At 70.2% G+C, this 56228-nt stretch carries 56 protein-coding genes and 1 tRNA gene (1 of these 57 running past the window's edge); 16 read left to right on the top strand and 41 right to left on the bottom strand.

Annotated elements, in window-relative coordinates:
* The 5 genes in view from AB0H93_RS37205 to AB0H93_RS37185 are tightly spaced (at most 34 nt apart) and all read left to right on the top strand, a layout consistent with a single transcriptional unit that may run on beyond the window.
* A protein-coding gene (locus tag AB0H93_RS37205) for an adenosylhomocysteinase (RefSeq protein WP_358579907.1) crosses the window boundary here: on the top strand, positions 1–1967 show its 3' portion. The gene continues 508 nt to the left of window position 1, outside the view; the window shows 1967 of its 2475 coding nt (coding positions 509–2475); its start codon lies off the left edge, out of view; it ends in the stop codon at positions 1965–1967.
* 23 nt (positions 1968–1990) lie between these two features.
* On the top strand, positions 1991–2710 hold the full coding sequence (locus AB0H93_RS37200) for a histidine phosphatase family protein (RefSeq protein ID WP_358579905.1): 720 nt from the start codon (positions 1991–1993) through the stop codon (positions 2708–2710).
* Positions 2711–2744: 34 nt separating this feature from the next.
* Positions 2745–3464 (top strand): HAD family hydrolase, encoded by a 720-nt coding sequence (locus AB0H93_RS37195; protein WP_358579903.1) that lies wholly within the window; start codon positions 2745–2747, stop codon positions 3462–3464.
* Positions 3443–4669: an adenosylhomocysteinase gene (locus AB0H93_RS37190; RefSeq protein ID WP_358579900.1), complete on the top strand. Its 1227-nt coding sequence runs from the start codon at positions 3443–3445 to the stop codon at positions 4667–4669. The genes AB0H93_RS37195 and AB0H93_RS37190 overlap by 22 nt, the downstream gene beginning before the upstream one ends.
* On the top strand, positions 4666–5742 hold the full coding sequence (locus AB0H93_RS37185) for an NAD(P)-dependent oxidoreductase (protein WP_358579897.1): 1077 nt from the start codon (positions 4666–4668) through the stop codon (positions 5740–5742). The genes AB0H93_RS37190 and AB0H93_RS37185 overlap by 4 nt, the downstream gene beginning before the upstream one ends.
* A 308-nt stretch (positions 5743–6050) precedes the next feature.
* On the opposite strand, the gene AB0H93_RS37180 is transcribed toward AB0H93_RS37185, so the two are convergent.
* Together AB0H93_RS37180 and AB0H93_RS37175 are read right to left on the bottom strand one after the other, a co-directional pair.
* On the bottom strand, positions 6051–6350 hold the full coding sequence (locus tag AB0H93_RS37180) for a hypothetical protein (protein ID WP_358579894.1): 300 nt from the start codon (positions 6348–6350) through the stop codon (positions 6051–6053).
* A gap of 108 nt (positions 6351–6458) precedes the next feature.
* Entirely contained in the window at positions 6459–6671 is a 213-nt protein-coding gene (locus tag AB0H93_RS37175; RefSeq protein WP_358579892.1) for a zinc finger protein, read from the bottom strand.
* Positions 6672–6811: 140 nt separating this feature from the next.
* On the opposite strand from AB0H93_RS37175, the gene AB0H93_RS37170 reads away from it, so the two are divergent.
* Together AB0H93_RS37170 and AB0H93_RS37165 are read left to right on the top strand one after the other, a co-directional pair.
* Entirely contained in the window at positions 6812–7672 is an 861-nt protein-coding gene (locus AB0H93_RS37170) for a helix-turn-helix transcriptional regulator (RefSeq protein ID WP_358579889.1), read from the top strand.
* Positions 7673–7675: 3 nt separating this feature from the next.
* On the top strand, positions 7676–7864 hold the full coding sequence (locus AB0H93_RS37165; RefSeq protein ID WP_358579887.1) for a DUF397 domain-containing protein: 189 nt from the start codon (positions 7676–7678) through the stop codon (positions 7862–7864).
* A 166-nt stretch (positions 7865–8030) separates the two neighbouring features.
* Here AB0H93_RS37165 and AB0H93_RS37160 read toward each other — a convergent pair whose 3' ends face one another.
* Both AB0H93_RS37160 and AB0H93_RS37155 read right to left on the bottom strand, forming a co-directional pair.
* Positions 8031–8846 (bottom strand): AfsR/SARP family transcriptional regulator, encoded by an 816-nt coding sequence (locus AB0H93_RS37160; protein ID WP_358579885.1) that lies wholly within the window; start codon positions 8844–8846, stop codon positions 8031–8033.
* A gap of 435 nt (positions 8847–9281) precedes the next feature.
* The gene (locus tag AB0H93_RS37155) at positions 9282–9944 is read right to left on the bottom strand and encodes a methyltransferase domain-containing protein (protein WP_358579883.1); all 663 of its coding nucleotides are present in this window, start codon (positions 9942–9944) and stop codon (positions 9282–9284) included.
* Positions 9945–10227: 283 nt separating this feature from the next.
* Between AB0H93_RS37155 and AB0H93_RS37150 the strand changes: the two genes are divergently transcribed.
* On the top strand, positions 10228–11508 hold the full coding sequence (locus AB0H93_RS37150) for an FAD-dependent monooxygenase (protein WP_358579881.1): 1281 nt from the start codon (positions 10228–10230) through the stop codon (positions 11506–11508).
* 96 nt (positions 11509–11604) lie between these two features.
* Here AB0H93_RS37150 and AB0H93_RS37145 read toward each other — a convergent pair whose 3' ends face one another.
* The 9 genes from AB0H93_RS37145 to AB0H93_RS37105 form a co-directional block, all read right to left on the bottom strand.
* Positions 11605–13146, bottom strand: coding sequence for a SagB family peptide dehydrogenase (locus tag AB0H93_RS37145; RefSeq protein ID WP_358579879.1), 1542 nt, complete (start codon positions 13144–13146; stop codon positions 11605–11607).
* Positions 13143–14129, bottom strand: a complete 987-nt coding sequence (locus tag AB0H93_RS37140) for a lantibiotic dehydratase C-terminal domain-containing protein (RefSeq protein WP_358579877.1) — start codon at positions 14127–14129, stop codon at positions 13143–13145. Before AB0H93_RS37140 ends, AB0H93_RS37145 begins: the two co-directional genes overlap by 4 nt.
* Complete coding sequence (locus AB0H93_RS37135) at positions 14122–16746, bottom strand: lantibiotic dehydratase (protein WP_358579874.1); 2625 nt, start codon at positions 16744–16746, stop codon at positions 14122–14124. The genes AB0H93_RS37140 and AB0H93_RS37135 overlap by 8 nt, the downstream gene beginning before the upstream one ends.
* Before the next feature lie 16 nt (positions 16747–16762).
* Entirely contained in the window at positions 16763–18334 is a 1572-nt protein-coding gene (locus tag AB0H93_RS37130; RefSeq protein ID WP_358579871.1) for a SagB family peptide dehydrogenase, read from the bottom strand.
* Between the two features lie 19 nt (positions 18335–18353).
* Positions 18354–20348, bottom strand: a complete 1995-nt coding sequence (locus AB0H93_RS37125; protein ID WP_358579869.1) for a TOMM precursor leader peptide-binding protein — start codon at positions 20346–20348, stop codon at positions 18354–18356.
* Positions 20348–22405, bottom strand: coding sequence for a TOMM precursor leader peptide-binding protein (locus tag AB0H93_RS37120; RefSeq protein WP_358579867.1), 2058 nt, complete (start codon positions 22403–22405; stop codon positions 20348–20350). Before AB0H93_RS37120 ends, AB0H93_RS37125 begins: the two co-directional genes overlap by 1 nt.
* A 173-nt stretch (positions 22406–22578) precedes the next feature.
* The gene (locus AB0H93_RS37115; protein WP_177226737.1) at positions 22579–22752 is read right to left on the bottom strand and encodes a thiomuracin/GE37468 family thiazolyl RiPP peptide; all 174 of its coding nucleotides are present in this window, start codon (positions 22750–22752) and stop codon (positions 22579–22581) included.
* A gap of 342 nt (positions 22753–23094) precedes the next feature.
* Positions 23095–23988: an acyl-CoA thioester hydrolase/BAAT C-terminal domain-containing protein gene (locus AB0H93_RS37110; RefSeq protein WP_358579865.1), complete on the bottom strand. Its 894-nt coding sequence runs from the start codon at positions 23986–23988 to the stop codon at positions 23095–23097.
* Positions 23989–24048: 60 nt separating this feature from the next.
* Positions 24049–25149, bottom strand: a complete 1101-nt coding sequence (locus AB0H93_RS37105) for a thiopeptide maturation pyridine synthase (protein WP_358579863.1) — start codon at positions 25147–25149, stop codon at positions 24049–24051.
* Between the two features lie 195 nt (positions 25150–25344).
* Here AB0H93_RS37105 and AB0H93_RS37100 point away from each other — a divergent pair, with 195 nt between their 5' ends.
* The 3 genes from AB0H93_RS37100 to AB0H93_RS37090 all read left to right on the top strand — a co-directional run bounded on the left by AB0H93_RS37100 (position 25345) and on the right by AB0H93_RS37090 (position 27855).
* Positions 25345–26559, top strand: a complete 1215-nt coding sequence (locus tag AB0H93_RS37100) for a macrolide family glycosyltransferase (RefSeq protein ID WP_358579861.1) — start codon at positions 25345–25347, stop codon at positions 26557–26559.
* Positions 26552–27313: an FkbM family methyltransferase gene (locus AB0H93_RS37095; RefSeq protein ID WP_358579859.1), complete on the top strand. Its 762-nt coding sequence runs from the start codon at positions 26552–26554 to the stop codon at positions 27311–27313. The genes AB0H93_RS37100 and AB0H93_RS37095 overlap by 8 nt, the downstream gene beginning before the upstream one ends.
* Positions 27314–27576: 263 nt before the next feature.
* The gene (locus AB0H93_RS37090) at positions 27577–27855 is read left to right on the top strand and encodes a nuclear transport factor 2 family protein (RefSeq protein WP_358579946.1); all 279 of its coding nucleotides are present in this window, start codon (positions 27577–27579) and stop codon (positions 27853–27855) included.
* 83 nt (positions 27856–27938) lie between these two features.
* On the opposite strand, the gene AB0H93_RS37085 is transcribed toward AB0H93_RS37090, so the two are convergent.
* The 6 genes from AB0H93_RS37085 to dnaG all read right to left on the bottom strand — a co-directional run bounded on the left by AB0H93_RS37085 (position 27939) and on the right by dnaG (position 33589).
* Entirely contained in the window at positions 27939–29150 is a 1212-nt protein-coding gene (locus tag AB0H93_RS37085) for an XRE family transcriptional regulator (protein WP_358579857.1), read from the bottom strand.
* Entirely contained in the window at positions 29147–29947 is an 801-nt protein-coding gene (locus AB0H93_RS37080) for a hypothetical protein (RefSeq protein ID WP_358579855.1), read from the bottom strand. Before AB0H93_RS37080 ends, AB0H93_RS37085 begins: the two co-directional genes overlap by 4 nt.
* 205 nt (positions 29948–30152) lie before the next feature.
* A tRNA-Asn gene (locus AB0H93_RS37075) sits at positions 30153–30225 on the bottom strand.
* A 110-nt stretch (positions 30226–30335) separates the two neighbouring features.
* The gene (locus AB0H93_RS37070) at positions 30336–31094 is read right to left on the bottom strand and encodes a trans-aconitate 2-methyltransferase (protein ID WP_358579852.1); all 759 of its coding nucleotides are present in this window, start codon (positions 31092–31094) and stop codon (positions 30336–30338) included.
* Between the two features lie 66 nt (positions 31095–31160).
* Entirely contained in the window at positions 31161–31700 is a 540-nt protein-coding gene (locus AB0H93_RS37065) for a hypothetical protein (protein WP_358579850.1), read from the bottom strand.
* A complete protein-coding gene (gene dnaG, locus AB0H93_RS37060) occupies positions 31697–33589 on the bottom strand; it encodes a DNA primase (RefSeq protein WP_358579848.1) in 1893 nt (630 codons plus the stop codon). Before dnaG ends, AB0H93_RS37065 begins: the two co-directional genes overlap by 4 nt.
* Positions 33590–33657: 68 nt before the next feature.
* Between dnaG and AB0H93_RS37055 the strand changes: the two genes are divergently transcribed.
* Positions 33658–34551, top strand: a complete 894-nt coding sequence (locus AB0H93_RS37055; RefSeq protein ID WP_358579845.1) for a sigma-70 family RNA polymerase sigma factor — start codon at positions 33658–33660, stop codon at positions 34549–34551.
* Positions 34552–34579: 28 nt separating this feature from the next.
* On the opposite strand, the gene AB0H93_RS37050 is transcribed toward AB0H93_RS37055, so the two are convergent.
* The 5 genes from AB0H93_RS37050 to AB0H93_RS37030 form a co-directional block, all read right to left on the bottom strand.
* Complete coding sequence (locus tag AB0H93_RS37050; protein WP_358579843.1) at positions 34580–35674, bottom strand: serpin family protein; 1095 nt, start codon at positions 35672–35674, stop codon at positions 34580–34582.
* 110 nt (positions 35675–35784) lie between these two features.
* Positions 35785–35970, bottom strand: a complete 186-nt coding sequence (locus tag AB0H93_RS37045; RefSeq protein WP_132489332.1) for a hypothetical protein — start codon at positions 35968–35970, stop codon at positions 35785–35787.
* A gap of 183 nt (positions 35971–36153) precedes the next feature.
* Positions 36154–37452, bottom strand: a complete 1299-nt coding sequence (locus AB0H93_RS37040) for a deoxyguanosinetriphosphate triphosphohydrolase (protein ID WP_358579840.1) — start codon at positions 37450–37452, stop codon at positions 36154–36156.
* A gap of 78 nt (positions 37453–37530) precedes the next feature.
* Positions 37531–38187: a YdcF family protein gene (locus tag AB0H93_RS37035; RefSeq protein ID WP_358579837.1), complete on the bottom strand. Its 657-nt coding sequence runs from the start codon at positions 38185–38187 to the stop codon at positions 37531–37533.
* Between the two features lie 124 nt (positions 38188–38311).
* Positions 38312–39697: a glycine--tRNA ligase gene (locus AB0H93_RS37030; protein ID WP_358579944.1), complete on the bottom strand. Its 1386-nt coding sequence runs from the start codon at positions 39695–39697 to the stop codon at positions 38312–38314.
* A gap of 285 nt (positions 39698–39982) precedes the next feature.
* Here AB0H93_RS37030 and AB0H93_RS37025 point away from each other — a divergent pair, with 285 nt between their 5' ends.
* Together AB0H93_RS37025 and AB0H93_RS37020 are read left to right on the top strand one after the other, a co-directional pair.
* Entirely contained in the window at positions 39983–40447 is a 465-nt protein-coding gene (locus AB0H93_RS37025; protein ID WP_358579834.1) for a metalloregulator ArsR/SmtB family transcription factor, read from the top strand.
* On the top strand, positions 40444–40869 hold the full coding sequence (locus AB0H93_RS37020) for a Fur family transcriptional regulator (RefSeq protein WP_358579831.1): 426 nt from the start codon (positions 40444–40446) through the stop codon (positions 40867–40869). Before AB0H93_RS37025 ends, AB0H93_RS37020 begins: the two co-directional genes overlap by 4 nt.
* Positions 40870–40949: 80 nt before the next feature.
* On the opposite strand, the gene AB0H93_RS37015 is transcribed toward AB0H93_RS37020, so the two are convergent.
* From AB0H93_RS37015 to recO, 5 genes are all read right to left on the bottom strand, one after another.
* A complete protein-coding gene (locus AB0H93_RS37015; RefSeq protein WP_358579828.1) occupies positions 40950–41648 on the bottom strand; it encodes a TIGR03943 family protein in 699 nt (232 codons plus the stop codon).
* The gene (locus AB0H93_RS37010) at positions 41648–42652 is read right to left on the bottom strand and encodes a permease (protein WP_358579826.1); all 1005 of its coding nucleotides are present in this window, start codon (positions 42650–42652) and stop codon (positions 41648–41650) included. Before AB0H93_RS37010 ends, AB0H93_RS37015 begins: the two co-directional genes overlap by 1 nt.
* A gap of 233 nt (positions 42653–42885) precedes the next feature.
* Positions 42886–43314 carry a hypothetical protein gene (locus AB0H93_RS37005; RefSeq protein WP_358579824.1) on the bottom strand — a complete coding sequence of 143 codons (429 nt, stop codon included), beginning with the start codon at positions 43312–43314 and terminating at the stop codon, positions 42886–42888.
* On the bottom strand, positions 43314–44156 hold the full coding sequence (locus AB0H93_RS37000; protein WP_358579822.1) for an isoprenyl transferase: 843 nt from the start codon (positions 44154–44156) through the stop codon (positions 43314–43316). The genes AB0H93_RS37005 and AB0H93_RS37000 overlap by 1 nt, the downstream gene beginning before the upstream one ends.
* 67 nt (positions 44157–44223) lie before the next feature.
* Positions 44224–45021, bottom strand: a complete 798-nt coding sequence (gene recO, locus AB0H93_RS36995) for a DNA repair protein RecO (protein ID WP_358579820.1) — start codon at positions 45019–45021, stop codon at positions 44224–44226.
* Between the two features lie 80 nt (positions 45022–45101).
* Between recO and AB0H93_RS36990 the strand changes: the two genes are divergently transcribed.
* The gene (locus tag AB0H93_RS36990; RefSeq protein ID WP_358579817.1) at positions 45102–45458 is read left to right on the top strand and encodes a DUF4190 domain-containing protein; all 357 of its coding nucleotides are present in this window, start codon (positions 45102–45104) and stop codon (positions 45456–45458) included.
* Here AB0H93_RS36990 and AB0H93_RS36985 read toward each other — a convergent pair.
* The 12 genes from AB0H93_RS36985 to hrcA all read right to left on the bottom strand — a co-directional run bounded on the left by AB0H93_RS36985 (position 45455) and on the right by hrcA (position 55504).
* Positions 45455–45850, bottom strand: a complete 396-nt coding sequence (locus AB0H93_RS36985) for a DUF2752 domain-containing protein (RefSeq protein ID WP_358579815.1) — start codon at positions 45848–45850, stop codon at positions 45455–45457. The two genes, AB0H93_RS36990 and AB0H93_RS36985, sit on opposite strands and share 4 nt — an antisense overlap.
* A 23-nt stretch (positions 45851–45873) precedes the next feature.
* The gene (locus AB0H93_RS36980) at positions 45874–46395 is read right to left on the bottom strand and encodes a CD225/dispanin family protein (protein ID WP_358579812.1); all 522 of its coding nucleotides are present in this window, start codon (positions 46393–46395) and stop codon (positions 45874–45876) included.
* Positions 46396–46465: 70 nt separating this feature from the next.
* On the bottom strand, positions 46466–46912 hold the full coding sequence (locus tag AB0H93_RS36975) for a CD225/dispanin family protein (protein WP_132489310.1): 447 nt from the start codon (positions 46910–46912) through the stop codon (positions 46466–46468).
* A gap of 128 nt (positions 46913–47040) precedes the next feature.
* Positions 47041–47949: a GTPase Era gene (gene era, locus AB0H93_RS36970; protein WP_358579809.1), complete on the bottom strand. Its 909-nt coding sequence runs from the start codon at positions 47947–47949 to the stop codon at positions 47041–47043.
* Between the two features lie 298 nt (positions 47950–48247).
* Complete coding sequence (locus AB0H93_RS36965) at positions 48248–48613, bottom strand: cytidine deaminase (protein WP_358579806.1); 366 nt, start codon at positions 48611–48613, stop codon at positions 48248–48250.
* Complete coding sequence (locus AB0H93_RS36960; protein WP_358579942.1) at positions 48606–49928, bottom strand: hemolysin family protein; 1323 nt, start codon at positions 49926–49928, stop codon at positions 48606–48608. Before AB0H93_RS36960 ends, AB0H93_RS36965 begins: the two co-directional genes overlap by 8 nt.
* Positions 49929–49945: 17 nt before the next feature.
* Complete coding sequence (gene ybeY / locus AB0H93_RS36955; protein ID WP_132489305.1) at positions 49946–50512, bottom strand: rRNA maturation RNase YbeY; 567 nt, start codon at positions 50510–50512, stop codon at positions 49946–49948.
* Entirely contained in the window at positions 50509–51588 is a 1080-nt protein-coding gene (locus AB0H93_RS36950) for a PhoH family protein (protein WP_358579803.1), read from the bottom strand. Before AB0H93_RS36950 ends, ybeY begins: the two co-directional genes overlap by 4 nt.
* A 122-nt stretch (positions 51589–51710) precedes the next feature.
* Positions 51711–52076, bottom strand: a complete 366-nt coding sequence (locus AB0H93_RS36945; RefSeq protein WP_358579801.1) for a histidine triad nucleotide-binding protein — start codon at positions 52074–52076, stop codon at positions 51711–51713.
* Between the two features lie 377 nt (positions 52077–52453).
* Positions 52454–53197, bottom strand: a complete 744-nt coding sequence (locus AB0H93_RS36940; protein ID WP_358579799.1) for a 16S rRNA (uracil(1498)-N(3))-methyltransferase — start codon at positions 53195–53197, stop codon at positions 52454–52456.
* A 51-nt stretch (positions 53198–53248) separates the two neighbouring features.
* A complete protein-coding gene (dnaJ, locus tag AB0H93_RS36935; protein ID WP_358579797.1) occupies positions 53249–54421 on the bottom strand; it encodes a molecular chaperone DnaJ in 1173 nt (390 codons plus the stop codon).
* Positions 54422–54481: 60 nt separating this feature from the next.
* Positions 54482–55504 carry a heat-inducible transcriptional repressor HrcA gene (gene hrcA / locus AB0H93_RS36930; RefSeq protein WP_358579793.1) on the bottom strand — a complete coding sequence of 341 codons (1023 nt, stop codon included), beginning with the start codon at positions 55502–55504 and terminating at the stop codon, positions 54482–54484.
* Between the two features lie 280 nt (positions 55505–55784).
* On the opposite strand from hrcA, the gene AB0H93_RS36925 reads away from it, so the two are divergent.
* Complete coding sequence (locus AB0H93_RS36925) at positions 55785–56087, top strand: type II toxin-antitoxin system VapB family antitoxin (RefSeq protein ID WP_358579790.1); 303 nt, start codon at positions 55785–55787, stop codon at positions 56085–56087.
* The last annotated feature ends 141 nt before the right edge of the window (positions 56088–56228 follow it).

Raw genomic sequence — 56228 nt, 5'->3', positions numbered from 1 at the left:
CCTTCCCGGTGGTGCTGGTCAACGATGTCGTGACCAAGTGGGAGGTGGACAACACCCACGGCACCGGGCAGTCCACACTGGACGGAATCCTGCGCGCGACCGGCACCTTCCTCGCCGGGAAGCGGTTCGTGGTGTGCGGGTACGGGCACGTCGGCCGCGGGCTGGCGCGGCGCGCCCGCGGCATGGGCGCCCGCGTGACGATCACCTGCCGCAGCGAGCTGACCGCGATCCGGGCCCGGCTCGACGGCTTCGACGTGCAGCCGATGGCCGTGGCCGCCCGGTCCGCCGACCTGGTGTGCACCGCGACCGGCCAGCCCGACGTCGTCACCGGCGAGCACCTCGACCTGCTGCCCGCCGGCGCGATCCTGTGCAACACCGGCCACTCGGTCGTCGAGATCAACCTGGCGGACCTGGCGAGGCGAACCGACTACGTGGCGGAGGTCGGGCCGCACGTCCAGCGGCACTTCCTCACCAACGGCAGGCACGTGGACCTGCTCTCCGGCGGCGGGTTGGTCAACCTCGACGCGGCCGAGGGCAATCCGAGCGAGGCGATGGACCTGACCTTCACCAACCAGGCGCTCGCGGTGCTGCACCTGGCCGCCAAGTCCGGCGAACTCGCCCCCGGCGTGCACGAGGTCGACCAGGAGCAGGACGAGGAGGTGGCGCGCCGGAAGCTCCGCCACCTCGGCGTCGGCTGGGACGCCGAGGTCGCCGCGCGACCGCGCCCGCCGTACGGCTCGGCCCTGCGCTCGCCGCTGGACCACCAGAGCGGCAGCTCGCGCGGCGGCTACATCGGCGGCACGACGGCGTTCGCCCGGTTCGACCTCGCGGAGGGCTCGATGCCGGCGCTCGCCGCGCTGCGCCGGGACTTCAGCTCGTCGAAGCCGCTGGCGAGCCGGCGACTGCTGATCGCGGGCCTGGTGACGGCCGGTTCGGCGGTCGCCGCGCACACCGCCCGGGCGATGGGCGCGAGCGTCGTGTGGTGCGCGACGAGCGCCCGGCACTTCGACCGGGAGGTCGCCGACCACCTTCGCGAATCCGGTTGCGTGGTGCACGATCCGACCGGGCCCGGCGGCGTCCGGTCGGCGATCCGGAGCTCGCTGGCGGCGTGGCGGGACGGGCCGACGGCGCTGCTCGACGACGACGCGGTGCTGACCACCGCCATGCACGACGAGTTCGCCGAATTCCCCGGGCCGCAGTTCGCCGTCGAGCGGACCACCCGCGGCGCGCAGCTGATCAAGAAACGGCCCTACCTGCGCTTCCCGGTGATCACCGCGGACCGGTCGACGGCCGAGGTGGTCGCCTCCGACTCGCACGCGAAGGGGCTGATCGACGTCATCGGCGTGGTCGGCGGCGAGCCCATCGCCGGGCAGGTGGTGGCGGTCGCCGGCTACGGCGCGGTGGGTTCCCGGGTCGCGGCCCGGGCCTGCGGGATCGGCGCGCGGGTGGTGGTGACCGAGGTCCGGCCGACCAGGGCGCTGATGGCGGTCCTCGACGGCTTCGACGTGCTCCCGCTGGAGGAGGCGGCCGGGATCGCCGACATCATCTGCACCACCACCGGTCGCGCCGACACGCTCCGCGAGGCGCACCTGGCGAAGATGCGCACCGGGGCGCTGGTGGTCGCCTCGGTCGCCCAGGAGGTCGACGCCGGCGCGCTGCACCGGACCGCCGCGAAGTGGCGGACCGGGGTGGCCGGCCTGCGGGTGGCGCACCTGACGCACGAGCGCGTCATCCGGATCGCCTTGCCCGACAAGGAGTTGTCGCACCCGCACGGCGAACCGACCCCGTACGCGGCGCAGGACATCTCGTTCGCCACGCAGCTCCACACGACTTGCGAGGCGCTGCGCGAGTCGGCGGCCGCGCGCCCGTCCGTCGGCGCGATGCCCGGCCAGTCCGGGAATTACGCCCTGTCGGCGATCGCCTCGGCGATGCGGCTGCGCCTGCGCGGCGACAACCCGCCCCGATGACCCCTACCGATGCGGAAGAAACCATGATCCCCCAACGCACTTCGCCGCCCGCTCCCGGCCGCCTCCTGCTCATCCGGCACGCCCAGACGCAATGCACCGTCGAGGGCAGGTTCTGCGGCGCGCACGACGCGACGCTGACCGCCACCGGCGAGACCATGGCGCGGCACCTGGCCGGTCATCCCGCGCTCGACGGCATCGACCTAGTCCTGAGCAGCCCCGCCACCCGGGCCAGGGCGACCGCCGAGCGGCTGGCGCGCGGCACGGGAAAGTACGAAGTGGACGATCGACTGCGCGAATTGTCCTTCGGTGCTTGGGAGAGCAAGAAACCGTCCGATCTGCACGGCGACGAGCGCTACGAATCCTGGAAGCGCAATCCGGCGCTGCACTGCCCGCCGGGCGGCGAATCCGGCCTGGAGGTGGCGGCGCGGGTGGTCGCGGCCGTCCGCGACGCGCTCGAACGGAGCCGCGAGGTGGCCCTGGTGACGCACAAGGCCCCGGTCCGGCTGGCCGCCTGCTTCCTGCTGGGCATCCCGCTGTCCCGCTACCGCGACCTGGCCGCGGCACCGGTCGGTTCGGTCACGGAGCTCACCTTCGACCAGGACCACGTGCGGCTGCGCGGGCTGGGCGATGTGTCCCACCTCCCACCCGAATGGCGTAGGAATCCGGACGGATCCGGCCCGGGACCGGCACCTTCTGGTAGTAGCTCTCCCCGTGAACACCCCGCGCCAGAACACGTCCGCTGATTCCTCCGATGCCGCGCGTGGAAAGGAGAACGACTTGACGCGCTTCGCCGAGATCGACCACATCGTGTGGGACTGGAACGGCACGCTATTCGCCGACACCGCCGCGCTGATCGACGCGACGATCGACATCTTCGCCCGGGCGGGGCTACCGGCCGTCACGCGAACCCGGTACCAGGAGCACCACACCCAGCCCATCCCGCTGTTCTACGACCGGCTCGCCGAGCGCGATCTCAGCGACGAAGAGCAGCAGTGGCTGGCCGAGGCGTTCCAGGAGACCTACGTCCGCTACCGCCAGGACGTCGGCCTGCACCCGCAGGCCCGCGACGTCCTGCGGCAGTGCGCCGACGCGGGCTTCGCCCAGTCGCTGCTTTCGATGTACCCGCACGAAAAACTGCTCCCGCTGGTGGAGACCGCGGAGATCACCGCGTTCTTCCGCCGGATCGACGGGCTGCGCACCGACGAGGCCGCGAAGAAGGCCCCGCACCTCCGGCGGCACCTGACCGAGATCGGTGCGCGCCCGGAGCGCGTGCTCCTCGTCGGCGACAGCGTGGACGACGCGCTGGCCGCGCGGGAATGCGGCGCGCACTGCGTGCTGTACCACGCGGGCCGAGACGCGCTCCACTCCCGGGAGCACTTCGAGGCGCTGGACGTGCCGATCGCCGAAAACCTGCACGACGCCGTGACCGCGCTGCTGGGCCACCGACAGCCGGACCAAGACACCGGGAGGCCGACGTGGACCACCACGACACCGTGACCGTTCCCGACTCCGGCGGCGTCGCCGGCGAGATGGCGTGGATCCGGCGGAACTCCCCGCTGCTGGACTCCTACGTCCGGGGGCTGGTCGGCGACGGCTCCTTCCAGGGCCTGCGGGTGGCGGTCGCCCTGCACCTCGACCCGAAGACGGGATTCCTGGCGACCGTCCTGCAGGACGCCGGGGCCGAGGTCGTGGTGGGCGGCAGCAACCCGCGCACCACCCGGGACGACGTGGTGGAGCACCTCCGGCGGCGCGGGATCGAGACCGTGGGGCGGCGCGGCGAGCCGGTCGAGGACTGGCGCGCGGGCCTGCTGTCCATCGGCGACTCGGAACCGGACCTCATCCTCGACGACGGCGTCGAACTCGTGGTGCTGATGGCGGAGCACCAGCCCGAGAAGCTCGCCAAGGTGCGGGGCATCTGCGAGAAGACCACGACCGGAACCGCGCGGATGCGCGAGCTCGCGGAGGCGGGCACCGTCCGGCTCCCGCCTTCGCTGACCGTCGACGAAGCGCGCTGCAAGCACCTCTTCGACAACCGCCACTCCACGGGCCAGACCACCCTGCTGGCGATCTCGCGGCTCACCGGGATGCTCTTGACCGGCAAGCGGATCGCGATCATCGGCTACGGCTGGGTGGGCCGGGGCCTGGCGATCTACGCCCGGGCGCTGGGCGCGGCCGTGTCGGTCATCGAGATCGATCCGGTGAGCGCGCTGGAAGCGCACATGGACGGCATGGCCGTCGGCGACCACGCCACCTGCCTGCCGGGCGCGGACCTGGTGATCACGGCCACCGGCGTGGAGCACGTGCTCGCGGGCGCGGACTTCGACCTGCTCGACGACGGGGTCGTGCTGGCCAACGCCGGGCACAGCGACTTCGAGATCGACCTGCCCGGCCTCGGCGCGGCGGGCGCGGTCGGCGAGCCGGTGTCGGAGCACCTCACCTGCTACCGGCTCGGGGCGAAGCGGATCAACGTGCTCTGCGAGGGGGCCTTGGTGAACATCAGCGGCGGGGCGGGCAACCAGATCGAGGTCATCGACCTGACGTTCGCGGTGCAGGCGCTGGGCGCGCGGCTGCTCGCCCGGGGCGAGATCCCGCCGGGGGTGCATTCGCTGCCGCCCGAAGTCGACGACGCCATCGCCCGCGCGCGCCTCGCGAGCCTCGGCATCGCGATGCCCGGCGATGCGGAGGCGGTGACGCTGCGATGACCGACACGGCGATGGCGGTCCACCCCGACTGGCGGATCGAGCAGATGCCCGCACTGCGCGAACTGCTCGCGCAGTGGGGCGGTGTGCCGATGCACGACCGCAAGGCCCTCGTGCTGGTCGATCCCGGCGGCGCCGACCTCGTTCTCGCGAGGGCGCTGGGCGAGCTGGGCTGCGAGGTGCACCTCGCCCACCGCAGCACGGCGGCCGGCGACGACGAGAACCTGTTGGGGCAGGCCGAAGCGGAGGCGCTGCTGCGGGAGTTCGCACCGGACCTGCTGTTCGACCACGACGGCTTCCTGACCCGGATCGCGCACCGCGCCGCGCCCGACGTCACCGGGGCGCTGCTCGGGGTGGTCAACCGGACCGATTCGGCGCCGTTGGACATCCGGCTGGAAGTCCCGGTGCTCGAAGCCCATCCGCCGCGGATGTTCGCGCTGCTCCACCTCGCGGAGGCGCGGCAGCGGGCCCTGTGGCAGGTCATGGCGTGCGCCGACCTGCAGCCGGCGGGTCGGCGCGTCGCGGTGGTCGGGTTCGGCGCGGTGGGCGGCATGGTTGCGGGCTACTGCACGGCGATGGGGATGCGGGTGGTGGTCGTGGAGCCCGACCCGGTCGAAGCGCTCGGCGCCCACTTCCAGGGCCACGAGGTCCGCTCCCGAGACGCGGCGGTCACCGAATCCTCGGTGGTGATCTTCACCGGCCGCCCGTCGTTGGTGGACATCACCTCGCTGCCGGACGGTTCCCTGGCGGCGGTGGTGGATCCGCGACTCGCCGAGCAGATAGTGCACGGCCTGGACGGAGTCTGCGCGACGCGCACGCACGTCCGCCCGGGCCTCACGGAATACGAGCTGGGCAGGGGAACCCGGATCTACTTCGCGGGAGACGGCACGGGACCACCCGGTGTCGGAGAGCAGACGACGGAGGTGACCGAACTCCAGGTCGCGCTGGCCCTCCTGGGCGCGGACCACCTCCTCGCCGAGGGGCACGACCCGGGCCAGCACGAACTGCCGCGAGCGCTGGGCGACCGCGTAGCGGCGATGAAGCTGATGAGACTGGCGGAAACGCGAAGGCTCTGAGAACGGGAAAGCGCTGCGGTTCACCGAACCGCAGCGCCCCGGTTCAGAAGTACCTGCAGGCACTTCGGCCGCGAGTCTTCTGGGCGGTTACCGCAACTGGTGATGGGGCCAAGCTCACGGCCTGCGCGCAGCAGTCAACAGGAGTTGGCCGGTGACCGGGCGCGTGGGTCGGGGGCGTGTCGCGCCCGGTCACCGGGGTGGGCCGGTGCGGCTGGGGGTCGGGGAGGTCACCGCACCGGCCCTGCTCGGGAGGCCAGGTCTCGTGAGTGTTTTGGGCTGCTACAGCGACCCGAAGCACTCACGAGGCGTTACGTGCGCAGGTGGTGCCGCCCAGTTGGCTGGTCGACCCAGGTGGGTTCTTCGTCGGGGTCGGCAGTGGGGAATCCCGGTGGTATGTGTGGATGTTCCCGCTCGGTTCGTTCTTCTTCGGCGGCGCGGCGTTCGGCTTCGACGTCGGCTATGAGATGCCAGACCGTGTAAGCACCTTCGCCCCCACCTGTGTGCTGGCCTGTCGAGAACGCGATGGCTCGCGCGGGGATCTGGGTCGTGAGCATGGCGAGGATCAGCAGGTTGAACAGGACGAACGTGCTGAGCTGGATCCAGAACATGACGATCTTCCTTTCGTGGCCTGAGGTGCGGTGATTTCGCGTGAAATCAGCGTTTCGCACGCGTGGCGGGCGGCGATTTCGCGCGAAATCGCCATCTCCCCCGGCGGGTCAGGGGCGGGCGGCGAGGACGTGCCAGCAGCGCATGCAGGTGTCCTCGCGAACCCAGTCCACTTCGGATCTGCCGTGCAGCTCTGACGCGTCCGCTTCCGCTCCGCAGAACGCCACCACCGGCACACCCGCAGGGGTCTTCGTTGCTGTGATCGGGAAAGCGTGGCGTCCTCCCGTGACCGGGCGCCAGACGTAGGTCAAGTAGTCAGACATCAGGGCCCTCCTCGGCATTTCTCACTACTCTTCGTCGCTGTTACATGACAGAGAGTGTCAGTTGCCAGATCAACAAGCAACGTGTCTGATTAGAAAATTTTCCAATCATCCCGTATCGGGTGATCGGATACGGTGTGCGCATGGCCAAGCGCTCTTTGCCGACAGTTCGCAAGCGCCGCCTCGCGGCCACGTTGCGGAGCCTTCGCGAGCAAGCTGGAGTGACTCCGGAGCAGGTCATGCAGGAGATGGACTGGTCGCGGTCGAAGGTGTCCAAAGTAGAGACCGCGAACATCGGTGTTTCCGTATCGGACGTCCGCGTGTTGTGCGATCTCTACCGAGCTGAACCCGAAGTAGCCGAGTGGCTGACGCAGACAGCTCGCGACGCACGGCGGCGCGGTTGGTGGGACGCCTACGACGAGGCCATGCCCACGAGTTTCGCCGACTACGTCGAGTTGGAGTCCGAGGCGACCCACGCCCACTACTTCGAGATCGACTTGATCCCAGGCTTGCTTCAAACAGAGGACTACGCGCTCGCCCTGATGGAAACGACTGCACCGCAGGAGGACAAGCAAACCATCCAGGCGCGGGCGGAACTGCGAATGCGGCGACAAGAACGCTTGCATGCCGGGGAGCTGTCACTCTGGGCGATCATCGATGAGTCCGCTCTCCTACGCGGCACCGGAACTCCGGCAACCCGCCGCGCCCAACTACGCCATCTTCTGGATGCGATGGACATGCCGAACGTGGTCCTGCAGATCCTGCCGCTGCGGGCCGGAGCACACGCCGCCAGCGGTTCCCCGTTCGGCCAACTCCACTTTCCCGAACCGATCCCGAGCGTCGTCTTCGTCGACAACGTCGCTGGCAGCCTCTACATCGAGGAACCAGACGAAGTCGCACGGTTCAGCACAGCATTCGATCACCTTCGAGCGACAGCCCTAGATGCGAGAGAATCTCGGAAGCTGCTCAACGCAGCCTTGAGGGCGGTCGATTCGATGGGGTGACCAATGGATGCCATCGCCAGCTGGCGTACCTCCAGTCGCAGCAACGGGCAGGGCGGAATGTGCGTTGAGGTAGGAAGCGGCCCCGGCATCGTCGGGGTTCGGGACACCAAGGACCGGGATGGCGCCGTGCTGGTGTTCCCCCGGCAGCAGTGGGCGGCGTTCGTCTCAGGTTTACGGGATCGCCGCTGGTGAGTGAGCTCGCTCTTGCACTCCCTGCGTTCGTGATCACCCAAATACGTGACCGCGTGTGATCACGAACGTGGAGGGGTCCCGCCGAACTCGGCGCGGCGCTGGACACCGGATCGCCGAAGTCCGCGCGGTCGGCTGAAAGGCGCGTCCAGCGCTCACGAGCACCCGTTCAGATCGTCCGCGGGAGTCCGCGTTCGACCGGGAAGTACGTCGACACCTCGATTCTCGCCGGATCCTCGAGCAATTCCTGCCGGAGCCGCCGCAGGCAGGCCGACGGTTCGCCACCCAGCGCCCGGCTCAGGTCCTCGAACACCTGCAGCGCCCGGGGCAACGAGCCCGACCGGTGGAGCGCGATCATCAGCAATGCGCAGGCGTTCTCGTCCGCCGGGTGCGCCGCCACCAGCTTGCGCAGCTCCGGGATCAGCGCCGCGTGCCTGCCCAGGTGGAGGTCGGCGACGATCCGCTGCTCCAGCACGCGGGTGCGGGCCTCTTCGATGGTCGCGGCGGCGGCCGCGAGGACCCGGCCCATCGGCACGTCCACCAGGACCGGGCCGCGCCACAGGTCCAACGCCTGACCCAGGTACCTCGAAGCGCTCTCCGCATCGCGCTTCTCCAGGGCGGCGCTGCCGTTCGCGGCCAGCCGGTCGAACTCGGCGAGGTCGAACGAACGCGATGCCGCCACGAGCTGGTAACCGTTGTAGCTGCGCGCGAGCAGCTCCTTGGCCGTCCGCTTGCTGCCGGCCGGCAGCGAGCCCTCGATCCGCCGCCGCAGCTGCAACACGTACGTCTGCAGCGTGGTCGGGCCGCTGCGCGGCACCGCATCCCCCCAGATCTCCGACATCAGCGTCGACGCGGAAACCGCGTGCCCGCACCGCAGGGCGAGCAGGGCCAACACCTGCCGCGGCTTCCCGGCGGTCGGCACGATCGAACAGTTCCACAGCCGGACCGAAACCGGCCCCAGCACGTTGATTTCCAGAAACGGCATGCCCAGCAACCATCCGCCTACGAGTTGGACGAAGTTGTCAGCCGGGACGGGTGATCGCAGCACCGATCACGCCCGCAGCGCGCGGCACGTCCCGAGATCCCCAGTCCTCCGCCCGGGCGGGGTCAGCCGTGGTGCCGGGAAAGACCGGGTGAAGCCGCGACGAAGCGCGTCACCTGGACGCCGATTCGCCGGGCATCGCGGCCGCCCGCTCGCGGCCGCGCCGATTCGCCGATGCCGTTCGCGTCAGGGTCTGCCGTGCAGATCCGGGCCGGGGCGGGGCACATCGCCGCCGCCGGGCGCACCCGGTGAAATCCCCCAGCAGATCACAACTCCCATGCCAAAGCCCTCCCGCTCATCCCCAGGAAAACCCGCGTTACCGATCACCATACCCAGCAAATCGCCCGGGCGTCGCCGGAAAATCCCGCCGGTGCGCGCTCAGGCCGGTTTCGCGGCGGTCAGCACCAGCACGAGCGGGCGCCCCACCAGCCACGACGCCCACGGAACCTCGTCGGCCATCTGCTCGTCGCCGGAAAGCTCGTGCCGCTGGACGTCAGCGAAACCGGCGCCCGCGACCCAGCCCGCATAGTCGTCCACTGTGTACGGATAGGCGACCATCTTGAACACCTCGCCGGCGTCCTCGAACTGCGCCGACATCCCGGTCGCCGCCATCTCGGGGTGGAAGACGGAGAACACCAGCCGCCCGCCCGGACGCAGCACCCGGTGGAATTCGGCGACCGCCCGCGCCGGCTCCTCCAGGTGCTCGCCCAGCAGGGCGCACAACACAGCGTCGAACTCGGCGTCGCCGAACGGCAGCGCCTCCTGCAGGTCGCCCTCGAAGAGCGGGACGCCCGGATGGCTGTGCCGGGCCACGTCGAGCATCCCGGCCGAGAAGTCGACGCCCTGCGGCTCCGCGCCCGCGGCGAGCATCGCGCCGAGGTTGCGCCCGGTTCCGCAACCCGCGTCCAGGATCCGCTCCCCCGGCTTCGGCGCCAGCAATCCGACGCTGTGCCGGGAGTCCAGCGACACCACCGGATTCGGCGTTCGTTCGTACGTGCTCGCCCATCGGTCGTACCCGGCTTTGGTCGTTATCTCTCGCATCTGCATCCTGGACCGCCCGAAGGTAATGTGAAACAGTCAGCGGGGGGAACGTGATCGAGCTGGGGGCGAAGCGCACCGAACCGCCGAAAATCCGTGGCACCCGGTCGAAAACATTGCACCGCGATGACTGTACGGCCGATTGCGCGAACCGAGCCGGTCACGCGCAATCGCAGCCTACCGGCCAGGCATTCGGTGGGCAACCGAACGGGTTGCCGCGATCGGCACCCGCGTCCGCTCGACGCAATCCGGGGAAATCCGGGAACTACCAGGAGGCCAGCAGGAAATGCCGGAAACATCGTTAAGAGTTCTCGTCATCGGCGGCGGCATCGGCGGCCTCTGCCTGGCACAGGGATTGCGCAAGGCCGGGGTGGACGTCGCGGTCTACGAACGGGATCGCACCCGGACCGACCGCCTGGAGGGCTACCGGATCCACATCGACCCGCACGGGGCGAAGGCGCTGCACGCCTGCCTGCCGCCGAAGACCTGGGAGACGTTCGTGCGCAGCACGGTGGACCTTGGCAGTTTCCGGTTCCTCACCGAGGATCTGCAAGAACTGATGGTGATGGAGCAGGACGCCCGCGGCGCCGCGGGTTCCGGGCCGACCGAGCGCTCCCACGCGATCGACCGGGTGACCCTGCGCGAGGTGCTGCTCGCCGACCTCGACGAGGTCCTGCACTACGACAAGAAGTTCGAGCGCTACGAGCGCAGCCCGGACGGCGAGATCACCGTGCACTTCGCCGACGGCACGACCGCCACCGGCGACGTCCTGGTCGGCGCGGACGGGGTCAACTCCCCGGTGCGCAAGCAGTACCTGCCGCACGTGGAGCGGGTGGACACCGACGCCTACGGCATCGGGCTGAAACTCCCGCTCACCGAAGAGGTTCGCGCCTGGCTGCAGCCGCCGCTGTCCACCGGGCGGAGCATGATCATGGCGCCGGCGCCGTTCTTCCTGTCCATCTCGGTCTTCGACCGCACGGCCGCGATGGACGACATTCCCGAGACGCGCGGCGACGACGCCTACGTCGGCAGCGCCTTCGTGATCCGACGCAGCGCGTGCCCGGCCAACATCGAGGCCCTCGACGGGCCCGAGCTGAAGGGCCTGATCGAACGGCTCGTCGGCGACTGGCACCCGCAACTGCGCAGGTTGATCGCCGAATCCGACCCGGAGAGCGCGCTTCTGGTGCCGTACAAGACATCGGTGCCGGTCAAGCCGTGGGAGACCACCAACGTCACGCTGCTCGGCGACGCGGTGCACAGCATGTCGCCGGTCGGCGGCATGGGCGGCAACACCGCGTTGCGCGACGCGGATCTGCTGTGCCGCCAACTCGTTTCGGCGCGCGACGGCAAGGCGGCGACCACCGAGGCGATCCGGGTCTTCGAGGCCGGGATGCTCGAATACGGCTTCGCCGCCGTCCGGAAGGCACTGCAGTACCAGAAGCAGGGCTTGCAGAGCAACAAGGTCGCGGTGTCGCTGTCGAGGGTCTTCTTCCGCGCCATGAACGGCATGATGCAGCGGAAGCGGCAGCCGGGGCGGGAACCCGCCAGGTCAGGCGCCAGGAGGTGACCTCGGTCCCCGGGAGCGGCGATTCCCCCGCCGTTCCCGGGACCACCGCCGATTTCGCGCGGAATCGCCGTCGGCCGACGGGTGGCGGGCGAGACGCTAGTGCCAGCCCGCCTCGTAGAAGTCTCCTGGTGCTCGACCGGAACCGATCATCACCTGGAGCAGGCTGGTGAGGCCCGTTCCTTCGATTCCGAGCAGGCGGTTGGTCTGCGGCACGTGGTAGCCGAGGCTCGCGTGGCAGCGCAGTCCGAGCGCCGCCGCGGCCAGGTAGAGCCGCTGCGTCAGGATTCCGGCTTCCATGTTCTGCATCCGGTACCAGCGGTCGCCGTGCGCGCGGAAGCCGCTCTCGTATTCGCCCACCGGGTAGATGCACAGGTTCGTGTGGGTGAGGTTGAAGAGCTTGATCAGCAACGCCTCCTGGAGTTCGCCGCCGATTCCGGGTGCGGCGCGCACGAGCTCCAGGTCCGCCTGCTCCGGCCGGTAGCGGTAGACACCGGGCTCCAGGCCGGAAACCCGGTTCACCGCGCAGAGGAGCGCGGTGTGCCGGACCGCGGGTGACGGCCCGTCGAGATCGTTCCGGTAGCCCTCGGCCGCCGCCGCGAGCAGCGCCGCCAGCGCGTCCTGGCCCAGGTCGGACGGGGTGAAGTAGCCCATCGAGGAACGCCGGACCCGCAACCCGTCGAGCGGGTCGACCCGGAGGCCGGGCAGTGCCACCGTTCCCCCGCCGGACACGGCCGAGGCGCTGACCTCCGGTTTTGCGCCCGCCGCCGGCCGCTCCGCGGTGCGCCTGGACGCCTGGTGCACCTCGGCTTGCAGCGGCAAGGCCGCGATCGACCAGTCCCGCTCCGCCACCGAACCCGAGCCGGTGCGCGGGATTTCCGCGCCCTCGACGGGTCGCGATCCGCCCGAGGTCCGCTCGACGGGGCCGAGAGCGATTGCGGCGTAGACGCTTTCCCGCATCGGGTCGAGCCGCAGCAGGCCGTCCAAGGTGTCGTCGCCGAACTGGTACCGCACCCGCGCCTCGGACCGGTCGCGCGCGGCCACCGCGAGGATCTGTCCGATGAGGACACCGATGTCCAGGCCGCACAGCCGGTACGTCACGTCGCCGTACTTGAACGCGTTCTTCCAGAAGAACGCGGTCGTCAGCAACGTCAACTCCGAGCGCTCGCCGCCGAGGCCGGCGGCCAGTTCGGACGTCCAGTCGCCGTCCCGCAACGTCACCAGCGAGTGGTGCGCGGCGTCGTAGTGGTAGGCGCCCGGTGGAATGCCGCTGCCGGGGCCGGCCACCACGTACAGCTCGGCGGGGAACCGCGAACCGCCGGACGGCACCGGCCGCAACGCGTTCCTGGCGAGCTTCGCGCCACCGCCGGGCTCCGCTCCCCTGGTGCCGATCAACCGGCGCAGGGCGTCGGCCGTCGTCCACCGGTAACGGGTCACCCCGTAGCAGTCCAGCAGGAGTTGCCCGAGCCGATCGGTGGGCGCCGCCCCGGTGGTCCGGTAGCCCAGCGGGATCCGCGGCTTGTCCCGGTAGACCTTGAACTGGGTCGGCGAATCACCCCAGTCGATCTCCTCGGGAATCGGCATGCCCTCGGCCAGTGCCAGGTACTTGCGGGCGCTCGCGGCCGACTGCTCGGTGTTCAACTCGCACTCCCGGTGATCTCGGAAACCGCCCGCCACAGCAGGTACATCAGGTAGGACTCCTCCGGGAGCGTGACGCCCAGCCGGTTGTTGTGCATGTGCGAGCAGAACAGCAGCACGCTGGCGAGTTCGGCCTCCCGGTGCCGCTGCGGCGGCATCAGCACCTCCTGCACCGCGAACCGGCCGCCCTCCCGGAGCAGCCGCAGATCGTCGCGCAGGGTCGTGGTCGCGCCGGCCCACCGCGCCACCGCGGCTCCGGCGCGCTCGGTGGCGCCGGACTCGACCGCCCGGACCAGCCCTTCGACGACGCCGAGCAGCCGGGGCCGCTGGCGCTGGTACTTCGCCTCGAAGTGGGTCTCGGCGGCATCCGGATCGCCGAACACCAGCCGTCGCCCCCAGTCGCGGTGACCGGTGCCGAGGTAGTCGGCCAGGCCGTCGGAGCCGCCTGCCGCCGTCATCGCGCAGACCAGCATCATCGCCAGCGCCTGCCCGGTGCGCTGGTCGCCGGTCGGGCCCTGCGCCAGCAGGTCGGCCACCAGCTCGCTGGACTCGGCGAAGTGCCGTTCGACGACACCCATGGCCTCGGGAGTGCCGCCGTAGCGCGCGTATTCCGGTTCGTAGGGCACGTGCCGCACGGTGTTGTTCGGTTGCAGCGGCTCGGCCTCGTGCTGGCCCCGCTCGATCCCCACCAGCGGATCGGCCACCTCGCGGTAGTCCTGCTCGGTGACGGTCGCGCGGGACGGGCGGTCGCGGAGGAACTCCCCCACCCGCCGGTCGAGGAGTTCGACGACCTTGTCCGCGTCGCCGGGCGAACGCGGTCTCAGCCGCAGCCGCAGGTGCGGGCCCGCCTGCCAGTGCCGCACGAAGAAGTGCCCGTCGAGCCCGCCGCCCAGCTCGGCCACCAGCGGCCGGACCGCGCCGGTGACGACCGCGTCCAGCGGATCGTGGTAGTGGATGTGCACGCTGACCCACTGCGTTTCAGCCATCGCGTCCTGCCTGCGTCAGCTCGACCACCAGCTCCGTGGCGCGAGCGCCGTCCTCCTCGCCGGGGACCAGCTCGTGCGGTCCCGGCAGCATCTCCTCGAAGACCAGCAGCTGGTCGGTGCTCGCGGCGACCTCCTCGAAGACGTGGCCGAACAGTTCGCTGCCGAAGTCCAGGTACACGGGCTTGCGCGTCTTGTCGAACAGACCGTCCACACGGGACCGCTGCGAGGCGTTGCCGTGCCCGGCGACGGCGCGGACGAAGCACTGCTGCGGGATCCGGTGGCGGCGCCGCCAGCGGTTCACCTCGATCAGGTGCTCCAGCGCCGAGCCGCCGGCGGCGCGCCTGGGCAGCAGCCCGCTGGGCACCACCCACGCCGCGCGGTTGAGCACCAGATCGCCCAGTGCCAGGCGCGGGTACCGGCGGACGCCGTCCACCTCGTCCACCGGGGCGGCGGTGGACAGCTGCTTGATGAATTCGAAGCGCGGCACGGCCTGGCCGAACATCTGGATGAGGAACCGGTACGCGGGCGGCAGCAGGAACTCGACCATCACGCCCAGGTGCACGGGCATGATCTCCACGCCGTGGCCCTTCGAGACCAGCCGCAGCACCCCGGCACCGGGGTCGTGCACGACCAGGAGGTCGCTGAGCGCCAGCCGCCGGTCCGGCGGCCGGTCGCTGGTGCTCGCCGGGTAGCTGATCTCGTAGTGGGTGAGCGGATGCTTGAGATTGAGGTTCGATCCGACGGTCCCGGTGATCTCTGCGTACCGCAGGGGCGTGGTGGCGGCCTCGGGCGGGGCGAAGGTCCCGGCGCCGGTGCGCTGCCCGAGCCGGAGCAGGCGGGCCTGGCTGCGGCCGAATCCGGTCATCAGCTCGTTCAGCACGGCGCGCGGCCGGTCCCCGGCGATCGGCTGCAGGTAGCAGGCGACCGATTCGATCGGCGACACGAATTCCGGTACCGCGTCGAGGAATTCGCCGATGGCCTGCGCCGAGAGGTTCCGGACTCCGGCATCGTCGACCGGCGCTTCAGCCACTGCGGCGACCAACCGCTGCTGCAGGGCGGCCAGCCGATCCAGCCGCTCCAGCCCGATCTGCGGGACCGGGAACGCCCGCTCGTAGCAGGTCGCCAGGTCCGCACCGCTGACCCGGCTGCCGGTGTCCGCCGGATTGCCCGTCGCCCGGCCGAAGTCGCGGTAGAAGTCCAGGAGCGGGATCTGGGCGCCGGCGCCGTAGCGGTCGGCGAAGAACGCCTCGGCGGCGATGCGGCCGGGCAGGAACCGGTCGTACAGCCCGGCAATCCGCCGCACGAGTTCGAGCCGGTCGAACAGCCCGCGCCAGGATTCCAGCCGGCCGGTCACCGCGCCGCCGGTGATCAGCACGTCCTCGTAGAACGCCTGCTTCGGGAACTCCGCGCCCGAGTCGTCCCAGCCGAGCCGGGCGTAGACCTGCCGGAGCCGGTCGGTGACCACGGCCGACTGCTCGAACCGGCTCTCGGGAGCGTCGAGCCGCCCGTAGGTCTCCAGATCGTCCCGCAGCTCCAGCAGGGTGGCCCGGACGTCGGCGACGCGGTCGCCGGGGAAGCCCGCCAGCTCGGCGGCGAGCCTGCCGAGGTGGTCGGTCTCGTTGTCCGGTATGCCGAAACCGATCTCGACCAGGCCGATGTCGATGAGCTGGTCGAGGAACCCCGCGATCTGCGCGCTGCGGTCTTCCCGGTCCAGCCCGGCCAGTGCGCTCACCACGCCTCGGTAGGTCCGGTCGGTGCCGTGCCGGATCTCCCGCAGGAAGCGTTGCAGCGTCGGGGTGTTCGCCAGTTCCAGCACGGCTTCGCCGTCCTTGCGCCCGAGGAACCGCAGCACCTCGCCGGCCTCGACCACGCTGGTGTTCACCGCCAGCGGCAGGCGCGGACGGATCTCCGGCCAGCCCGCCAGGGCACGCGGGATCTGCTGTTGGGTGAAGGCGTTCAGCTCGACGACGCTGCGGCGCGAGCCGCCCGCGTAGTGCAGCTGCGGGCCGTCGTCGATCCACCGGCCTTCCGCGAAGCCGGTGAACGTGCTGTACGGGCTGGTCTTGGCCGCTGTCCGCGAGAGGTACTTGGCGAGCTTGCGCTCCAGCTTGCGATCCGGCTGGTCCGGCGACGCCTTGCGGAGGCTGAGGTAGAGATCCGGGCTGGCCAGCACCAGGCCGCGCTGGAAGGCCGGGTCGGCGGCCAGCTCGTGCACGGCGTGCCGCTGCCTCGCCACTTCCGCGGGCAATTCCGCTTCGGCGGCGGCGATCAGCGCGCCGCGCTCGTGGACGCGGCGCTGCCAGCCGGTGAGCGCCTCGGCCAGCTCCGCGGGCAGCTGGGCGAGCAGTTCGTCGTCGACACCGGAGTGGGGTTGCCTGCCTCGGTACACGTCGCGGCGCAGGTTGATGAGCCGCCTCCGCAGGCCGGTATCGGTGGTGCGGCCGACGACATCGTGCAGCGCGTCTGAAAGCGCGTCGCCGTGCTCTGAAAGCCATTGCTCCGCATCGAGGATCTGCTCGACGAGTTCGGCGGTGCGCTCGGTGCGCAGCCGTCGGAGGAAGGCCAGCGGCATTCCGGCGACGCGCACCGCGAAGGCCGGTTCGACGCGGTATGTCATCGGCTCCCGTCCCACCTCAGAAGACGACCGGGAGCCCGAGCTGGACCCCTGGCCGGTTGTGCGCGATCGCGATCTGGAAGAACGGGGTCAGCTTCGCCTCGTCCAGCCGCAGGATCGACTCGACACCGGCCGCGTCGTATCCATTGTGGACGCGAGCGGACAGGCCGTGGGCGGCGCTGAGCACGCAGAGCCGCTGCGCGACGATCCCGGCTTCGAGGTTGATCAGCCGGTAGGCGCGGTTGCCGAAGGTGCGGCTGGCCTCGGCGTGGTCCGCGGCCAGGTACAGGACCGCGTTGGACGCGCACAGGTTCAGGTTCGGCACCGGCAGGGTGCCCTGCAGCGGCCGGGAGAAGTCGCCTTCGGCGACCAGGTGCAGGCCCGCGTGCTCCCGGCAGAACCGGTAGACGCCCTTCGCCAGCCCGGCCACGTCCAGCGCCACGACGTGCAGGCTCACCCCCGGCTCGGCGACCCCGTCACGCAGATCGCTGCGGTACGGATCGGTCGCGTACCGCACGATCTCCCAGAGATCCGCCAGCGGCAGCGTCTTGGTGATCGGGTTGAACAGCACGTTGCCGGAGTTGCGCGCCCGCAACGTCGCGCCGAGCCCGATCGGTTCGCGCCGCGCAGGCGGCATCGGCAGCGTCGGCGTCTCGCCGCTGTCGCAGCGGCAGCCGGGAGCCGACACCGGGAGCTGGCGGGCGCCCTCAGCCGCGTCGTCCAGCAGGGAGTTCTCGGCGATCGAGGTGAACAGCGCATCGTGCGGGTGCACGTCCCCTTCGGGCCGGACGTAGCGGTGCGAAACCGGCGGGACCGGAACCTCCGGCGCCGGTTCGGCGGTCGATCCGTCCCGGCGCAGCGGCAGCGCCGCGAACAGGTGCTCCTCGGAATCCACCAGGCCGAGCAGCCGCCCGGCGCGCCGGTCGGCGAACTGGAAGCCGACCTCGCCGCGAAGCCCCAGCGCGCCGGCGACCATCAGCAGGTTCCCGGCCACCATGCCCGCTTCCTGGGCGCACAGGCGGTAGGAGTAGCCGCGGTACTTGAAGGCGTTCTTCCAGAACAGCGACGACAGCAGCAGCACGCTGTGCACGTCGTCGACGTCCGCGCCCAGCAACCGGCCCAGCTCGGCGCGGAAGTCGCCTTCCCGGATCAGCGCCAGGCCGTGGTGCAGGGTGTCGTAGTGGTAGATCCCCGCCGGGACCTCGCCGGCGCGGGGCATCCACAGGTAGAGCTCGGTCGGGAAGTAGCACCGGGCCGACGGCACCATCCGGTGGTACGGCCAGACCGCCCCCGGGCCCTCGTCCCAGCGGGAGAATCCGTAGCCGTAGTAGAGCAATGCCGACAGCAGCTGCTCCGGCTCGCGCAGAACCGGCTCGGGCGCGGTGAAATCGGCGAAGGCGCTGCGCGCGTCGCCGATCTCCAGCGGAAGCGCGCCGGGAAGCCGGTGCCGCGGCACGTCGCGGTAGATCTTGAACGGCAGCGGATCGGCGCCGATCGGCTCCTCGCCGAGCACCTGCGCGAAGAGTTCCTCGGCCTCGTGCACCGTGCGGCGCAGGTAGTGCTCGCCGATGTCCAGGTCCCAGTTGCCCATTGAACCTCCAGCGCCCGCGTCACGGGAAGGGATGCGGGTGCGGGTTGATGTCGGCGTCGGTCAGCGGCCGGTCCCGGTAGCCGAGCTCGTGCGGAATCCGGTGCAGGCGCTCGAAACCCCGGTCGCGGCGCCGCATGTGCCCGAAGGTCATCGGCAGGCAGCCGGGGATGATCACCTTGACGCAGGCGAAGTCGCCCGCCCGGTGCTCCGGTGTGGTCTGGTCGACCACGATGACGTCCAGCCCGGTGCGCACGTACTGCTGCAGCGTCTCCGCCAGGTCGTCGCGCAGGTCCGCGTTCTTCGGCTTCTGGTAGTAGTCCTTGAACGCCTCGGCGAAGGTCTGCCGGACCGGCGAGCCGTTCAGCAGGAAGTCGAACCGGTCGAAGACCTCCGGCGCGCCGTTGAGCGCGGCGTGGTCCTCCATCGACAGCACCGCGTAGGGGTCGGCCAGCATCTCCTCCACCCGCGGCCGGTTCTGCCGGTGGAACTCCGGCGGCCTGCTCACCAGCGGCCCCAGCTCCATCAAGGCGCTGATCAGCGCCTTCTCCGGGTTCAGGTTCGAGCCGGAGGCGCACAGCACCTTGGGCATGTCGGGCATGCCCCGGCGGTCCACCGCCAGCACCCAGAAGCACGGCACGCCCTGCTCCATGGTGATGTTGAAGACCTCGATCGAGTAGCCGGAGAAGCTCTCGATGTGCTCGATGATCAGCGGCACCTCGGGGTTCGGCGCGGATCGCGGATCGATCCTCGGCACCGACAGCTGCGCGTACCAGGTCATCAGGAACGCGTCCCGCTCGGCGACCTCCAGGATGCCGTGCAGGATCGCCTCCTCCAGGCAGCCGCCCAGGGCGCAGCCGTTGGAGATCTCGTAGACGAACGGGTGGTCCCGGGTGTTGCGGTAGACGGTGCCGTAGTAGGCGTAGTTCTCCGGCACCAGGATCGGCCGCTCCCGGGCGAAGGAGTAGCCCCACACCCAGTTGAAGGTCAGGTCGTGGTGGTAGCGCGGGTACGGGAAGCCCGGCCGGCTGTAGAGCTCGTCGGTGTGCAGGCCCAAGGTGGTGGGGTCCAGCGCGTCCGGCCCCAGCTCGCGGTAGCTCGCGCGGACCGCCGTCCGCTTGCCGCCCGGCTCGATGCCGCCGTAGCGCTCGATGCCCTCGGCGATGGCGGTCAGCTGGCTGGCGGAGAAGTCGAGCTGGTGCCCGTAGCCGACCTCGGTGCGGGTGGTGGCCCGCAGCCCCATCGGCGCGCTCGAACTCGGGAAGACGCTGCGCCCTTCCTTGTAGACGGCGCGCAGCAGCCCGGCCTCGGAGTCGACGTAGACATCGCGCAGCCGGTCCTGCTCGCCCGCCAGGGAACGGACCCGGTAGCCGTCGACGGAGGCCTTCGGCCGGTGCTGCAGCTCGATCTCCGCGCCCTCCCGGGTGTCCAGCGGCAGCCGGCCGCACCGGTCGCACAGCGGATCGGGCAGCCAGCGGTGCGTGCTGGTGCGCAGGTCGTCCAGGGAAAGCCGGATGAGACTGCCGCGGGTGCTCGGCGTCGCCGGCTCGGCGGCGAACCGGTCGACCTCCCGCGCGATCAACGCGCTGAGCAGGTCCACGGCGAACCCGGTCAGCCACTGCCCGCCGATCGACGCCATCCGCTCGGGGTGCGCTTCCAGGACCTTGGCGTAGTCGGTGCCGTCGTTTCGGGCCCGCAGGCGGCGCTGCTCCACGCACTCCAGGCAGCCTTCGTCCAGAGTGGACAGGAACGGGCCGATGAGCGCCGCACCGGGCGTGACGTACGCCGGCAGCAGCGGAATCCCGCTGGCACGCGACCGGTCGCTCCACCTCCGGTGCCGCTGCCGGTCCCAGCCGTCCTCGACGAGCAGCACGATGTCCACTTCGGATTCGGTCTCGGCGTCCACCACCGCGTACCGCCGGGACACCTCACGCCACGTCGCCGCGTGGAGCGCGCCCTCGCCCGCGATGCCGACCCGGATGGTCGCGCCGGTTGCCTTGTGCACGTCTTCGGCCACTAGTTCTCTTCTCCGAGCACGACGTTGACGATGTAGGGCAGCACCCGGTTCAGCGCCGGGTCGTGGTCCAGCGGCACCGCGACGGGCCGGTGCCCGGCGGCGCCCAGGCGGCTCAGCAGGAGCTCCTGGACCTCGGGCCAGCCGTCCGGCTGCGCTGCGGCGGCGATGGCCGCCTGCGGGCCGCGCAGCTCCAGCGGCAGCTCGGGCAGGTGCGCGGTCGGGGCGGCCGCGTAGCGGGGCCACTCGCCGGCCTGCGCCTGGTGGTGCCGTAGCGCCTGCTCCAACACCTCTTCGAGCGCCCGCCCGATGTCGAATCCCGAAGCACAACCGACGGTTTCCGGTCCGACGCAGGCCGCGAAGGTCGGCACGCCGAGCGAGCCGGTGATGTCGTGGATCGCGACCTCGACGCCGACGATGTCGAGCATCTTCCAGTAGCGCTCCGCGCGCTCGGTGCGCGGCGCGGCGGCGGGGTCGACGGCCGGGCGCACCGACTCGGCGACTTCCGCGACGGTGACCCGGCCGGCCAGCGCCAGCAGGCCGCGGCCGACGGCCTCGGCCCAGGTGGAGCCGGAGGCGAGACCGGGCAGGTCTGCCGCGTGCGGCAGCACCCCGCGCAGCGCGGGGAAGACGTCGGCGGCGGGCAGCGAACGGGCCGCGCCGCTGATCAGATCCAGGCCCCAGGTGCGCGGCTCGTCCGAACCGCTCAACCGGCGCCGGTCGACCGCGCTGGCCGCGTAGAGCTCGCAGGCGCGGCGCGTGGCGCGCTCGCGGGCTTCGGTGAAGTCGGTGGCCACCTCGACGGCCGCCGCGCTCTCCCGCTCGAAGTCCGGCAGCAGCAGCACGTTCGCGTACTCGGCGCGCGACACCTTCAACGGCAGCTGCCCGAAGTCCCCCTCGTCCAGGCTGGCCAGCAGGCCGGTCGACGGCTCGAAGCAGGCGGCCGCGGCGGCCGAGAACTCTTCGCCGGTGATCTCCGGCCCGGCCGCGAGATCGCGCACTGCGGCCAGGAATTCCGCTTCACCGCGCGGCTCCGGATCCCCGTGTGCGGTGCACAGCGGGTGCCGGGTGACCGGGTGGTTCGAGCTCTGCAGGGTCTCCAGGTCCAGCCGCACCAGCGCGCCCGCAGTCTCCACCGGCCCGGCCTCGGTGCGGTGCTTGAACACCTCGAACGACAGCTGGTTGGCCACGATCGCGGCGGTCGGCCCGGCCAGGAACTCGCTGGGCGTCGCGTCGGGCCGGTCGGCGAACTCGGCGCCGGCGCCTTCGCGCCTGCCCAGCACCCGCAGCCGCGCGCATTCCCAGCACGCGCCGTCGCCCGGCGCCACCAGCGGCCCGACCCACGCCTCGTCACCGTCCACAATGGCCTGGATGAACAGCGTGCCGAGCTCGGCGCAGGCCCGGTTCAGCCGCCGCGCGCGGTCGAGCATCGGCTTGTCGGAAACGTGGATGACGGCGTCGAAAGATCCCAGCGCGGCCTTGCACTCCTCGACCGAGCCGTCGATGCCGGCGCGGTGCTCGGCGATCGACTGCGCCGAATCGCGCTCGCGGGCGTGTTCCAGGTAGGTGTCGAGGCGCGACCGGTCGGTGGCGGCCTCGTCGGTGATCGCGACGTGCACTTCGAGCAGCCCGGCGTGCAGGCAGGCCTGCGCGAGCGCGACCGCGGTCTGACCGGCGCCGACCAGCAGCACCTTGCTCTCCCGGAACCGCTGGAAGCGGTGCGCGGCCGAGTCCCGGTAGTAATCGATGAAAGCGATCTCGGACTCGTACGCGGCGAGCACGCCGTCGTCGAGCCCGTGCGGACGGTCGTCGCCGACGTCCTTGATGAAGCCCTTCTGGACCAGCCCGCCGATCAACCCGACAACCATGCGCTTGCGGTCCTCGGACAGGCTCGCGGTGATCTCGTCGAGCGTGTGCGCACCGGTGAGGAACGGGGCGAGCTTGTCCACCCACTGGTAGATGTGCTTGCCGTCCAGCGTCAACGTTCCGTGGTTGCTCACGAAGTAGATCCCCTCCGCGGAGGGGAGGTACAGCGTGTCGTTCTTGAGCTTCGGCTTCACTTGTCCATCCAGGGCAGCAGAAAACGGGATCACGGCGGACGCACGACGAGCACGGGGCCCGCCGGGCATTTCGCTCGACGAAACCCCGCGCCCGCCTATGCGGAAGACGAGCGAACTCGCCAGTCGGGATCAGCGCAGGGCGCTAGCTCCCGGCTCTCCGCAGGTGGCGCCAATCAGCCACACGGGCAGCAGCAGCAGCTGCAGGTGCAGCAGCAGCAACCGGCGGAAGCGCCGACCTCGGTCATCCCGTGGCCCATGCCCAGGGACTGGAGGTCGCGGTCCGCGTCAGCGCCGAAGGCGAGGCTTTCCACCTGCAGGCTTTCCAGCTCCAACTTCAGATCTTCCATGCCATACCCCACATTCGGGTCGACGGAATAGTTGATTTGTCAACGCAATTCCCGGGATCCCGGCGCCGACGTGCCAAGTTCTAGCACGAGATCCGTTGGCATGCCACGAAAAAGTCCAGCACAACGGGCCTACGAGCCCGTCCCGTACCGACAATCCCAGGTAGGGATCGAATAACTAGAGAATCGCTAGAACCTTCGCCCAGCAGATGTTAACGGGAGGTTACGCCGAAAAGAGCAGAGAAGGTGAACCGGCGCTCGGCTAGACTTCCGCGCCGCACCTGACACGGAGGCTTCCTGAGAGAATTCTGAGAACAGGCAACGGTTTTCGGGGCGCAGGCGTACTTAGGAGATGGACAGGAATTCGAGCACGTGCGGCCAGCTGTCGCGACTCGCCGCCTCATCCGCCACCGGGTCGCCGCCCATCAGCAGCCGGCCGAAGCCGGCGCCCCGCGGCCGGGCCGCCGTCCCGGGAGCACCGAGCAGGTGACCGGCGTCCGGGTAGCACAGGTGCCGGTGCGGGAACGCGTGTCCGCGCTCGTCGAGCCGCGCGATGATCCGCTCACCGAACAGCTCAGATGGCCACAACGCGTCCTGGCCGGCGCTGAGCACGAGCACCGCCCCGTTGATCCGCTCCACCTCGATGCTCGCGGCCGCGACGGCCTCGTGCTGCCCCATGGCGCGCTCGAACGACGACCGGAACGACACCGGACGGCCGCTCAAGAAGCCCTGGAACTCGGCCATTTCGGCGGCGCTCGGCGGCAGCATGGGCACGAACGGGACAGGCTCGCCGCCCCGGCTCCACGACGACCGCGGACCGGCCATCATGGCCCGGGGATCCGACGGCACGGCCTGCCACGCCACGCTGCTGGGCACGTGGGCGACCACCGCCCGCACCAGTTCCGGATGGGCCGCTGCCAGCAACAACGCGAGCTCTCCGCCACGCGAGCGGCCGAGCACGGCGATCCGGTCGGCGTCGACCTCGGGGCGTCCGGCGAGCCAGCGCAGCGCGCCGGTGAAGTACTCCATCGGGATCTCTACGAGATCCCGCGGCAGCCCCGCCCCGCCGAAGTACGCCACGGCGAGCGCCGCGAAGCCCTGCTCGGCGAGCAGGCGGGCAGCGAGCTCGGGCACCGCCCCGGACGAGCCGCCGACCACGAGCACGGCCGGGTGCGGCCCCGGCGATTTCGGACTGCACAGCACCCCGACCAGGTCGGGACGCGAAACCTGAACCGACACAACGCTAGCGTTCTCCACGGCGCCAGCCTAGCCACTCACGCGGAGTCCACATTGGATCGATCAGGAGGCGACGAAGTCGTTGGCAGAGATGCCGTAGTGCTCCTCCACGGCGTCGGCGATGAGGTGGCAGAGCAGGAACCGCTCCACCGGCAGCACGCCGATCCGGTTGAGGTGCAGGTAGAGGTAGTTGAGCGCGAACCGGAACCCGAGGAACCCCGGATCCCGCTGCAGATCGGCCATCCGGCCGCCATCACCCTGCAGCAACCGGTGGAAGGTGCTGTGCTCCAGCATGCCCGGATCCCAGCTCTGCACCGCGTCCGGCGCGACCGCGCCCGCGAACGACAGCTCGCCGGAGCCGATCAACGGCTCGGCGGTCGAGCGGAACCGGCCCAGCAGCCGGACCCACTCGGCGACGAACGGCACGTCGGTGCCGCCGCGCTCCACGCAGTCGAGCACGCCGACCAGCCGTTCCCGCAGCACAGCAGCCTGCGACCGGTACTGCTGGACGCAGAACTCGCGCCGCGCGGCGGGGTCGGGGGCGCGCACGATGAAGCCCTCGGCATGCGACCGGTAGGAGATGAAGCCGCGGTCGATGCCCGGCCACATCGCGTGCGCGGTGGCGATCATGAGGTCGGCGGCGAGGCCGACCCGGCTGCGCCCGGCGCGCACCTGGTCGAGCATCTCGAAGACCAGCTCGTTCGTCTCGTGGTAGAAGGCTTCGAGCAGCTCGGCGGCCGCCTCGCCGCCCAGCACGTGGATGCGCCGGTCGTGCGGCGCGTGCTGGATCGAGTTGTCCGGGTGGAACGGCGCCAGCGGGCCCGATTCCCGCTCCTGGCGGGCGACTTCGCGATGGGTGGCCAGCAGTTCCCGTTCGTCGACCCGCGCGGTGGAGGGGTGCTCGGCGAGGTACCGGTTCGCCGCGCCCTCCACCTCGGGCCGGATCACCTCCCGGAACACCGCCTCGGGCGCGCGGAAGCACAGCCGCAGGTGCGGGCCGCGGAGCCAGTGGCGGACGAAGAACATCCGCTCGGCGTCCGCCGGCATCCGGGCGAACAGCGGCCGCAGGCAATCCAGGATGAGGTCGTCCTTCTCCGCCGCGTAGTAGATCTGGACGCCGTGCCAGGTTCCGGATTCCGGTGGCGCAGACAGGTTCTCGTTCATCGCACTCCCCTGATTCGCGGCTCGGCCCGCATTCAACCAAGAATCTTCCGATGCTGTCCAAGATTCGCCGCAGTCGCGCGGAAGTTCGGGTAGGCTCCGCGGCGTCGACCGCCTCGGATCCGGCGCGGTCCGCCGACTTTCCCGCCACTGCGGGGAGTTCGCCGCGCGCTACGAGCGCGGGCGATGGGGAGGATCATGGGCAAGCACTTCGCGTTCGTCTCGCTCGCCGCGCACGGTCATGTGAACCCGACGCTGCCGCTGGTGGAGGAACTGGTGGCCCGCGGCCACCGGATCAGCTACGCGACCGGCGGCGATCAGGCCGCGGCGGTCCGGCGGGCGGGCGCGACGCCGGTGGAGATGCCGTGGCACGTCGAGCTGGCCGGGTTGGCGGGCCGCGGCTACACCGCGGAGAACATGATCAAGATGATGGACGCGGGCATCGAAGAGCTGATCGCGACGTACGACGAGCTGGCGAGCCCGTTCCGGGCCGACCGCCCGGACTGCGTGTGCTTCGACGTCATGGGGCTGCCCGGCCGCGCCCTGGCCGCCGAGCTCGGGGTGCCGGGCGTGGGCCTGGCGCCGAACATGGTCGGCAACGAGCACTTCTCGCTGCAGCAGCAGATGTGGCCGGCCGACCTCGACCACACCGATCCAAGGCTGTTCGCGAGCGGCCAGAAGCTCGCCGGATTCGCGCACCGGCGGGGCCTGCCGCTGCAGGCGCTGCTGCCGACCGCGGCCCGAGCCGGGCTGAACCTGGTCTTCCTGCCTCGGAAGTTCCAGATCGCGCGCGAGACGTTCGGCCCTGAGTTCCGCTTCCTCGGCCCGGCCCTGCCCGGACGAGCCCGCCCGGACGACTGGTCACCGCCGGCCGCGGACGCGCCGATCCTGCTCATCTCCCTGGGAACGGTGTTCAACGACCGACCGGACCTGCTGCGGCTGTGCGTCGAAGCGTTCGCCGACACGCCCTGGCACGTAATCATGGCGACCGGCCGCGCCGATCCGCCGGATCCAGTACCGGCGAACTTCGAGGTGCACCAACAGGTCCCGCAGCTGGCGGTCCTGCGGCACGCATCGGCGTTCGTGTCGCACACCGGCATGGGGTCCACAATGGAATCCCTGCTGCACGGCGTCCCACTGGTGTCGCTCCCCCAGACGCCCGAGCAAGCGTTCAACGGCAGGCGCGCCGCCGAACTGGGCCTGGGACGCGCGGTGGACCCGGAAGCGGTGACCGCGGCGGAGCTGCGCGCGGCGGTCGAAGAGCTCGCGGCGGATCGAGCGGTGCGGGACAACTTGGCGAGCTGGCGGGAAGAATTGCGCAGCACCGATGCGGCGGCACGAGGTGCCGACGCGTTGACGGAGTTCCTGGCCGGCGACCCCGGCTCGGTGGCGAAGGGTGGAGTGGATGTCTGACCTGGACCTCGTCGAGGTGGCCGAGGGATTCGAGTGCTACACCCCGGCGACCGGGAACCCGGTGCTGACCGAGGCGAAGCTGATCTACGAGGAGATCTTCGGCCGGAACACGTACCTGAGCGGCCTGGCCCCGATCAACCCGAAGGGCCTGGTGGTCGACGCGGGAGCGAACATCGGCCTGTTCACGCTGTTCATCAAGCAGAACTACCCGGACGCATCGGTACTGGCGGTGGAACCGATCCCGAACAACGTCGAAGCCCTGAGAGCGAACCTCCACCACCACAAGGTCTCCGGTGTCACGGTCCACCCAACGGCCCTGTCGGACGTGCCGGGAAAGGCGGAGTTCTACTTCTTCCCATCGATGCCGGGAAACTCGACGGCCCACCTAGCGGAAAAGCTCAAGGACAAGCAAACGGTAGCGAAGTACGCGAACCCGACGATAGCGGAACAGCTCTACCGAAACGAGGCGCTCCAGGTTCCCACCACGCCGCTGTCGGACCTGCTACCCCCGAACGTCGAGATAGACCTGATCAAGATGGACATAGAGGGAAGCGAAGAAGCGACCCTGAGAGGAATAGCAGAAGAGGACTGGCCCCGAATCAAGCAACTATCAATAGAGGTCCACGAAACAAGGTCCACACTAGACAAAATCCTGAAAACCCTGACGACCAGAGGCTTCAAAGCAAGAGCCCAAACCCCCGAAGAAGCCCCAAAAGGAATAGACAACAGAATAGTCTACGCAACCCGGACTTGACAGCCACAACGGCGCGAAGCGGAGGCTGAGCTCCGAACTTCCGTCGGGCCGGCGCGAGCGTCCAAATCTGCGGGTTGTTGATCGGGTCCTCCGTCAGCGGCAAACTCGGTTCCGTCCGAGGAATCGAAAATGGGCCGGCTTCGAGCGACGCGTGCTCACTGAGACTCCTCGAGCTTGCGATGAGCTTGACCGTCGACGACCGCTTGCAGATCCACGAGGTGATCGCACTCCACGGTCACCTGAGCGATGTCGGCACATGACCAATCCCGGCCGCGCCTCGACATGTACATCGCGACGGCGCACCGTCCGGACCTGACGGTCCGATTGCCCACCACGCCACCAACTTCATCATCCGCGAGGACCGCGACGGCACCCGGGCGTGGTCGAAGGGCTTCGCCTTGAACCAGGACGGTTCGGTTGACGGCTTCACCTACGAGGATCAACTCGTGCGAACCGGTCAGGGCTGGCGCATCAGGCACCGAAAGGTCCCAGCTCGTCGCGAGGCCGGGCGTGGCGTCGAACCACTCGTTCTGCCCGGCTGAACGTCGATCCGCCGCTCAGGACGGAAGGAATGGCGGTCAAGGTCGGCAACTCATCATGTTGTCCGCTGTACGCGGATTTCAGATCACACCTCGTCGGCGGCCTTCTCCATCGCTTTTTGACGTCGTTCCAGCAGCGATACCAGCCGGCCACCGGGTCGCAGTACGTCTGTCGATGAAGTCGCCGGCAACTCGCTGTCAGGAGTGCGGCCCGTTGCGGTGCGAAACAAAGCCGGAGGCACACGACACTGCTCAATCAGCTGTGCCTCGTCAATACCTTCCTGTTCAAGCAGTTCCACTGCCCGCGGCAGCAGCGACGGCTGCTCGATGGCGTTGATGAGCCCGGGCTCGTTTCGACGCCATCCTCGGGTCGAGATGGTGCTCATCGCGTTTCGATAGGACACGTTGCTGAGTCGGCCGAGCCACCGAGCGCGGTACAGCAGTGCCTGCAAGCTGACGCCCCACTGCTCCTTGAGCCGCGCCAGCGTCCGCCAGGCATTGCCGCCCATGGTGGCCGGAATCAGTTCACGAATCTGGTCAGCAGGCATCAAGAACTCGGCGGCGAAGCGGTGCGCCTGATCCTCGACGATGCGCCCGCCAGGCTCGGCATCGCCATGCATGACGAGATGCCCCAGTTCGTGGGCGATGTCGAACCGCTGGCGGTAGTAGTCCCGCTTGATCGGGTTCAGCACCACGACCGGACGAAGGCGGCTGCTGAAGGAATACGCATCCACCGACGCCGTTTGGGACGGACTGAATACCACCAACACGCCGTGGTTTTCCATCAGCCGGACGAGATGCCCGGCAGGCCCGAAGTCGAATCCCCACTCCTTGCGCACAAGCTGCGCGGCACGCTCCGGTCCATCACCGTCCCGGACATCCACGTGCACTGGGAAGCTGGGCACGTCGGAGTCCGGGAATTCAACCTGCCGTTCCAGGCTGGTTGCGATGTCCACGGCCAACTTCCCATAGGCGTACGCCTGATCGCGTACGAGCTGGCTGGTCGAGCGCAGCGATCGGAAATGCGGCGCGGTGCTGAGTGCAGCGACATCCTCAGGGCGAACTGCGAAGAACCCCGGATCGACCGACAAACTCAACGCCAGTTGAGCCACCGTGGCTGCCGTCGGCCGCTTCGCTCCGGACTCCCACGCCGCCACTGCGGTGGGACTCTTGTCGACCAATGCGGCGAGGTCGCTCTTGCGGAGGCCCGCCAACTGCCTGCCCAGCGTTAGACGGGCACCGTCGAAGAACGCGGCGACCTCGGCCGCCCTGTCGATCGATGACGTACGAGGACTCACACTTCACCACTACTGCGATCGTTGCGACGTTCTTCCACGGACCGACGCAGGCGAACCGGCGCGTCCGGCACCGTATTCGGGCCCGTTGGGAACGGAGTGCCGTCAGTACGACGTCCACCAGCAGCCGACGGTGTGCCTAGAAGATCGTAGCGCCAGTGCCACGCCTGACCACCGCCAGCATTCAGGCGGGCACGGCCGAGGACCAACTCGGCCTGCTGACTCAGCGGATCGAGACTGTGCGCGACGACGTAAGTCGTAAGGTCGAGTTCCTGCCCTGAAGCCAGCATCTCCAGACCTCCGACCTCCTCTGGCGTCAGATCCTCGAACAGCGAAGGCTGCGACGGCTCGGGATTCCGCTGCCCAGCCACCTGCTGCTTGGTCTGGCTCTTCTGCGACCAGGGCAAACGGTCAAGATTCCCGAAGACGCACGAAGCCAGCAGGAATCGAATCTGCCCGTATGCCCAGCCAGGGCTGCCGTTTAGGTTGGCTCGGCGCACCACATCCGCGTTCAGCTTCGGCATGGCGGTGATGTCCTTCTCAGACAGCTGGTCGTACAGGAGGTCCAGATCGGCATCGTCATTGCCCGAGTCCACTGCATAGCGCTCACAGGCGAACACACGGTCCAGACGATCACGGAACAAGGTGTACCGGGTACTTCCGAGCCAGGCGCTGTCGTGACCATCGGGCTCGGAGTACGTCTCCAACGACCGCGCGGTAGCGGACAAATAAGCCCAGCGCACTCCAGCTAAGACGCCGGCGTCGCCAAGCTCCGCGATGACTTCCTGCTGCTCGCTCACGGCGCAAAGCTACACGATCACCAGTATTTGCTGCGCCAAAATCAACCGATGCTACGCACCGGGGCCAGCAAACCACACCGTTACCCGCATCGGAGAATGCCGAGATCCGGGAGACAGGTCACCGAATATGCACCGCTTTGCACCCTCGGCCCGTCTTGAAACCAACCCAAAACAAGAACCCCAGGCCATTGGCCTGGGGTTTGCGCTCCTCCGACTGGACTCGAACCAGTAACCCTTCGGTTAACAGCCGAATGCTCTGCCAATTGAGCTACGGAGGAATGTTTCGTTGTTGTCAGCTCTTGTCGCGCTGACATGACTACTCTAGCCCATGCCTCCGGGGCCCTTCACCGGACCCCCCTCTTATTGATCCTTCTCGCGAAACCGCAGGTCAGCGGCGGTGTGCCACGACGAAGATGCGGCGGAACGGGAACCAGGTCGTGCCGTCGGCCCGCCTCGGGTACGCCGCCGCCAGGCGTGGCGCCAGCTCCGCCCGGAATTCCGCCCACTCCGCGTCGTCGAGCGCCGTCCGGACCGGCCGCAGGGCCGTGCCCGTGACCCACTCCAGCACCGGGTCCGCTCCGGTCAGCGCGTGGACGTAGGTCGTCTCCCAGGCGTCGACCTCCGCGCCGAGGTCGGTGAGCACGTCTGCGTAGCCGGTCGGCGACAGCACCGCGTCCGGGCGCAGCACGCCGCTCACCTGGTCGCGCCAGCGCGGCTCGGCGGCCAGCTCACGAATCGTCACGTGCGACGGCGATTCGAAGTTGCCCGGCACCTGGAAGGCGAACCAGGCTCCGGCCGGCAGCTGGGGCAGCCAGCGCCGCAGCAGCTCCACGTGCTCCGGCACCCATTGCAGGACGGCGTTGCAGAGCACGACATCCGTATCCGGCAACGGTTTCCAGTCCCGCACGTCCTCCTGCCTCGCGGCCACGCCGCGGGCTTGGGCCGCCGCGACCATCTCCGGCGATGCGTCCGTCGCCTCGACCGCCGCTTCCTGCCACCGGTCGGTCAGCAGCGAGGTCAGGTTTCCCGCGCCGCAGCCGAGGTCCACCACCCGGCGCGCCCCGGACGCGCCGACCCTGGCCATCAGGTCGTGGGCCGGGCGGTCGCGGTGGTCACTGAACGACAGGTACTTCTGCGGATCCCACACGTCCACACCTCCGTTAACAGTACGTCCGTACTGTATATCCGGAGTGTGGCCGGTGTCGAGCGAAAGTCAGTCCCGCTCAGGGCCTTTCGCCTGCTGCAAGCGCTCCGCGACGGTCGTGGCGAACTCGGCCACCGCCGCCTCGTCCGCGCCCCGATCCGGCCTGACCTGCAACAGGATCCCGTCCCGGCCGGGCACCTTGCGCTGCACGAACCACGCTCCCCCGCCGGGCAGGTCCCGGTGGTGGCGGGAGCGGATGGACTGGTTGACGCGTTCGTGCACGACGTCGGGCAACCGGCTCGATCCGGTCAGTTCGAGCCGGCGACCCGGCAGATCGCGCAGCAGCACCGCGTCGCCCGCCGTCCCGGCTTCCTCCGCCTCGATCACGGTGAGCACGCCGTTGTTCCAGGTCGCCTTGCTGAGCAGGTGCCAGCCGAGGCGTCGACCCTCCGGCAGCCACAGCCCCAGGTGCGTGGCGACCAGCGCGCCCTCAGCCGTCTTCGCCACGCCGAGGACCTGCTCCTCGGCGTCGAGCGCGCCGGGGAAGTCCGCCGGCACGTCGGCCGTGCCGCTCAGCCTCGCGACCAGCTGCCGCAGCCAGGCGATCACAGCGTCCCCATGGCCTGGTCCAGCAGCGCCTTGCGGTAGCCCTCAAGCGCGACCATGTCGCCGAACAGCGCGTTGTACTCCTCGGCGTCCTCCAGTGGCGACATCCGCTGCACCTTGGACTTGATGTCCGCGATCTGCCTGCTGACCAGCCGCTCCTGCAACCGGGCGATCAAGGCCGCGACGTAGCGCGGGTCCTCCTCCGACTGGTTCTCCAGCTTCTCCACCGAGAGCAGCGTGAGCAGGCTGCGCGCGACCTCGTTCTCGCACTGCTGCGACACCGCGTCCACGTACGACGCACCGGAGAGCCCGGACACCGTGCCGCCTGCGGCCAGCAACGCCCGGTGCAGCTCGGCGTATGCGGGCTCGGTGAACGCTTCCTCCGGCAGAGCGTCGTACAGCGGGCCTGCCAGCGCGGGCACCTGAAGCGCCGCCTTCAGCGCCTCCCGCTGCAGGAACCGCGGGTCGTGCCGGGGCGGGCGCTTCGGGAGGTCGACGTCCATGCCCAGCGACTGCTGCGCCTCTTCCTGCCGCGGACGGCGCCGCGTCTGGCGCACCGGGGCGCCGGAGCTCTGCCGCACCTGGCGCACCACCTGGTTCTCGTCGTTCCAGCCGGCCCACCAGGCAAGCTTCGCGGCGTAACCGTCGCGGCGGGCCGGGTCCTTGATCTGCGCGACCAGCGGGACCGTGCGCTTCAGCGCCGCGACCCGGCCATCGACGGAGTCCAGGTCGTATTCGGTGAGCAGGCTGCGGATCGCGAACTCGAACAGCGGCCGCCGGCGGGCGACCAGGTCGCGCACCGCCGCGTCGCCCTTGGCCTCCCGCAGCTCGCACGGGTCCATGCCGTCCGGGGTGATCGCCACGTAGGTCTGGCTGGCGAACTGCTGCTCGCCGTCGAAGGCCTTCAACGCGGCCTTCTGCCCGGCCTCATCGCCGTCGAAGGTGAAGATGACCTCGCCGCGGAACGCGTCGTCGTCCATCATCAGCCGGCGCAGCACCGAGATGTGGTCGTCGCCGAACGCCGTGCCGCAGGACGCCACCGCCGTCGGCACGCCGGCCAGGTGCATCGCCATCACGTCGGTGTAGCCCTCGACCACCACCGCCTGGCGGCGCTTGGCGATCTCCCGCTTGGCCAGGTCGATGCCGAAGAGCACCTGCGACTTGTTGAAGATCGGGGTCGCCGAGGTGTTGACGTACTTGGCCTCGATCGGATCGTCGTCGAAGATCCGCCGCGCGCCGAAGCCGACCACGTCGCCGCTGAGGTCCTTCAGCGGCCACAGCAGGCGCCGGTGGAACCGGTCGATCGGGCCGCGGCGCCCCTCCTTGGACAGGCCGCCCTTGATCAGCTCGTCGAGCTCGAAGCCCTTCATCAGCAGGATCTTGGTGAGCTTGTCCCAGCCAGCCGGCGCGAATCCGCAACCGAAGCGGGCGGCCGCCGCCTCGTCGAAACCGCGCTGCGTCAGGTACTCCCGCGCCTTCAGCGCCTCCGGGGAGCGGAGCTGCTCCGCGTAGAACTCGGCGGCGATGCGGTGCGCCTCGACCATCCGGGCGCGCGTGCCGCGATCCCGCTTCGGGCCCGGCGTGCCGCCCTCGTACTGCAGCTGCAGGCCCACCCGGTCGGCCAGCCGCTCGACGGACTCGACGAAGCCGAGGTGCTCGATCTTCATCAGGAAGGCGATGACGTCGCCGCCCTCGCCGCAGCCGAAGCAGTGGAACGTGCCGTGGCTGGGCCGGACGTTGAACGACGGAGTCTTCTCGTCGTGGAACGGGCACAGGCCCTTCTGCGCGCCGCCGCCGGCGTTGCGCAGGGCGACGTATTCCCCGACCACATCGTCGATCCGGTTGCGATCGCGTACTTCGGCGATGTCGCTTTCCCGGATCCTGCCTGCCACGCACCCAGTCTAGGGGCATTGTGATCGTCACGTTCGAGGTGGCTTGCCCGTGCGGCAGAATCTCGGCTGTGCCCGCAACGAACACCGACCTGGCCACGGAATTCGACCAGCACCGGAGCCGGCTGATCGGCATCGGCTACCGGCTCACGGGCCGGATCGCCGACGCCGAGGACGCGGTCCAGGACGCGTGGCTGCGGCTGGCGTCGACCGACCGCGAGACGATCCGCGACCTGACCGGCTGGCTGACCACCGTGGTCAGCAGGCTGTGCCTGGACCGGATGCGATCGGCCGCCGTCCGGCGCGAGCAGTACGTCGGGCCGTGGCTGCCGGAACCGCTGGTGACCTCGCTCGACGCGGACCCGGGCGACATCGTGGCGATTCAGGACGACCTGCGGATGGCGGCGATGCGGGTGCTGCACGAGTTGCCGCCGGACCAGCGGCTGGCGTTCGTGCTGCACGACGGCTTCGACGTGCCGTTCGCCGAGATCGCCGAGGTGATCGGGTGCAGCGTGGCGGCCGCGCGGCAGCACGCGTCGCGGGCTCGGCGGGCGATGGCCGACGCCGACCCGCCGGAGCGGGTTCCGCTGCCCGAGCAGCAGCAGGTGCTGGAGGAATTCCTCACCGCGGTGGCGTCGAAGGACCTCGAAGCGATCACCCGGGTGCTGCACCCGGCGGTGGCGGTCTACGGCGACAGCGGCGGCAAGGCCCGCACCGCGCGGCGCCCGGTGGTGGGCATCGACAAGGTCGCCCGGTTCATCGTGGGGCTCATGGAGAAGTACGGCGACGGCCTGGTCGAGAACATCCGGCCGGTGATGGTGAACGGCGACCTAGGCGTGATGTTCATGGGCAACGACGCCGTGACGGCCGCCCCGCGGGTGTTCACCATGGCGGTGCGGGACGGCCGCCCCGCGGCGATCTTCGACATCGTCAACCCGGACAAGCTCACCCGCGTCCCCTGGTGACCAGCGGAAACAGTGAGGCGGGCGGCGCTCAGCTCGGGTCGGTGACGCGGGCCAGGAAGTAGAGGGCGCCCGTGGCCTGGTGGCGCACCAGGAACAGGAACGGCCGGTCGACCTCGACCCGGATCGGGTCCGGTTCCCGGACGATCGCGGTCAGCCGCATCATCACCGCCGTCGCGGCGGCGCCTTCGAGGCCGCTCTCGTCGACTTCGAGCACCGCCTGGTGCACGACCGTCGAAACCCGCAGCGGCTGATCGGTCAGCGGCGAGAAGTCCGCGTCGGGGGTGAACAACTCATGCACGCCGAGCGCGCCGAGCGACCTGGTCAGCTCGGCGTCGCCGGTGACGTCGAACTTCGGCAGGAACAACTCCACCCGCTGCTGTTCGACGGCCGCGAGGAGCCGGCGCAGCTGCGCGGCATCGAGTTCCGGCTCCGCCGTCGCCAGGTCGGCGTCCGGCAGCAGCACCACGGCCTCGACGCCGCCGGCCGCCGGCAGGCTGACGACCTGCCAGCCTTCGGCGGCGGCGTAGCCGAGGCGGCGGGTGGCGCGCATGGTCGGCACGTCGCGGTCGCCCGCCGGGGCGTGGAACGGCCGCCGGTCGGTGGCCTTCTCGTCGAACGCCTCCCGCCACGAAACCTTCAGGTAGAGGGCGTTGACCAGGGCAGCGACCGTGTCCGCGACCACCGAACCCGGGCTCAGCAGCTCGGGGATCAGATCTCGCGTCGTCTCCGCGACGTCGGCGTTGATCAGCTTCCGGGCATCCTCCGGGGCTGTCCGGAACGGCGCGTTGCGCACCGCGCTACCCGGCCAGTCCTCCAGCGCGGTCAGGTAGGACTGGTGGACCGCGAGATCCGCGTGCGCCCACAGGGTGTTGGCCACCGCCAGCACGGGCGGCTCGGCGGACGGGCCGCCGGCGAGCTCGGCGGCGCCGCCGAGCAGCTTCAGCAGCCCCGCCGGGTCGTCGCGCAGCGCGGTGACCAGTTCGTCCCTGGTCCGGCCGCCGGTCGCGGTCGCGGCCAGGCCGAGCGCGCTGGCCACCGAGTACGGCGACCAGCAGAACGGGGTGTTCGCCGGCGGAGCGAGCCGCCGGTGCAGGGACAGGCTGAAGTCGAGGTGTTCGCTCACGGCCGCTGGGCTCCGTTTCCGCGTCGGCTGACTCGGGGCTGATCCCGAGTCTGCCAGCCGAACGGCCGACGGTGGGCGCGAGCGATTGGCGGGTTCTCGCCCGATACGCCCTAACGGACGGATTCCTCGATGTCGGACAGGCCCATCAGGCGGAGTTCCTGGGCGATGTAGTGGGCCGCGCGCTGGGCCGCCGGGTCCTGCCACCGCAGGTCCCGGACCCAGTCGGCCAGGTTGTCGGTGTTCACGTACGGCTCGCCGCCGACGACGAGCTTCTGGATGTAGTGCCGGTTGCGCATCGGGGTCTCCTTGCGACCCGGGTTTCGGGGCCGGGCCGCGGGCTGCACCGAACGGTTTCGAAGCAGCCGGACGGGGATCGGGGGCGGTGCCGTCGACGTTCGGGGCTCGCCGAGCAACACACTGAGTAAGGATTCTGGGGCCGAATCCCAGATCAACTCTCCCCTTTCGGATTAACGTCACATCTATTCGGACACGTTCCGTACATGCTTTCGATGCCAGGAGATCGCCTGGGCGTCCGTCAGCGACGAGACCTGGTCCAGCACCACCCGCAGCCGGGCCCGGTCGTCGCCCGCCCGGTGCCAGGCCGGGGCCATCGCAGGATCCAGCGACTCCGGGGCCCGCTCGGCCAGCGCCCACACCAGCTCGGTCAGCAACGCCCGCTGCCGCTCCTGCATGCGCAACCGCTGCGGGTCGCTCATCACGTACCGCAGCGCGACGGCCTTGAGCACCGCGACCTCCGCCACCACCGGCTCCGGCACGACCAGCTCCGCGCGGTAGCGGGTCAGCGGCCCGGGCCCGAATCGCTCCACCGTCCCGGTCACCGCCGCTGCCACGAACCGCCCGACCAGCTCGCTGGTGAGCCGCTTCAGCGCGATCTGCGCGCGGAACGTGCCGTCGTAGTCCAGCACCGCGTCCACCACCGGCCACCGCACCAGCTCCGCCGCCGCGTGGTCGAGCAGCCCCGCGGTGTTGCCCGGGCCGTCGCCCCAGAAGTGCTTCGCGGCCATCCGGACGATCTCCGCGCGCTCCTCGCCGCTGGTCAGCGAGCGCAGCGAGATCCGCCCCGACAGCACCCCGTCCTCGACGTCGTGCACCGAGTAGGCGACGTCGTCAGACCAGTCCATCACCTGGGCCTCCAGGCACCGGCGGCCCTCCGGCGCGCCGTCGCGCAGCCACTCGAACACCGCCAGGTCATCCGGGTAGGCACCGAACTTGGCCTCGCCCGGGCGCTTCGGCCACGGGTACTTCGTCGCCGCGTCCAGGCACGCGCGGGTCAGGTTCAGGCCGCGGCCGACGTCGTCCGAACCGGCCAGCTTCGGCTCCAGCCGGGTGAGGATGCGGAGGGTTTGCGCGTTGCCCTCGAAGCCGCCGCAGCCGTCGGCCAGGTCGTTCAGCGCCCGCTCGCCGTTGTGCCCGAACGGCGGATGCCCGATGTCGTGCGCGAGCCCGGCGGTGTCCACCAGGTCCGGATCGGCGCCCAGCGCGGCGGCGATGCCCCGCCCGATCTGCGCCACCTCCAGCGAGTGCGTCAGCCGGGTGCGCGGCACATCGCCCTCTTCCGGGCCCACGACCTGCGTCTTCCCCGCCAGCCGGCGCAGCGCCGCCGAGTGCAGGACCCGCGCCCGGTCCCGTGCGAACGGGTTTCGGTCGTCCGACCGGGCCTCCGCGGGCACGGCCGACTTCGGCGGCTCTGGCAGCAGCCGCCGCAGGTCGTGCGCGTCGTAGCCGGGCATGGCGCCCGTGGGGTCTCCGGAGCTCATCCCGCTCAGATTACGGTGCGAACCCGACGGACCACCGCATTCCGGCGGCGGTGCCGCGGCGTCGACCCACCCGGGTCATCAGCCCAGGCCGTCGCCGGCGATCTCCGCCGGTGCGTGCGTGAGCCGGTAGTACAGCAACGCGCCGGTTTCCCGGACGATGTACTTGAACTGGACCTCGCGAGTCTGCACCACGGGCCCGGACCGGGCCGGGGACGCCCACGCGTCGAGCCCGAAGTCGCTGGCCATCGTCCGTGCCCGCAGCGAGTGCCAGGGGTCGCTCACGATGAGGGCGCTCGTCCAACCGCGCTGCTGGGAGATGTCGGCGACCGCCTGCAGGCTGCCCAGCGTGTCGCTGCCGACGTCGACGTCGACGATCTTGTCCGCGGGTACCCCGTTCCCGGTCAGCCACTTCTTGCTGGCCTGCGCCTCGGTGAAGGCGTCGCCGGGCAGCCGGCCGCCGACCGTGACGATGTACTGGGTCAGGCCGTCCTGGTAGAGCTCCAGGGCCTGTTCGAGCCGCGCGGCGAGCACGTCCGAGGGCTTGCCGTGGTACTGGGCGGCGCCGAGCACGACCACGATGTCCACCGGCCGCCGGTCGTCGGAGCGAGCCACCTGCCACACCCGGAACGCCGTGCCGCCGATCACCAGCAGCACCACCAGCAAGGCGCCGACCAGGACGCGTCCGAACACCCGGCCTGCGGGCCGGCGCCGGTGGGCGGCTCGATGGGGGCTCACGTTGGCATCCTCGCAGATCTTCGGGTCCGCCGGGGCAGGCCGGGCGCGGGAAACCAACCGTCCCAACCACTTTCGGAAAAAACGGGCCGGTGGCGTCCGAGAACACCACCGGCCCGAGCCCGGATCAGCAGCCGAGGAGGCGAACCGCCAGGTACTCCTCCAGCTTGTCCATCGCCACCCGCTCCTGCGACATCGTGTCGCGCTCGCGGACGGTGACGGCGTGGTCGGACAGCGAGTCGAAGTCGATGGTCACGCAGAACGGCGTGCCGACCTCGTCCTGCCGGCGGTAGCGGCGGCCGATCGCGCCGGCGTCGTCGAAGTCGACGTTCCAGTTGCGGCGCAACTGCGCGGCGATGTCGCGGGCCTTCGGCGACAGCTCGGCGTTGCGCGACAGCGGCAGCACGGCCACCTTCACCGGCGCCAGTCGGCGGTCCAGCTTCAGCACCACGCGCTTGTCCACGCCGCCCTTGGCGTTCGGCGCCTCGTCCTCGTGGTAGGCGTCGATCAGGAACGCCATCATCGGCCGGCCGACGCCCGCGGCGGGCTCGATCACGTACGGCCGGTACCGCGAGTTGCTGGCCTGGTCGAAGTACGACAGGTCGACGCCGGAGTGGTTCGAGTGCGTGGTGAGGTCGAAGTCGGTGCGGTTGGCGATGCCCTCCAGCTCGCCCCACTCCTGACCGCCGAACCGGAACCGGTACTCGATGTCGACGGTGCGCTTCGCGTAGTGCGAGAGCTTCTCCTTCGGGTGCTCGAACTCCCGCAGGTTGTCCCGGCTGATGCCCAGGTCGGCGTACCAGTTCATGCGCTGGTCGATCCAGTACTGGTGCCACTGCTCGTCCTCGCCGGGCTCGACGAAGAACTCCATCTCCATCTGCTCGAACTCGCGGGTCCGGAAGATGAAGTTGCCGGGCGTGATCTCGTTGCGGAACGACTTGCCGATCTGGCCGATGCCGAACGGCGGCTTCTTCCGCGCGGTGGTCATCACGTTGGCGAAGTTGACGAAGATGCCCTGCGCGGTCTCCGGCCGCAGGTAGTGCATCCCCTCCTCGCTCTCCACCGGGCCGAGGAAGGTCTTGAGCATCATGTTGAACTCGCGCGGCTCGGTGTACTGGCCGCGGGTACCGCAGTTGGGGCACGGGACGTCGGAGAGGTCGTCCTCGGCGGTCTCCTTGCCGGTGCGCTCGGAGTACTCCTCGGCGAGCTGGTCGGCGCGGAAGCGGTGGTGGCAGGAGGTGCACTCCACCAGCGGGTCGTGGAAGGCGGTGACGTGGCCGGACGCCTCCCAGACCGGGCGGGGCAGGATCACCGACGAGTCCAAGCCGACGACGTCGTCGCGGCCCTGCACCATCGACTTCCACCACTGGCGCTTGATGTTGTCCTTGAGCTCGACGCCGAGCGGACCGTAGTCCCAGGCCGACCGCGTACCGCCGTAGATCTCGCCGGACGGGTAGACGAAACCACGGCGCTTGCAGAGATTGACGATCGTGTCGATCTGGTCGGCGGGCACGTTCACTCCGGAATCATCGCTGGACTGCATCGAACCAGCTGGTCGGGCTGGAGTTTCCCAGCGTACCGATCCCGGACCGGGTGACGTTCGCCCGGGCTGGCCACCCGGGCGACGCGGTGGCGCCGGCGGGGCGCGCGGTATTGATGTGACAGGTCAGGCCGGGCGTACCCGTAGGATGGAGGGCGCGAAGCGTCCCCGCGCGCAGGCCACCGTTCGAGTGGCCTGCCCGACCGACGCCACCGCAGGCAGGCGACGCCGCGTGGAGGTCTCGCCGGAAAGGAAGCGATGCCCGCCGTCAGCCCGCAATCCGAGCCGGCCCGGTCGACCGCGGGCTTGGACGGCCTCGACGACCACGTGCACTCCCCGGAGCGGGACGCGCACCCGGTCCCGATGCGGGACCAGCGGATCCTGGTCGAGGCCGGCGAGCTGCTGCGGGCGCTGGCCGCCCCGGTGCGCATCGCGATCGTCCTGCAGCTGCGGGAGTCGGAACGCTGCGTGCACGAGCTGGTCGACGCGCTCGGCGTCGCCCAGCCGCTGATCAGCCAGCACCTCCGGGTGCTGAAGTCCGCCGGGGTCGTGCACGGCGAGCGGCACGGCCGCGAGGTCGTCTACCGCCTCGTGGACGAACACCTGGCGCACATCGTGGTGGACGCCGCCGCGCACGCGGAGGAGATCTCCGGCGTGCGGTCGCGCGGTTCGGCGCCACGTTCCATCGCACCCAACTCCCGACAGGAGACGGAGACAGCGTGACCACCGGCGAGGGTCCCACGGTCGGCGTACCGGGACTGCGGGCCACCAAGCAGCGAGCGGCGGTTTCGAACCTGCTGGACCAGGTCGACGACTTCCGCTCCGCCCAGGAACTGCACGAGGAGCTGCGGCGGCAGGGCGAGGGCATCGGCCTGACCACGGTCTACCGCACGCTGCAAACCCTGGCCGACGCGGGCGAGGTCGACGTGCTGCGCACGCCGACCGGCGAGGCGGTCTACCGGCGTTGCTCCAGCCACCACCACCATCACCTGGTGTGCCGGCACTGCGGGCGGACCGTGGAGGTGGCCGACCCGCCGGTGGAGAACTGGGCCGAGCGGATCGGCCAGGAGCACGGCTTCTCCGACGTCAGCCACACGGTCGAGATCATCGGCACCTGCCCCGACTGCACCGCCCGCGGCCTCTGACGTCCTGCGCAGGGCTGCGGGTAAGCGGAACCTCAGAGGCGCCGCCCGGCAAGCGGACGTGACCAGGTCGTGTGATCCGGTCAGTACTCGTAGGTGTCCTGGGGAGCCGGGATCGGGCGGATCAGGATCGTGTCCAGCGTCGGGACGTAGTCGTTGGCTTCGGTGGCCGAGCCCGGCCGCAGCCTGCCGGTCACCTCGATCCACATGTCCGCCGGGAGCTCCGCCGCCTGCGGCGGGGCCGCGAGCTCGACCTTCACCGGCGCCGCGTCCGCCGCGCAGCAGCTGATCCGCATCCTGGCGAGCTGCGTCGTCCCCGGCGTGAGGTGCACGACGAAGCCCTGCAGGCGCACCGCCCGGCCGTTGAGGGCGCCGCTTCCGTCCCAGATGGCACGGGTGACGAACTCCGACACGCCCAGCAGCGGCGCCTGCTCGGGCGGCAGGTCCGGGAACAGGGACTCCCTCGGGGCCGCCGGCGCCGCCATCCGGTCGCGGGTCACCGAGTCCGAGCCGAGGGCTGGCGGCGCGATCAGGAAGATCGCGAACACCGGCAGCAGGAGCATCCACGGGCTGCGCGAATTGTGCTCGTGCTGCCCGGCCCCACCGGCCCGGATGTCGCGGACGATCGCGAAGATCGACAGCCCGATCATGACCGCCCCGGCCACCACCAGCCACGGGAACAGCGCGGGCTTGACGTAGCGGAGGTAGCTGCCGCCCAGCGCGATCTTGAGCAGCGCGCCGCCCAGCAGCAGCAACAGCAGGTTCTGGGTTTCCCGGCGCATCACGAACCTCCCAGCAGCAGGGCGCCGACACCGACCGCGCAGCCGATCGCCACCACGAACGTGGCGGGCGCGAACCGGGCGGCGAAGCGGCGGCCGAAGGCGCCGGACTGCAGCGCGATCAGCTTGAGGTCGACGGCCGGGCCGACGACGAGGAAAACCAGCTTCGGGATCAGCGGCAGGCCCGGCATCGACGCGACCACGAAGGCGTCGGCCTCGCTGCACAGCGCGAGGACCACCGCGAGCACCGCCATCACCAGCACGCCCAGCACCAGCTGACCGCCGAGCGACTCCAGCCAGGACGCGGGCACGACGACGTTGAACACCGCCGACGTCAGGCCGCCGAGCACCAGGAATCCGCCCGCCTCGACCAGGTCGTGCCGGGCGGACTCGGCGAAGACCACCCACCGGCTGCCGGAGCTGCCGTGCGCCTCGACCCGGTGCAGCGCGCGCTCGGCGAGCCATTCCGCCTTGCCCAGCCGGGCCCAGAGCCAGCCCATCACGCACGCCGTCAGCAGCGAACCGAGGAACCTGGCCAGCACCATCAGCGGCTCGTCCGGGAACGCGACCACGGTGGAGACCAGGACGATCGGGTTCACCGCCGGCGCGGCCAGCAGGAACGCGAGCGCCGCGGCGGGCGCGACGCCCTGCTGCATCAGCCGCCGCGCCACCGGCACCGAGGCGCACTCGCAGCCGGGCAGTGCCACCCCGGCGACACCGGCCACCGGCACCGCGGCGGCGGGGTTGGCGGGCAGCCAGCGGCGCAGCGCTCCCGGCGGGACGAACGCCGCGATCAGACCGCTGACCAGCACGCCGAGCACCAGGAACGGCATGGCCTGGACGCAGACGGCGACGAACACCGTCGAGCCGGTGCGCAGTGCGGGGACGTCCAGCAGCGCGCTCAGCTGCCCCTGGAACACCGCTGCCACGACCAGCAGGCCGCAGAGCACCTCCAACGAGGTGACGACGGGGCGCCGCGTGCGCGGCGGGTCGGCGATCTCGGTCACCGGGTCATCGTGCCAGTTCGAACTGATAATCGTTCGCACTAGGGGGTGAATCCACACCCACGCCCACTCGCCCCGAACCCATCACCCCTGCTCGGGCAGGGCACGGCCACCGGGCCGCAAGCTCGGACCGACACACCGACACGTCCCCCGGTCCCGTGACGGACCGCAATTTCAATGGAAATCGAAGGTCCGATTTCCATTGAAATTGCGGCCCAACCCCCGGTCGGGCGTAGCTAGTTGGTGGTGCCCTCGGGCTCGGCGAGGAGTTCGGTGCGCAGCTGGGACGCCGTCGCCACAACCAGCATCAGCAGAGTGCCCAGCGGCGTCGCCGCCATCCCCTCCGCCGGGAACGCGTAGCGCAAGGTCACGTCCATGCCGCGCTCGGTGCGGACCACCCCGAGCGTGCCGAACAGGCCCTGCCCCGCGCGCTCGGCGACCGACTGCGCGAGCTCGTCGGTGGGCGGCAGGTCCCAGGCGACCACGCAGGTCAGGCTCAGCACCGTCAGCCCGTCCGCGAGCTGCATCGCCTGCACCGCGCACGGGACATCGGCGTGCCGGAACGTGAGTGCGCCGTCGTCGTCGACGTGCACGTCGTGGTAGTTCTCCAACGCTTCCTTCGCCGCGGTCAGCAACCGCGCGGTGGCTGCGGCCTCCTGAGTCATCAATTGCCCTCCTGGGCGGTTTCGGCAGACGCACCGGCCGCCGCCCGATCGATGGCCCCGCCGAACCGCCGGTCCCGGCGCGCGTACTGCTCGCACGCGCGCCACAGGTGCCGGCGATCCACGTCGGGGAACAGGGTGTCCTGGAAGACGAGTTCGGCGTAGGCCGACTGCCAGAGCATGAAGTTCGAGGTCCGCTGCTCGCCGGAAGGCCGGATGAACAGGTCCACGTCCGGCATGTCCGGCTGGTACAGGTAGCGGGCGATGGTGCGCTCGTCCACCCGGTCCGGGTTGATCTTCCCGGCCGCCACCAGCCGCGCGATCTCGCGCGCGGCGTCGCCGATCTCGGCCCGGCCGCCGTAGTTGACGCACATGGTCAGGTTCATGACCTCGTTGTTCTGCGTGCGGACCTCCGCGGATTGCAGCTCGTTCACCACGCTGCGCCACAGCCGCGGCTTCCGGCCCGCCCAGCGCACCCGCACGCCCAACCCGTCGAGCTCGTCGACGCGGCGCCGGATCACGTCGCGGTTGAAGCCCATCAGGAATCGGACCTCGTCAGGGCTGCGCTTCCAGTTCTCGGTGGAGAAGGCGTACAGCGACAGCCACTTGACGCCGAGCTCGATCGCGCCGCGGGCCAGCTCCAGCACGACCGCCTCGCCGCGCTTGTGCCCCTCGATGCGCGGCAGCCCGCGCTCGTTGGCCCAGCGGCCGTTGCCGTCCATCACGATGGCGACGTGCTTGGGCACGAACTCCGGCGGCAACGCCGGCGGCTTCTCGCCAGAGACGTGCGGTTCCGGCGTCCGCACGGTCGGGTCGTCCTTGCCCCGCCCACGGCGTCGCAACATAACTGGATTCTCCTTAGGACTGCTGGGCGTGAGGGTTTCATTGTCCTCGCCCGGGTCGATCAGGGGCTCAGCGCCCGTCCTCGGCGGCGGCGACCAGCGCGGCATCGGCGGCCCGCTCCCGGATCAGCTCCGGCACGGTCCGCTCCACCAGCGGCAACGACCGCAACTGCCGTTCCATGTGCCACTGCAGGTGCGCCGCGATGAGGCCGCTGGCCTCCCGGCGGACCGGATTCGCGGCCGCCTCGGCAGAGGGCCAGTCGCCGTGCAGCAACGACTCCATCAACGGCAACGTGTGCACCGATGGCCGCACCGAACCGGCGGGCCTGCACTGGACGCACACCGCGCCGCCCGCCTGCACGTTGAAGGCGGCATGCGGGCCCGCCTCGCCGCAGCGCGCGCACTCGGTGAGCGCCGGCGCCCAGCCCGCGAAGGACATCGCCCGGAGCAGGAAGGCGTCCAGCACCTGCGAGGAGTCGCGCTCCCGCCCCGACAGCGCGCGCAGCGCGCCGATGGCCAGCAAGTAGAGGCGCAGGACCGGCTCGCCCTCCTCCGCGGCCAGCCGGTCGACGGTCTCCAGCACCGCGCAGGCCGCGGTGTAGCGCTGGTAGTCGTCGACGATGTGCGCGCCGAAGGCGTCCACGGTCTGCACCTGGGTGATCACGTCGAGCGTGCGTCCGGTGTAGAGCTGCACGTCGACGTGGCAGAACGGCTCGACCCGGGCGCCGAACCGCGACGTCGTGCGGCGCACTCCCTTGGCAACTGCCCGAACTTTGCCGTAGCGCCGGGTCAGCAAGGTTATGATCCGGTCTGCCTCGCCCAGCTTCTGCACCCGCAGGACGACTGCGGTATCGCGGTAGAGGCTCACCCACCCATCATCACACCCGTGGGCGACGGCATCGAAGCCACGCGGAAGAATCACCGGGCATTCCGCGCCGAAAGGACGTCATGACCTACCCGTACGACCAGAACCCCTACCAGCAGGCGCCGATGCCGTACGGGCCAGGTTATCCGATGATGCCGCGGAACAACGGCATGGCGATCGCCTCGATGTGCGTCTCGCTGGCCGCGATCTTCACCTGCTACGGCGCCATCCTCATCGGACCGGTCGGCGCGATCCTGGGCCACGTCTCGCTGCGCGAGATCAACCGGAACCCGAAGGCCTACACCAACCGCAGCATGGCGCTGACGGGCATCATCGTCGGCTGGGTCGTGCCGGGCCTCTGGTTGCTGTTCATCACGTTCATGATCCTGGCCGCCACGGGTGTCCTCGGCACCGGCATCCAGAGCTCGTTCGACAACTAGACGTAGAGCGCGTCGAAGGGCGGGAACGGCAGGTTCCTGATCACCGACCAGACGGCGATCAGGACCAGCGCCACCAGCGGGGACCAGCGCCACTGCTCCCAGGTCGGGATCCGCCGGCCGCGCCAGCGGCCCAGCACCCAGGCGCCCCAGGTCCACAGGAAGAACGGGATGAACGCGACCGCCGCCGCGTTGAAGTGCAGCGCCGTCAGCACGTCGCCGTGCAGCAGGCTGTAGAACATCCGAGTCGCGCCGCAGCCGGGGCAGTCGAGCCCGGTCAGCCACTTGACCGGGCAGGGCGGCAGCGGAAATCCGGCGTCGGAGGTGGGATCGGCGGCGAGCACGATCCCGGCCGCCGCGCAGCCGAGCAGCGCGGTCGCGGCCGGGAGAGCCATCGTTCGAAGGCGCGCGGCGACCATCAGTTCACTTGCGTGGCGGCGAAGCCGAACAGCGCGATCATGATCACGAAGTAGACCACGAACGCCAAGATGTAGAGGCCCAGCAGGCTGGCGCCGACGATGACGGCGACCTTGCCCCACTTCTTGGCCTCGTTGGCCGAGATCTGGGCCTGGTCGGGCAGGCCCTGGTACCAGAGCGAGTTGACCTGCAACGCCTTGATCAGCGCCGGGATCCCGAAGGGCCAGCACACCAGGATTCCGGCGATGGCCCAGCCCAGGTTGTTGTTCACCGGCACTGGGGCGACGCCGAACTGCGTCGCGTAGGGGTACGGCGCCATCGGCACCGGGTGGTGGACCGGCTGCTGAACCGCCGGCTGCTGAGCCATCGGCTGCTGAACCTGCTGGTCGAACTGCGGCTGAACCTGCGGTTCGACGGGCTGCTGCGCGATCGGCTGCTGGACCGGCTGGTCAGCAGGCTGCTGAACCGCCGGCTGCTCGGCCGGCTGCTGCGGAACACCGGCCGGGTCGGACGGTTCCGTCATTGTTCCCCCGGAGAAGTTGACGCGCGTCGTTGCGGCCGGCGCGCACGCCGGCCGCAACGGCACGACTCGATCAGTTGTAGGAGCTCACCGAGGCGGCGATGATCACGAAGAAGATCACGTAGATCAGGATGATCAGGACCCACCACGCGGCGCCGGCGATGATGCCGATCTTGCCCCACTTCTTGGCGTCGTCCGCCGCGGCCTGGGCCTGCTGGTACTGGCCCTGGGCCCACAGGTTCTGCACCGAGGTGGCCTTGATCAGCGACGGGATCGCGAACGGCCAGCACAGGAAGATCGAACCGATGCCCCAGCCGATGTTGTTGTTCGGCGGGGCACCGCCGGGCTGCTGCCCGTAGGGGTTCGGCTGGCCGTAGGGGTTCTGCTGCCCGTAGGGGTCGGGCTGGCCGTACGGCTGCTGGGGCATCGGCCCCGACGGCGGACCGTATCCGCCCGGCTGCTGACCGTACGGCTGCTGCGGGTTGGGCCCCGAAGGCGGGCCGCCATAGGGATTCGTCACGATTGATCCTTTAATTGTCGAACAAAAAGCCAGGTGTCCTTGCCCGTACGCAAAGAGTCCGGCCAGCAACGTACCTGAGACGCACTCAGGTCATGGTCGGTTCCACGCATTCTGCGCCGAAGTTGTGATCAGAACCCCAGCTTGCGCAGCTGCTTCGGGTCGCGCTGCCAGTCCTTGGCGACCTTGACGTGCAGATCCAGGTAGATCTTGGAGCCCAGCAGCGCCTGGATGTGCTTGCGCGCCTGGGTGCCGACGGCGCGCAAGCGCTCCCCGCCGCGGCCGATGACGATCGACTTCTGGCTGGAGCGCTCGACGTAGAGCACCGCGTGCACGTCGATCAGGTCCTTGCGGCCCTCGCGGGGGATCATCTCTTCGATGGTGACGGCCAGCGAGTGCGGCAGTTCGTCGCGCACGCCCTCCAGCGCCGCCTCCCGGATCAGCTCCGCGATGAGCGTCGTCTCCGGCTCGTCGGTGAGCTCGCCGTCCGGGTACAGCTGCGGGCCCTCCGGCATCTGCGCGACCAGCAGATCGGCCAGCACGTCGACCTGGAAGGAATCCACTGCGGAAACCGGCACCAGGTCGGCGAAGTCCATCACCTGCTGCAGGTCCAGCAGCTGCTGCGCGACCTGCTCCTTGCTGACCAGGTCGGTCTTGGTGACGATGCCCAGCACCGGGGTGCGGCGGGCCACCTTCTTCAGCTGCTCGGCGATGAACCGGTCGCCCGGGCCGACCTTCTGGTCGGCGGGCACGCAGAACCCGACCACGTCCACTTCGGACCACGTCTCGTAGACCAGGTCGTTGAGCCGCCGCCCGAGCAGGGTGCGCGGCCGGTGCAGGCCGGGGGTGTCGACGATGATCAGCTGCGCGTCGGGCCGGTGCACGATGCCGCGGATGGCGTGCCGGGTGGTCTGCGGCTTGCTGGAGGTGATCGCCACCTTGGAGCCGACCAGACTGTTCGTCAGCGTCGACTTCCCGGCGTTGGGCCGGCCGACGAAGCAGGCGAATCCGGAGCGGTGCACATCTGCGGAGCTGGTCACCGCACCATTGTGACCGGCCCGCCCCGGCCGCAGCACAGAGGGCGTCCACCCCCGGCGGCCCCGAGGCCCGGGAGGCACCCGGTGACGCAATTTCAATGGAAATCGAAGGTCCGATTTCCATTGAAATTGCGGAAGTTGTCCACAGCCTCCGGCGTGTCGAGGCACGACACGCCGATGATCCGCAGTTTCAATTGAAACTGCGTCCCCGGGGCCGGAGCTCCGACGCCCTGGACCGGTGTCCGAGTGCCTCTGGGTCGCGAGGTTCCAGGGGGCGAGGTTCCGGGGGGTCGAAGCCGGGTTACGCCTGGAGAACGCCGGTGACGGTGCCGGCGGCGTCCGCGCGGAGGATCCGCGCAGTGCGAGTGAGGTCGTGGACCGCCGCGACCGAGTCGGCGTCGACCGCGTCGGCGTCGGTGACGACCGCGGCCGCTTCGAGGCCCTCCGCGCCGCTGGCGACGGCTGCCGCCACCGCCGCCTGCAGGGCGGTCAGCCGCAGGGACGGGAGGGCGACCGTGCACGCCGCGTAGGTGCGGCCGTCGGTGTCGCGCACCGCCGCGCCCTCGGCCGCTCCGGTGCGGGCTCGGGACGACCGCGCCAGCGTGACGATCTTGGCGTCCTCCGGGTCGATCTCCTGCGGGGCCACCGCTTCGACGTGCTCAGCCACGGGCGTTGCTTCCCTCCTGGTCGGCACCGCGCAGCGGTGCTTGATCTGCGTTCACCGGGCGGACGAGCAGCGCGTTGATGCGAATCCGCCCGCGGTGGTCCTTGCCCCCCTCGGCGCGCAACCGCAGGCCGGCGATCTCGGTCTCCGCGCCGGGCAGCGGCACGCGGCCGAGCCGCTGCGCCAGCAGCCCGCCGACGGTCTCCACGTCGGAGTCGTCGAGCTCAACGCCGAACAGCTCGCCGAGGTCCTCGACCGGCAGCCGCGAGCTGACCCGGACGGTGCCGTCGTCGAGCCGTTCGATCGGCCGGTGCTCCTCCAGGTCCGACTCGTCGGTGATCTCGCCGACGATCTCCTCGATGATGTCCTCGATGGTCAGCAGGCCCGCAGTGCCGCCGTACTCGTCGACGGCGATGGCCAGGTGGCTGCGGGAGATCTGCATCTCGCCGAGCAGCTCGTCGAGCCGCTTGGTGTCCGGCACGAAGCTGGCCGGGCGCATCAGCTCCGCCACCGTCGACCCGGTCTGGTCGCGGCCGGCCAGCACGGCGCTGGTCAGGTCCTTGAGGGTCACCACGCCGACGATGTCGTCGATGCTCTCGCCGATCACCGGGACGCGGGAGAAACCGGAGCGCAGGCACAGCGCCACCGCCTGCCGGGCGGACTTGGTCTGCTCGATCCAGATGATCTCGGTGCGCGGCACCATCACCTCGCGGGCGAGGGTGTCGCCGAGCTCGAAGACCGAGTGGATCATCTCCCGCTCGCCCGCGGCCACCACGCCGCGTTCGCCGGCGAGGTCGACCAGCTCGCGCAGCTCCACCTCGGTGGAGAACGGGCCCTCGCGGAAGCCCTTGCCGGGGGTGATCATGTTGCCGATCAGGATCAGCAACCTGGTCAACGGGTTGAGCAACCTGGCCAGCACCCGCACCGGCGCGGCCACCTTGAGCCCGATGCCGTACGGGTGCTGCCGACCGAGGGTGCGCGGGCCGACGCCGACCAGCACGTAGGACGCCACCAGCATGATCAGCCCGGCGATCACGACCGCCCACGCCTCGGAGTCGGCCAGCCGCAGGGCCACCACGGTGACCAGCACCGTCGCGCCCATCTCGCACGCCAGCCGCAGCAACAGCAGCAGGTTGACGTGGCGGGGCCGGTCGGCGAGCAGCTGCGCGAGCTGCTTGGCGCCGCCGCGGCCCTCGCGGACGAGTTCGTCGACGCGGGCCCGGGAGGCCACGGTGATGGCGGATTCGGAGGCCGCGAAGACCCCGGCCGCCAGCACCAGCAGCACCGCGATGATCAAGAACGCAGTGGAACCGGTCAAGTCCACCGCCGGCTCCCCTAGTTGGCGTTGGCCGGGCCGCCCTGCGGCGACTCCGGCTCGTCCAGCCCGACGGCGCCCAGCACCCGGGCGTCCGCACTGCGCTGCGCCTCAGCCCGCTCGGCCTCGTCACGGGCCTCGCGGTACTCGGCGAGGATGCGGTTCTGCAGGCCGAACATCTCCCGCTCCTCCTCCGGCTCGGCGTGGTCGTAGCCGAGCAGGTGCAGCACCCCGTGCACGGTGAGCAGGTGCAGCTCGTCCAGCAGGCTGTGCCCGGCCTTGCGGGCCTGGTCCTTGGCGAACGCCGGGCAGAGCACGATGTCGCCCAGCAGCGCCGGGCCGGAGCCCGCGGAGTCCGGACGGCGGGCCGAGTCGTACTCGTCCATCGGGAACGACATCACGTCGGTGGGACCGGGCAGGTCCATCCACCGCTCGTGCAGGTCGGCCATCACGTCGAGCTCCACCAGCACGATGGACAGCTCGGCGAGCTGGCTGACGCTCATCTTGTCGAGGGCGAACCGGGCGACCGAGACGATGGTCGCCTCGGGCACTGCGACGCCGGATTCGTTGGCGATCTCGATGCTCATGCTCGTCCTCGTCGTTGCCCGTTGCGCCGGCCCGACCGGGCGTGGTCGTCGGCGTCTTCCAGGGCGTGCCAGCGGTCGTACGCGTTGACGATGTCGGTGACCAGCCGGTGCCGCACCACGTCGTGGCTGTCCAGCAGTGCGAAGTGCACGTCGTCGACGTCGCCCAGGATGTTCTGCACGATCTTCAGCCCGCTGCGCTGGCCGCCGGGCAGGTCGATCTGCGTGACGTCCCCGGTGACCACGATCTTGGAGCCGAAGCCCAGCCGGGTCAGGAACATCTTCATCTGCTCGGGCGTGGTGTTCTGCGCCTCGTCCAAGATGATGAACGCGTCGTTGAGGGTGCGGCCGCGCATGTAGGCCAGCGGCGCGATCTCGATCGTGCCTGCCTGCGTCAGCCGCGGCACCGACTCCGGGTCGACCATGTCGTGCAGCGCGTCGTACAGCGGCCGCAGGTACGGGTCGATCTTCTCGTAGAGGGTGCCCGGCAGGAACCCGAGCCGCTCGCCGGCCTCGACGGCGGGGCGGGTGAGGATGATCCGGTTGACCTGCTTCGCCTGCAGCGCCTGCACGGCCTTGGCCATCGCCAGGTACGTCTTGCCGGTACCGGCGGGGCCGATGCCGAACACCACGGTGTGGTGGTCGATGGCGTCGACGTAGCGCTTCTGGTTGAGCGTCTTGGGACGGATCGTCCGGCCGCGCCGGGACACGATGTCCAGGCTGAGCACGTCGGCGGGCGACTCGCCGTGGTCGGCCGAGAGCATCGCGACGCTGCGGCGGACGATGTCCGGCGTGAGTTGGCTGCCCTTGGCGATCAGCGCGATCAGCTCGGCGAACACCCGTTCGGCGAACGCGACCTCCGCGGGATCCCCGGACAGCGTCACCTCGTTGCCCCGGACATGGACATCGGCGGTGAGCAGATCCTCCACGACCCGAAGGTTCTCGTCCCTGGATCCGACCAGCGTCAGGACGACGTTGTCGGGAACGGTCACCTTCGACTGCGCTGTCGCCTCTTGGGCGGCGGTCTGGGGGTGCTCTCCGGACTGGGCGGCGGCTCCACCCGCTGCAATACCGGCCACGTGTTTTCGGGCCTGCTTTCTGCGCGTTCGCGCGGGTCGTTCGGTCAGTTCTCCCTGGCGTCGATGGTAGTCCACCCGGCAATCAGATTGCCGCCGTCACCGCCACCTCGACGCGGCGGGGATCAGCCCCTGAGCGGCCCGCCGGTGAGCCCGCCGAGCGGTTCGCCGCCGAGGAGGTGCAGGTGCACGTGGAAGATCGTCTGGCCCGCGTCGGCGTTGGTGTTGAACAGCAGCCGGTAGCCGGACTCCGCGATGCCCTCCTGCTCGGCGATGTCGCGGGCGACGGTGATCAGCTCGGCCAGCAGCTCCGGGTCGGCGACGGCGAGCTCGGCGGCGTTGCGGTAGCGCTTCTTCGGCACGACGAGCACGTGCGTGGCGGCCTGCGGGTTGATGTCGCGGATGGCGATGACGCGGTCGTTCTCGCGAACGACGTCCGCCGGGATTTCACGCGCGATGATCCGCAGGAAAAGGGAGTCCATGTCGCTCATGCCCGGAAGATTAGCCGAGCGGTCCGGCGCGGTTCGATCATCGCGGGGCCGGTTCCGGTCACATCCCCGGCACGCTGCGCCGCAACCGGGTCTGGGGGTTGTCCCGTTTGCGGCGCAGCTCTCGCCGGACCGAGGGGGGAGGTGTCCGGCGAGTGCTGGGGTCCGATGCCCCGTGCGGCACCGGTCGCGGTAAAACCTCACCGCGATCTTTCGCACACGAAGCGTATCGCTGCGTCAGCCGTTCGCGCTACGGATAGCCCAAAGTTTTTGATCTTCTTAGCGGTACGTGACCGCCGATCGCGCGGGATGGCAATTTAGCGGAAATTGATCTTCACCCGAGTGAGTGTGGAATTCTCGCGAAATTGCGCCCCGCGCAATCAGGACCAGCGGTCGGTGCGGGCGCCGAGGGCGCCGAGGGCGACCGCCGCGGCCGTGGAGGCCCGCAGGACCGTCGGGCCGAGGCGGACGACGTGCGCGCCGGCGTCGGCCAGCGCCGCGAGCTCGTCGCCGGTCACGCCGCCTTCCGGGCCGACGATCAGGACGAGTTCGCCGGCTTCGGGCAGCTCGATGGACGCCAGCGGCGCGGTCGCCGACTCGTGCAGCACCAGCGCCGCGTCGGCCCCGCGCACCAGCTCGGCAAGCTGCTTGGTGCTCACCGGCTCCTCGACCGGCGGCGTCCACGCCCGCCGCGCCTGCTTCGCCGCCTGCGCGGCCGTGCTGCGCCACCGCGCCAGCGCCTTCGCGCCGCGCGGGCCGTCGTCCCACTTCGCCACGCACCGGGCGGCGCGCCACGGCACCACCGCGTCCACGCCCGCCTCGGTGGCCAGCTCCACCGCGAGCTCCCCGCGGTCGCCCTTGACCAGCGCCTGCGCCAGCCGAACCCGCAGACCCGGCTGCGGAACCTGCCAGGTCTCGGACACCGCGAGCTGCAGCGAGTCCTTCGCCGCGGCCAGCACTTCGCAGCGCGCCATGCCGCCCTGCCCGTCCGAGAGCAGCAGCTGCTCACCGACCCGCAGGCGGCGCACGGTGGCCGCGTGCTTGCCCTCCGGACCGTCCAGCGTGGTCGCGCCGACGGCGGGCAGCCGGTCGACGGAGAACACCGGCAGCGAGGATTCCGACACTTCCTGCCTCAGCTCTCGTCTTCGCGGCGAACCGCGTGCGAAACCACTCGGTCAGCGGTGGCCGAACGAGCGGAAGCGGGAGAACAGCCCGTGCCGGCTGCCGTTGCCGTTGGCGGTCACCGTCGGCTCCGGCTGATCCTCGCCGCGCAGCGTGGCGAGCTGGCGCAGCAGGTCGGACTGCGCTTCGTCGAGCCGCGTCGGCACCACGACGTCGAGGTGCACGTGCAGGTCGCCGTGCCCGCTGACCTTGCCGTTGGACCGCAGCTTGGGCAGGCCCCGGCCGGCGAGCACGTGCTCGGTGCCGGGCTGCGTGCCCGGCTCGACCGTGAGCTCCTCCTGGCCGCCGTCGAGCGTCTCCAGGGTCAGCACGGTGCCCAGCGCGGCCGCCGTCATCGGCAGCTCGACGGTGCAGTGCAGGTCCGCGCCGTCACGGGTGAACCGCTCGTGCGGCAGCTCCTCGACCTCGACGAATAGGTCACCGGCCGGCCCGCCACCGGGCCCGACCTCGCCCTCGCCGGCCAGCCGCACCCGCATCCCGTCGCCGACCCCGGCCGGGATCTTGACGGTGATGGTGCGCCGCGCGCGGACCCGGCCGTCGCCGCCGCACTGCTGGCACGGGTCGGTGATGACCTCGCCGAAACCGCGGCACACCGGGCACGGCCGGGACGTCATGACCTGCCCCAGGAACGACCGCTGCACGGACTGCACCTCGCCGCGGCCACCGCAGGTGTCGCAGGTCGACGGGGCGCTGCCGGCGCGCGAGCCGCCGCCGTCGCAGGAGTCGCAGAGCACCGCCGTGTCCACGGTGATGTCGCGGTTCACACCGCTGGCGCACTCCTCCAGCGTCAGCTCCAGCCGCAGCAGCGCGTCCGAGCCGGGCTGGACCCTGCTGCGCGGCCCGCGGCCGCCGCCACCGGCGCCGCCGCCGAAGAAGGCGTCCATGATGTCGCCCAGCCCGCCGAACCCGGCGAAGGGGTCTCCCATGCCGCCGCCGGCACCGCCGCCGTTGCCCAGCGGATCCCCGCCGAGGTCGACCACCTGCCGCTTCTTGGGGTCGGAAAGCACCTCGTAGGCGGTCGTCACCTCCCGGAACCGCTCCTGCGCGGCCTCATCGGGGTTGACGTCCGGGTGCAGTTCCCGCGCGAGCTTGCGGTAAGCCCGCTTGATCTGCTCGGGTGTCGCGTCCCTGGCCACCCCGAGGGTCGCGTAGTAGTCCCTGGCCACCTTCTCAGTACTTCCTCTGCTCGATCAACGAGTTCTCGCCGGTCAGGCGTCGGTGAACAGTCACCGACCGACCAGGATCTCACCCACGTAAGCGGCGACGGCCCGCACGGCCGCCATGGTCCCCGGGTAGTCCATCCGCGTCGGCCCGACCACCCCCAGGCCTCCCAGCACCATGCCATCCGAACCGTATCCGGTCGAAATCACCGAGGTCGTCTGCATCTCCTTGGCCTCGTTCTCCATCCCGATGCTGACCCGCACGGTGCCCGAGTCGCGGGCCGCGGCGAGCAGCTTGAGCACCACGACCTGCTCTTCGAGCGCCTCCAGGACCTGGCGCAGCGAGTTGGGGAAGTCGGCGACGTTGCGGGTCAGGTTGGGCGTGCCGCCGAGCAGCATCCGCTCCTCGGGGTGCTCGACCAACGATTCGATGAGCACGCTGCACACCCGGATCAGCGCGTCGCGCAGCTCCGGCGGCGCCTGGTCGGGCAGCTCGGCGACCGCGGCGGAGGCGTCGGCGAGCCGCTTCTCGGCCATCGAGGCGTTGAGCACGTTGCGCAGCCGGGCCACGTCGTCGTCGGTGATCACGTCGCCGAGGTCGACCATCCGCTGGTCGACGCGCCCGGTGTTGGTGATCAGCACCAGCATCAGCCGCGCCGGGGTGATGGTGACGACCTCGACGTGCCGGACGGTCGACCGGGTCAGCGTGGGGTACTGCACCACGGCGACCTGCTGGGTGAGCTGGGCCAGCAGCCGCACGCTGCGGCGCATCACGTCGTCGAGGTCCAGCGCGCCTTCGAGGAACTTGTGGATGGCCCGGCGCTCGGCCTCCGTCAGCGGCTTGACCTCGTGCAGCCGGTCCACGAACAGCCGGTAGCCCTTGTCGGTGGGCACCCGGCCGGCGCTGGTGTGCGGCTGGACGATGAAGCCGTCCTCCTCGAGCACGGCCATGTCGTTGCGGACCGTGGCGCTGGACACACCAAGGTTGTGGCGGTCGACGAGAGCCTTCGAACCGACCGGTTCCTTGGTCGACACGTAGTCGGCCACGATCGCCCTCAGCACCTCGAACCGGCGTTCATCCGCGTTCACACGCCACCTCCTCCGCACCTCGGCAGCGGCCCGAAGACCGCAGCGCACGCGCTCAGCGCTCATGCTCAGCGCCCGGGCGACGCCCGGGTACCACCATCGAGTTTACGGTGTTCGTGCACCGGAGCCGAGAGCCGCGGGCGCGCGGCGGTAGCCTGCGGCCACGACGACGGGCGCCGGTTCGATCCGCCGGACCGGGCGGAGCACTCCCGCCGCGGCGGGGGTACCCGCAGGTGGACCAACCTCGGTGGGCGCCGGATTCGGCCGTTCGCCAGGAGGTGCCGTGATCTTCAAGGACGTCCGGGAGGGGCAGCCGTACCCCGACCACGGGCTGTCGCTGCGGGACTGGGCGAACGTGCCGCCGCGCCCGGTGCGGATGGAAGAGCTGGTCACCACGACGAAGGTGCTGCACCTGGACCGGCTGCTGAGCCCGGACTCGACGTTCTTCGGCGACCTGTTCCCGCACGTGGTCCGCTGGCACGGCGAGCTCTTCCTGGAGGACGGCCTGCACCGGGCACTGCGATCGGCCCTCCACCAGCGCACGGTCCTGCACGCCCGGGTCTTCGACCTCGACGCCCTCCGCTGACCCGTTCTGCCGCAATTTCAATGGAAATCAGAGGTCCGATTTCCATTGAGGTGATCTCAGTGGAATGGGATGGCTGATGGCCTGGGGAGGTGTGGGCGTGGGGTCCTGGTAGAAGAGGTCTCACCACAAGATCATTCTTCA

It is taken from the genome of Saccharopolyspora sp. NPDC050642, assembly GCF_040654735.1.
GTDB classification, from domain to species: Bacteria; Actinomycetota; Actinomycetes; order Mycobacteriales; family Pseudonocardiaceae; genus Saccharopolyspora; species Saccharopolyspora elongata.
The sequence above is the reverse complement of the archived record's forward strand: the minus strand, read 5'-3'. Positions and strand labels throughout refer to the sequence as shown.

What these genes read in the sequence shown, in the direction of transcription:
- AB0H93_RS37200 (WP_358579905.1), top strand. Translation starts at nt 1,991, where the DNA reads ATGATCCCCCAACGCACTTCGCCGCCCGCTCCCGGCCGCCTCCTGCTC.
- AB0H93_RS37185 (WP_358579897.1), top strand. Translation starts at nt 4,666, where the DNA reads ATGACCGACACGGCGATGGCGGTCCACCCCGACTGGCGGATCGAGCAG.
- AB0H93_RS37180 (WP_358579894.1), bottom strand. Translation starts at nt 6,350, where the DNA reads ATGTTCTGGATCCAGCTCAGCACGTTCGTCCTGTTCAACCTGCTGATC.
- AB0H93_RS37175 (WP_358579892.1), bottom strand. Translation starts at nt 6,671, where the DNA reads ATGTCTGACTACTTGACCTACGTCTGGCGCCCGGTCACGGGAGGACGC.
- AB0H93_RS37170 (WP_358579889.1), top strand. Translation starts at nt 6,812, where the DNA reads ATGGCCAAGCGCTCTTTGCCGACAGTTCGCAAGCGCCGCCTCGCGGCC.
- AB0H93_RS37165 (WP_358579887.1), top strand. Translation starts at nt 7,676, where the DNA reads ATGGATGCCATCGCCAGCTGGCGTACCTCCAGTCGCAGCAACGGGCAG.
- AB0H93_RS37160 (WP_358579885.1), bottom strand. Translation starts at nt 8,846, where the DNA reads ATGCCGTTTCTGGAAATCAACGTGCTGGGGCCGGTTTCGGTCCGGCTG.
- AB0H93_RS37155 (WP_358579883.1), bottom strand. Translation starts at nt 9,944, where the DNA reads ATGCGAGAGATAACGACCAAAGCCGGGTACGACCGATGGGCGAGCACG.
- AB0H93_RS37150 (WP_358579881.1), top strand. Translation starts at nt 10,228, where the DNA reads ATGCCGGAAACATCGTTAAGAGTTCTCGTCATCGGCGGCGGCATCGGC.
- AB0H93_RS37140 (WP_358579877.1), bottom strand. Translation starts at nt 14,129, where the DNA reads ATGGCTGAAACGCAGTGGGTCAGCGTGCACATCCACTACCACGATCCG.
- AB0H93_RS37135 (WP_358579874.1), bottom strand. Translation starts at nt 16,746, where the DNA reads ATGACATACCGCGTCGAACCGGCCTTCGCGGTGCGCGTCGCCGGAATG.
- AB0H93_RS37130 (WP_358579871.1), bottom strand. Translation starts at nt 18,334, where the DNA reads ATGGGCAACTGGGACCTGGACATCGGCGAGCACTACCTGCGCCGCACG.
- AB0H93_RS37115 (WP_177226737.1), bottom strand. Translation starts at nt 22,752, where the DNA reads ATGGAAGATCTGAAGTTGGAGCTGGAAAGCCTGCAGGTGGAAAGCCTC.
- AB0H93_RS37105 (WP_358579863.1), bottom strand. Translation starts at nt 25,149, where the DNA reads ATGAACGAGAACCTGTCTGCGCCACCGGAATCCGGAACCTGGCACGGC.
- AB0H93_RS37100 (WP_358579861.1), top strand. Translation starts at nt 25,345, where the DNA reads ATGGGCAAGCACTTCGCGTTCGTCTCGCTCGCCGCGCACGGTCATGTG.
- AB0H93_RS37095 (WP_358579859.1), top strand. Translation starts at nt 26,552, where the DNA reads ATGTCTGACCTGGACCTCGTCGAGGTGGCCGAGGGATTCGAGTGCTAC.
- AB0H93_RS37045 (WP_132489332.1), bottom strand. Translation starts at nt 35,970, where the DNA reads ATGCGCAACCGGCACTACATCCAGAAGCTCGTCGTCGGCGGCGAGCCG.
- AB0H93_RS37040 (WP_358579840.1), bottom strand. Translation starts at nt 37,452, where the DNA reads ATGAGCTCCGGAGACCCCACGGGCGCCATGCCCGGCTACGACGCGCAC.
- AB0H93_RS37025 (WP_358579834.1), top strand. Translation starts at nt 39,983, where the DNA reads ATGCCCGCCGTCAGCCCGCAATCCGAGCCGGCCCGGTCGACCGCGGGC.
- AB0H93_RS37015 (WP_358579828.1), bottom strand. Translation starts at nt 41,648, where the DNA reads ATGCGCCGGGAAACCCAGAACCTGCTGTTGCTGCTGCTGGGCGGCGCG.
- AB0H93_RS37005 (WP_358579824.1), bottom strand. Translation starts at nt 43,314, where the DNA reads ATGACTCAGGAGGCCGCAGCCACCGCGCGGTTGCTGACCGCGGCGAAG.
- AB0H93_RS37000 (WP_358579822.1), bottom strand. Translation starts at nt 44,156, where the DNA reads ATGTTGCGACGCCGTGGGCGGGGCAAGGACGACCCGACCGTGCGGACG.
- AB0H93_RS36990 (WP_358579817.1), top strand. Translation starts at nt 45,102, where the DNA reads ATGACCTACCCGTACGACCAGAACCCCTACCAGCAGGCGCCGATGCCG.
- AB0H93_RS36985 (WP_358579815.1), bottom strand. Translation starts at nt 45,850, where the DNA reads ATGGCTCTCCCGGCCGCGACCGCGCTGCTCGGCTGCGCGGCGGCCGGG.
- AB0H93_RS36980 (WP_358579812.1), bottom strand. Translation starts at nt 46,395, where the DNA reads ATGACGGAACCGTCCGACCCGGCCGGTGTTCCGCAGCAGCCGGCCGAG.
- ybeY (WP_132489305.1), bottom strand. Translation starts at nt 50,512, where the DNA reads ATGAGCATCGAGATCGCCAACGAATCCGGCGTCGCAGTGCCCGAGGCG.
- AB0H93_RS36945 (WP_358579801.1), bottom strand. Translation starts at nt 52,076, where the DNA reads ATGAGCGACATGGACTCCCTTTTCCTGCGGATCATCGCGCGTGAAATC.